Source organism: Lacrimispora algidixylanolytica (genome assembly GCF_003609635.1).
In the GTDB taxonomy this organism is placed as follows: Bacteria; Bacillota; Clostridia; order Lachnospirales; family Lachnospiraceae; genus Lacrimispora; species Lacrimispora algidixylanolytica.
The window spans coordinates 115,344-173,014 of sequence record NZ_MCIA01000035.1 but is presented as its reverse complement, the minus strand read 5'-3'; the positions used below and the strand labels follow the sequence as shown (position 1 = coordinate 173,014).

The 57,671-nt window shown below is 40.9% G+C and carries 52 protein-coding genes and 1 riboswitch (2 of these 53 cut by a window edge); of the genes, 7 read left to right on the top strand and 45 right to left on the bottom strand.

All coding sequences use genetic code 11. From position 1 onward, the window contains the following. From BET01_RS21125 to BET01_RS21025, 21 genes are all read right to left on the bottom strand, one after another. On the bottom strand, positions 1-438 hold the 5' portion of the coding sequence (locus tag BET01_RS21125) for an alpha/beta fold hydrolase (protein WP_120198848.1). 234 nt of this gene lie to the left of the window's left edge; 438 of the gene's 672 nt are visible here — the first part of the coding sequence; it begins with the start codon at positions 436-438; the stop codon falls past the left edge of the window. 11 nt (positions 439-449) lie between these two features. Then, the gene (locus tag BET01_RS21120; RefSeq protein WP_120198847.1) at positions 450-815 is read right to left on the bottom strand and encodes a VOC family protein; all 366 of its coding nucleotides are present in this window, start codon (positions 813-815) and stop codon (positions 450-452) included. A 91-nt stretch (positions 816-906) separates the two neighbouring features. Beyond that, positions 907-2,193 (bottom strand): serine--tRNA ligase, encoded by a 1,287-nt coding sequence (gene serS, locus BET01_RS21115; protein ID WP_120198846.1) that lies wholly within the window; start codon positions 2,191-2,193, stop codon positions 907-909. Positions 2,194-2,326: 133 nt separating this feature from the next. Then, positions 2,327-3,166: a pyridoxamine kinase gene (locus tag BET01_RS21110; RefSeq protein ID WP_120198845.1), complete on the bottom strand. Its 840-nt coding sequence runs from the start codon at positions 3,164-3,166 to the stop codon at positions 2,327-2,329. Between the two features lie 8 nt (positions 3,167-3,174). Then, the gene (locus tag BET01_RS21105; RefSeq protein ID WP_120198844.1) at positions 3,175-3,762 is read right to left on the bottom strand and encodes an ECF transporter S component; all 588 of its coding nucleotides are present in this window, start codon (positions 3,760-3,762) and stop codon (positions 3,175-3,177) included. 163 nt (positions 3,763-3,925) lie between these two features. Continuing rightward, a complete protein-coding gene (locus BET01_RS21100; protein ID WP_120198843.1) occupies positions 3,926-4,588 on the bottom strand; it encodes a thiamine diphosphokinase in 663 nt (220 codons plus the stop codon). Continuing rightward, positions 4,585-5,250, bottom strand: coding sequence for a ribulose-phosphate 3-epimerase (gene rpe, locus BET01_RS21095; RefSeq protein WP_207667667.1), 666 nt, complete (start codon positions 5,248-5,250; stop codon positions 4,585-4,587). The genes BET01_RS21100 and rpe overlap by 4 nt, the downstream gene beginning before the upstream one ends. Then, a complete protein-coding gene (rsgA, locus tag BET01_RS21090) occupies positions 5,250-6,128 on the bottom strand; it encodes a ribosome small subunit-dependent GTPase A (RefSeq protein WP_120198841.1) in 879 nt (292 codons plus the stop codon). Before rsgA ends, rpe begins: the two co-directional genes overlap by 1 nt. Before the next feature lie 10 nt (positions 6,129-6,138). Then, the gene (gene pknB / locus BET01_RS21085; protein ID WP_120198840.1) at positions 6,139-8,298 is read right to left on the bottom strand and encodes a Stk1 family PASTA domain-containing Ser/Thr kinase; all 2,160 of its coding nucleotides are present in this window, start codon (positions 8,296-8,298) and stop codon (positions 6,139-6,141) included. Continuing rightward, positions 8,295-9,038: a Stp1/IreP family PP2C-type Ser/Thr phosphatase gene (locus BET01_RS21080; RefSeq protein WP_120198839.1), complete on the bottom strand. Its 744-nt coding sequence runs from the start codon at positions 9,036-9,038 to the stop codon at positions 8,295-8,297. Before BET01_RS21080 ends, pknB begins: the two co-directional genes overlap by 4 nt. A 21-nt stretch (positions 9,039-9,059) precedes the next feature. Beyond that, on the bottom strand, positions 9,060-10,097 hold the full coding sequence (gene rlmN, locus BET01_RS21075; protein ID WP_120198838.1) for a 23S rRNA (adenine(2503)-C(2))-methyltransferase RlmN: 1,038 nt from the start codon (positions 10,095-10,097) through the stop codon (positions 9,060-9,062). 4 nt (positions 10,098-10,101) lie between these two features. Beyond that, positions 10,102-11,430 (bottom strand): 16S rRNA (cytosine(967)-C(5))-methyltransferase RsmB, encoded by a 1,329-nt coding sequence (gene rsmB / locus BET01_RS21070; protein ID WP_120198837.1) that lies wholly within the window; start codon positions 11,428-11,430, stop codon positions 10,102-10,104. Beyond that, entirely contained in the window at positions 11,423-12,139 is a 717-nt protein-coding gene (locus BET01_RS21065; RefSeq protein ID WP_120198836.1) for a zinc metallopeptidase, read from the bottom strand. Before BET01_RS21065 ends, rsmB begins: the two co-directional genes overlap by 8 nt. Before the next feature lie 2 nt (positions 12,140-12,141). Further along, positions 12,142-13,080 carry a methionyl-tRNA formyltransferase gene (gene fmt, locus BET01_RS21060; protein WP_120198835.1) on the bottom strand — a complete coding sequence of 313 codons (939 nt, stop codon included), beginning with the start codon at positions 13,078-13,080 and terminating at the stop codon, positions 12,142-12,144. 2 nt (positions 13,081-13,082) lie between these two features. Further along, positions 13,083-13,574, bottom strand: a complete 492-nt coding sequence (gene def, locus BET01_RS21055; RefSeq protein ID WP_120198834.1) for a peptide deformylase — start codon at positions 13,572-13,574, stop codon at positions 13,083-13,085. 18 nt (positions 13,575-13,592) lie between these two features. Further along, positions 13,593-15,821, bottom strand: coding sequence for a replication restart helicase PriA (gene priA / locus BET01_RS21050; protein ID WP_120198920.1), 2,229 nt, complete (start codon positions 15,819-15,821; stop codon positions 13,593-13,595). Between the two features lie 32 nt (positions 15,822-15,853). After that, the gene (locus tag BET01_RS21045; protein ID WP_120198919.1) at positions 15,854-17,224 is read right to left on the bottom strand and encodes a UDP-N-acetylmuramoyl-tripeptide--D-alanyl-D-alanine ligase; all 1,371 of its coding nucleotides are present in this window, start codon (positions 17,222-17,224) and stop codon (positions 15,854-15,856) included. A gap of 111 nt (positions 17,225-17,335) precedes the next feature. Then, complete coding sequence (locus tag BET01_RS21040) at positions 17,336-18,802, bottom strand: UDP-N-acetylmuramoyl-L-alanyl-D-glutamate--2,6-diaminopimelate ligase (protein ID WP_120198833.1); 1,467 nt, start codon at positions 18,800-18,802, stop codon at positions 17,336-17,338. An 11-nt stretch (positions 18,803-18,813) separates the two neighbouring features. Beyond that, positions 18,814-20,484 (bottom strand): formate--tetrahydrofolate ligase, encoded by a 1,671-nt coding sequence (locus BET01_RS21035; protein ID WP_120198832.1) that lies wholly within the window; start codon positions 20,482-20,484, stop codon positions 18,814-18,816. 37 nt (positions 20,485-20,521) lie between these two features. Further along, positions 20,522-23,245 carry an FtsK/SpoIIIE family DNA translocase gene (locus tag BET01_RS21030; RefSeq protein ID WP_243117296.1) on the bottom strand — a complete coding sequence of 908 codons (2,724 nt, stop codon included), beginning with the start codon at positions 23,243-23,245 and terminating at the stop codon, positions 20,522-20,524. Between the two features lie 61 nt (positions 23,246-23,306). Beyond that, positions 23,307-23,984 carry a ClpP family protease gene (locus BET01_RS21025; RefSeq protein ID WP_408610191.1) on the bottom strand — a complete coding sequence of 226 codons (678 nt, stop codon included), beginning with the start codon at positions 23,982-23,984 and terminating at the stop codon, positions 23,307-23,309. 434 nt (positions 23,985-24,418) lie between these two features. Between BET01_RS21025 and BET01_RS21020 the strand changes: the two genes are divergently transcribed. Next, on the top strand, positions 24,419-25,750 hold the full coding sequence (locus BET01_RS21020) for a citrate synthase (RefSeq protein ID WP_120198831.1): 1,332 nt from the start codon (positions 24,419-24,421) through the stop codon (positions 25,748-25,750). Between the two features lie 2 nt (positions 25,751-25,752). Further along, the gene (locus tag BET01_RS21015) at positions 25,753-28,068 is read left to right on the top strand and encodes a hydratase (protein ID WP_120198830.1); all 2,316 of its coding nucleotides are present in this window, start codon (positions 25,753-25,755) and stop codon (positions 28,066-28,068) included. Between the two features lie 62 nt (positions 28,069-28,130). Here BET01_RS21015 and BET01_RS21010 read toward each other — a convergent pair whose 3' ends face one another. The 8 genes from BET01_RS21010 to BET01_RS20975 form a co-directional block, all read right to left on the bottom strand. Then, on the bottom strand, positions 28,131-29,723 hold the full coding sequence (locus BET01_RS21010; protein WP_243117295.1) for a C40 family peptidase: 1,593 nt from the start codon (positions 29,721-29,723) through the stop codon (positions 28,131-28,133). 250 nt (positions 29,724-29,973) lie between these two features. After that, the gene (locus BET01_RS21005) at positions 29,974-30,771 is read right to left on the bottom strand and encodes an ABC transporter ATP-binding protein (protein WP_120198829.1); all 798 of its coding nucleotides are present in this window, start codon (positions 30,769-30,771) and stop codon (positions 29,974-29,976) included. 2 nt (positions 30,772-30,773) lie between these two features. After that, the gene (locus BET01_RS21000; RefSeq protein WP_120198828.1) at positions 30,774-31,688 is read right to left on the bottom strand and encodes an ABC transporter permease; all 915 of its coding nucleotides are present in this window, start codon (positions 31,686-31,688) and stop codon (positions 30,774-30,776) included. 148 nt (positions 31,689-31,836) lie between these two features. Further along, positions 31,837-32,871 (bottom strand): ABC transporter substrate-binding protein, encoded by a 1,035-nt coding sequence (locus tag BET01_RS20995; RefSeq protein WP_120198827.1) that lies wholly within the window; start codon positions 32,869-32,871, stop codon positions 31,837-31,839. 213 nt (positions 32,872-33,084) lie between these two features. After that, positions 33,085-33,948: a YitT family protein gene (locus BET01_RS20990; protein WP_120198915.1), complete on the bottom strand. Its 864-nt coding sequence runs from the start codon at positions 33,946-33,948 to the stop codon at positions 33,085-33,087. Positions 33,949-34,096: 148 nt separating this feature from the next. Next, positions 34,097-35,614, bottom strand: coding sequence for a UDP-glucose--hexose-1-phosphate uridylyltransferase (gene galT / locus BET01_RS20985; RefSeq protein ID WP_120198826.1), 1,518 nt, complete (start codon positions 35,612-35,614; stop codon positions 34,097-34,099). A gap of 85 nt (positions 35,615-35,699) precedes the next feature. Next, positions 35,700-36,215 carry a Gx transporter family protein gene (locus tag BET01_RS20980; RefSeq protein WP_120198825.1) on the bottom strand — a complete coding sequence of 172 codons (516 nt, stop codon included), beginning with the start codon at positions 36,213-36,215 and terminating at the stop codon, positions 35,700-35,702. 95 nt (positions 36,216-36,310) lie between these two features. Then, complete coding sequence (locus tag BET01_RS20975) at positions 36,311-37,867, bottom strand: FMN-binding protein (protein ID WP_120198824.1); 1,557 nt, start codon at positions 37,865-37,867, stop codon at positions 36,311-36,313. A 174-nt stretch (positions 37,868-38,041) separates the two neighbouring features. On the opposite strand from BET01_RS20975, the gene BET01_RS20970 reads away from it, so the two are divergent. Continuing rightward, positions 38,042-38,392, top strand: a complete 351-nt coding sequence (locus BET01_RS20970) for a NusG domain II-containing protein (RefSeq protein ID WP_120198823.1) — start codon at positions 38,042-38,044, stop codon at positions 38,390-38,392. A 4-nt stretch (positions 38,393-38,396) separates the two neighbouring features. Here the strand turns inward: BET01_RS20970 and BET01_RS20965 are convergent, their stop codons facing one another. The 9 genes from BET01_RS20965 to BET01_RS20925 all read right to left on the bottom strand — a co-directional run bounded on the left by BET01_RS20965 (position 38,397) and on the right by BET01_RS20925 (position 49,061). Further along, complete coding sequence (locus tag BET01_RS20965) at positions 38,397-39,284, bottom strand: DegV family protein (protein WP_120198822.1); 888 nt, start codon at positions 39,282-39,284, stop codon at positions 38,397-38,399. 36 nt (positions 39,285-39,320) lie between these two features. Next, complete coding sequence (locus tag BET01_RS20960; protein WP_120198821.1) at positions 39,321-40,721, bottom strand: sensor histidine kinase; 1,401 nt, start codon at positions 40,719-40,721, stop codon at positions 39,321-39,323. 20 nt (positions 40,722-40,741) lie between these two features. After that, on the bottom strand, positions 40,742-41,431 hold the full coding sequence (locus BET01_RS20955) for a response regulator transcription factor (protein WP_120198820.1): 690 nt from the start codon (positions 41,429-41,431) through the stop codon (positions 40,742-40,744). 17 nt (positions 41,432-41,448) lie between these two features. Continuing rightward, positions 41,449-43,110, bottom strand: a complete 1,662-nt coding sequence (locus BET01_RS20950) for a Na/Pi cotransporter family protein (RefSeq protein WP_120198819.1) — start codon at positions 43,108-43,110, stop codon at positions 41,449-41,451. A gap of 97 nt (positions 43,111-43,207) precedes the next feature. Then, positions 43,208-44,200 (bottom strand): dipeptidase, encoded by a 993-nt coding sequence (locus tag BET01_RS20945; protein WP_120198818.1) that lies wholly within the window; start codon positions 44,198-44,200, stop codon positions 43,208-43,210. A 128-nt stretch (positions 44,201-44,328) separates the two neighbouring features. Continuing rightward, entirely contained in the window at positions 44,329-45,507 is a 1,179-nt protein-coding gene (locus tag BET01_RS20940) for an ABC transporter permease (protein WP_120198914.1), read from the bottom strand. Next, on the bottom strand, positions 45,491-46,198 hold the full coding sequence (locus BET01_RS20935) for an ABC transporter ATP-binding protein (RefSeq protein ID WP_120198817.1): 708 nt from the start codon (positions 46,196-46,198) through the stop codon (positions 45,491-45,493). The genes BET01_RS20940 and BET01_RS20935 overlap by 17 nt, the downstream gene beginning before the upstream one ends. Positions 46,199-46,218: 20 nt before the next feature. Next, positions 46,219-47,955 (bottom strand): HlyD family efflux transporter periplasmic adaptor subunit, encoded by a 1,737-nt coding sequence (locus BET01_RS20930; RefSeq protein WP_120198816.1) that lies wholly within the window; start codon positions 47,953-47,955, stop codon positions 46,219-46,221. A gap of 14 nt (positions 47,956-47,969) precedes the next feature. Continuing rightward, a complete protein-coding gene (locus tag BET01_RS20925; RefSeq protein ID WP_120198815.1) occupies positions 47,970-49,061 on the bottom strand; it encodes an S-layer homology domain-containing protein in 1,092 nt (363 codons plus the stop codon). A gap of 287 nt (positions 49,062-49,348) precedes the next feature. On the opposite strand from BET01_RS20925, the gene BET01_RS20920 reads away from it, so the two are divergent. Then, on the top strand, positions 49,349-50,023 hold the full coding sequence (locus tag BET01_RS20920) for a response regulator transcription factor (RefSeq protein WP_120198814.1): 675 nt from the start codon (positions 49,349-49,351) through the stop codon (positions 50,021-50,023). Beyond that, complete coding sequence (locus tag BET01_RS20915; protein WP_120198813.1) at positions 50,020-51,264, top strand: sensor histidine kinase; 1,245 nt, start codon at positions 50,020-50,022, stop codon at positions 51,262-51,264. The genes BET01_RS20920 and BET01_RS20915 overlap by 4 nt, the downstream gene beginning before the upstream one ends. A 76-nt stretch (positions 51,265-51,340) precedes the next feature. On the opposite strand, the gene BET01_RS20910 is transcribed toward BET01_RS20915, so the two are convergent. From BET01_RS20910 to BET01_RS20900, 3 genes are all read right to left on the bottom strand, one after another. Then, positions 51,341-52,051, bottom strand: a complete 711-nt coding sequence (locus BET01_RS20910; protein ID WP_120198812.1) for a GTP pyrophosphokinase — start codon at positions 52,049-52,051, stop codon at positions 51,341-51,343. Positions 52,052-52,078: 27 nt separating this feature from the next. Then, positions 52,079-52,918 (bottom strand): Mrp/NBP35 family ATP-binding protein, encoded by an 840-nt coding sequence (locus tag BET01_RS20905; RefSeq protein ID WP_120198811.1) that lies wholly within the window; start codon positions 52,916-52,918, stop codon positions 52,079-52,081. Between the two features lie 174 nt (positions 52,919-53,092). Further along, the gene (locus BET01_RS20900) at positions 53,093-53,665 is read right to left on the bottom strand and encodes a folate family ECF transporter S component (protein ID WP_120198810.1); all 573 of its coding nucleotides are present in this window, start codon (positions 53,663-53,665) and stop codon (positions 53,093-53,095) included. A gap of 63 nt (positions 53,666-53,728) precedes the next feature. Continuing rightward, positions 53,729-53,826: riboswitch (THF riboswitch) on the bottom strand. Positions 53,827-53,982: 156 nt separating this feature from the next. Here BET01_RS20900 and BET01_RS20895 point away from each other — a divergent pair. Continuing rightward, a complete protein-coding gene (locus BET01_RS20895; RefSeq protein ID WP_120198809.1) occupies positions 53,983-54,354 on the top strand; it encodes a CidA/LrgA family protein in 372 nt (123 codons plus the stop codon). Beyond that, positions 54,347-55,039, top strand: coding sequence for an LrgB family protein (locus BET01_RS20890; protein WP_120198913.1), 693 nt, complete (start codon positions 54,347-54,349; stop codon positions 55,037-55,039). The genes BET01_RS20895 and BET01_RS20890 overlap by 8 nt, the downstream gene beginning before the upstream one ends. A gap of 42 nt (positions 55,040-55,081) precedes the next feature. Here BET01_RS20890 and BET01_RS20885 read toward each other — a convergent pair whose 3' ends face one another. The 4 genes from BET01_RS20885 to BET01_RS20870 form a co-directional block, all read right to left on the bottom strand. Then, on the bottom strand, positions 55,082-55,372 hold the full coding sequence (locus BET01_RS20885; protein WP_243117294.1) for a hypothetical protein: 291 nt from the start codon (positions 55,370-55,372) through the stop codon (positions 55,082-55,084). Positions 55,373-55,468: 96 nt separating this feature from the next. Then, the gene (locus tag BET01_RS20880) at positions 55,469-55,915 is read right to left on the bottom strand and encodes a DUF2752 domain-containing protein (protein WP_120198808.1); all 447 of its coding nucleotides are present in this window, start codon (positions 55,913-55,915) and stop codon (positions 55,469-55,471) included. Between the two features lie 10 nt (positions 55,916-55,925). Next, positions 55,926-57,086, bottom strand: coding sequence for a flagellin lysine-N-methylase (gene fliB, locus BET01_RS20875; protein WP_120198807.1), 1,161 nt, complete (start codon positions 57,084-57,086; stop codon positions 55,926-55,928). 86 nt (positions 57,087-57,172) lie between these two features. Then, positions 57,173-57,671, bottom strand: partial view of a manganese efflux pump gene (locus BET01_RS20870; RefSeq protein ID WP_120198806.1) — the 3' portion only. Its footprint extends 122 nt past the window's final position; only the last 499 of its 621 coding nucleotides appear in the window; its start codon lies beyond the right edge, outside the window; the stop codon is at positions 57,173-57,175.

Sequence of the window (57,671 nt, the reverse complement as noted above, 5' to 3'; positions counted from 1 at the left end):
AATCATGCTTCTTCTGTGATCAAAGGTAAACTTTTCTGTAAGTGCAAACAGCTTTAGCCACAGGCGTTTCATCCCCTGAGGATGGGAATTGGCTCCACAAAGAATTAACTTTTTAAAAAGACCTGGATAGCGGATTCCAAGTAAAAGACCAACGATTCCTCCATCGCTGTAACCGCAAAAACAAGGATCCTTAAGGTCCAATTTCTTTGTAAACTCCGCTACATCCTTTGCCATTTCCTCATAACCAAGTTTTTTTACCCGGCTGCTTTTTCCATGGCATCTAGAATCCAGAAGATAAACTGTATAATCCTGATTTAATTTTTGAGCAGTTTCTAAAAAAATACGGTGATCCTGTGCATTGCCATGGACAAGAACAATAGCAGGCCCGCTTCCTGAAACTTCATAATACAATGTAACACCGTTTACATCAATATACACAGATATTCTCCTTATCTGGCAGGAACAAGCTCGATCCAGTAGCCGTCGGGATCACTGATGAAATAGATTCCCATTCCGGGATTTTCAAAACAGATGATTCCCATTTCTTTATGTTTTTTATAAGTCTCTTCATATTCATCCACATGAAATGCAAGATGAAATTCACACTCTCCCAGATTATAAGGTTCTTTCCGATCGGTTAGATAAGTAAGTTCCAGTGTGAAATCACTTTTTCCATCACCAAGATATACAAGCTGAAAGGAGCCATCCTCTGCTTTCTTTTCCCTCACTGGGGTGAGGTCTAATGCCTCTTTGTAGAATTTTAAGCTTTTTTCTAAATCTAATACGTTAAAATTAAAATGGTTGAACTTGATCATATGATATGTCCTCCTTTTTTAATAAGGGCTGTTGCAAAATGAAACCCTGATTTTCCTGATCAGCATTCTGCAACAGCCCCATAACTTGGCTTTATTTTGGCATAATCGCTTTTTTACCGCCCATATAAGGCTGTAAAGCTTCTGGAATCTTTACGCTTCCATCTGCCTGTAAATTATTCTCTAAAAATGCGATGAGCATTCTTGGTGGAGCTACTACTGTATTATTTAAAGTATGAGCGAAGTACTTATTGCCATCCTCGGAAGAAACTCTGATTTTCAGTCTTCTTGCCTGAGCGTCTCCTAAGTTAGAACAGCTTCCCACTTCAAAATATTTCTTCTGTCTTGGGGACCAAGCTTCAACATCTACAGATTTCACCTTTAAATCTGCAAGATCACCAGAACAACATTCTAAGGTTCTTACAGGAACATCAAGAGTGCGGAATAAATCAACAGTATTCTGCCATAACTTTTCATACCAATCCATGCTTTCTTCTGGCTTGCAGACTACGATCATCTCCTGCTTCTCAAACTGATGAATTCGATATACGCCTCTTTCTTCTAGACCGTGAGCGCCCTTTTCCTTACGGAAACAAGGAGAATAGCTGGTAAGTGTCTGAGGAAGCTTTGTTTCTGGAAGAATGGTATCGATGAATTTACCAATCATGGAGTGTTCACTGGTACCAATTAAATATAGATCTTCGCCTTCTATTTTATACATCATTGCATCCATCTCAGCAAAGCTCATAACACCGGTTACCACTTCGCTGCGGATCATGAAAGGAGGAATGCAATACGTAAATCCACGATCAATCATAAAATCTCTTGCATATGAGATAACAGAAGAATGAAGTCTAGCAATATCTCCCATTAAATAGTAAAAACCATTACCTGCAACTTTTCTTGCACTGTCTAAATCAATGCCTTCAAAGCGTTCCATAATATCTGTATGATAAGGAATTTCAAAGTCAGGAACAAATGGATCACCGTAACGCTGAATTTCAACATTTTCACTGTCATCTTTTCCAACGGGTACGCTTGGATCAATGATATTAGGAATGATCATCATGATCTTCTTAATTCTTTCCTCTAAATCATTTTCCTTTTCTTCCAGAGATGCTAGATGCTCAGAAGCATCCGTTACTTTTTTCTTAAGCTCTTCTGCTTCCTCTTTCTTGCCTTGTCCCATTAAGGTTCCGATCTGTTTGGAAAGTTTGTTGCGTTCTGCTCTTAGAGCATCCCCTTCCTGCTTCGCCCCACGGTTTAACTCATCGAGTTCGATGACTTCATCCACCAATGGCAACTTGCTGTCCTGAAACTTCTTTTTCATGTTTTCCTTTACAATTTCAGGATTTTCTCTTACAAACTTCAAATCTAACATGGTATTCCTCCTGGTTTCTTTTAAATATTCTTTGCGGAAACAGATCCACTTCATAATATGCCGTTGATTATACTACAAAAAAAGGGCAAAGAAAAGCCCTTTTTCCTAAAATTCCCCTTGTTTCACTTGATTTTCAGTGTCGAATGAGCAAAGAAAGCAGTTCTTCAAAACATACCCCGTTTTCTACGGGAACATTTAATTCATCTGATTTCAAAATGCATTCTTTGACAAAATTAGCCGCTTTTCTGACACCATCTCTTAGAGGAACTCCTCTTACTGCATAAGCTGCTATAATGCTGGAGAATACATCGCCAGTCCCTGGTCTTTCATTTCCCACGTGGCGGGTTCTTATAAAGTGAGGTTCTCCATCCTTTTCAAGAACTACATTGGTCACAAAGCTTCCTTCCTTTACACCAGTAATTACAACCGATTCCGGACCCAATCTTTGGATCTCTGTGGCCATCTGACTCAGCACTCCACGCTTAAATCCTTCTTTCGGGTACTCTCTTCCGGTCAAAATGCATGCTTCTGTCAGATTGGGGGTGACAATGTTTCCATAACCAACCAATTCCTTCATTCGGTTGCACATCTCTGGAGTATATGTCTGATAAGCCTTCCCATGATCTCCCATAATGGGGTCAATGATTACAAGTGTTTCCTCTGTTCTAAATTCTTTAATCATATCAATTACAATCTGTATCTGGGCTTCAGAGCCAAGAAAACCGCTGTATATGCCGTCAAAGGACAGTTTCAGTTTCTTCCACTGTTCAATATACTGAGGCATCTTATCCGTATAATCATCAAAAAAATAAGTTGGAAATCCAGTATGATTGGATAAGATGGAAGTTGGTACTGGACAGCACTGTATCTTTAAAGCGGAAAGAATGGGTATTACCACCGTAAGGGAACAGCGTCCGTACCCTGATAAATCATTGATGACAGCAATTTTTTTCTGATGTTTTTCTGATGTCATAAAAACTCCTAATTAATTTTTGATAGCAACCCTGATTTTGCCAAAGCACTTCGAAGTGGCATATACGCAGCTACTGATACTATGGTTGAAGTTACTGCATTAATGGAAGTTGCAGTTAGATTGTATACAAAAGACAACTCTGCCGCAGGCTTTCCAAGAATGAGAAGTTTATAATAATAGCCGATGAGGGGGTCAAAAATCACATTAAATAAAAGTCCTCCCACCGCAGCTATAATCGTCCAGATTAAAATATGCTTTCTATCGGAAGTCTCACCAATCTTACCAACTTTATGTGCTAAAAATCCGGTAATCAAGCCGATACACAATTTTAGTAAAAAAGTCTTCGGTGCATAAACAATATAGACAGGATCAAATAGATCTCCAATCGTCATCCCAATCGCTCCACCCAAACCTCCGTAGAGACCACCAAGCAGTAATGCGCCAAGGACACAAACTGCATTTCCGAGATGGATGGCTGTCGCATCCCCTCCTGGAAGGGTGATCTTTAATTGCAAAAATGTAAATACAACGTATGACATAGCTGCAAACAGACCAGTTAGCGCTACTTTATAAATTTTGTTATTGGTTCTGTTCATAAATACTCCTTCCTTGCTACATTTGATGTTTCCTATCTTAGCACGCAAGTGGAGTGATATAAATATCCAGTTTTAACATTTTAAACCAGACCACTATCGGTGGCCTGGTTTAAGAAAAACACTAAAATGGGAACACGATCCCTAGATATCCGAATACGCTTATTTAATCGTGAGATTCTACACAGATCAGGATTCCGGAATCAAATTCCATCTTTCCTGCAGCTCCAGTAAGCTCATTGCTGATACAGAGACTGGTTCCAATGGTAATGTCTTTTTTATGAAGTGGATATTTAAATCCAGTCAGGGAAATACCTTTTACTTCTTCGCTTAAAGGTAAAAAGGAAATATACTTCCCGAAAATTTGATCCGCTTCAAAAACACGTTCCTTCTCTGTAACGGTTATCCAGTTCCTCTCATCAACGATAGCAGCTTCCACACCTTGTTTCAAACTAGCATATAAAAGATGAAGATTTCCCAGAAAATGATCCAACCGCCCACCAGTAGCACCTAGTAGGATAAGCTTTGTACAACCTAGCCTGATGGCAGTAATAATAGCTAGCTCGGTATCAGTTTCATCTTTTTCCGGTTTGTGAATTTCCCAGGTAGTATCAAGAGTTTTGCTTTTAAATTCCTTTAAAACCGATTCATCCGCGGAATCAAAATCTCCAACTATGGCATCTGGTATCAATTTCAATTTAGAAACGGCATTTAACCCCCGATCCACTGCAATGATACGGTCAAAAGGTCTTTCCATTATAAACCTTTGGGCGAATACAAGGTCAATGGGGCCTCCTGTAACAATTAATCCTGTGATTTCTTCTTTCACCCTTCATATTCCTCGAATATTTTCAGAAATTCTCTGGTGTTTGCGACGGCATCTCCCTTAAATACGGCAGAACCTGCAACAAAAACATTGGCACCAGCATCAATTAGTTCCCGAATATTATCGCAGGTAACGCCTCCGTCAACCTGTATGTCTGTATCTAGCCCTCGTTCCTTACAGAGGTTTCTTAATTCACGAATTTTAGTAAGAGTATAAGGAATAAACTTCTGTCCGCCAAAGCCTGGGTTTACTGACATAATAAGAACCATGTCGACCTCAGATAGGATGCAGTCAAGAACCGATAATGGTGTCGCCGGATTAAGAGCCACACCTGCTTTTAAACCAGCTTCCTTGATTTGATTTATCGTACGGTCCAGATGAGTGCAGGCTTCTGCATGTACACAAATCAAATCTGCGCCTGCAACTTTGATCTCACTTACATAGCGTCCTGGCTCCTCCACCATCATATGAACATCAAAAATCCGGTCTGTACAGCTTCTAATACTGCTTATTACTGGCATTCCAAATGATATACTGGGTACAAACGCCCCATCCATTACATCCAAATGAATATACTGCGCTCCTGCCAAAGAAACGTCTGATACCTGTTGGCCAAGATTTTTGAAATCTGCAGCCAATATTGAAGGGGCTAGTTTTAACATAATTAGTATCTCCTTTTATCTTTCAGTTCCTGATATAACAGCCTGTAATTATCATAGCGACTACGGCTGATTCTTCCTTCTTCCACGGCTGTTTTTACACCACAAATCTTTTCTCCGATATGGATACAGCCAAGGAACTTACAATCTTCTTCACAAGCTTCAAACTCCGGAAAATAGTCTTTCAGATGCCCACATTCCATATCTTCAATGTACATGGAACTAAAACCCGGGGTATCCACCATATAAGTATCTCTACCGATTCCAAATAGCTCTGAATGTCTGGTTGTATGTTTTCCTCTTTGTATCTTCTCGCTGATTGTACCTGTCTCCATCTTTGCCTTAGGATAAATAAGATTGGTCAGTGTGGACTTACCCACTCCAGAGGGACCCGCTAAAACTGTGGTCTTTCCACGAACCAGATCTTTAATCTCTTCGATTCCTTTTTCCTCACAGGTGCTGGTAAAAAACACTGAATAGCCTGCTTTTTCATAAATAGCAGAAAGCTCATTCCTCTTTTCATCGCCTGCAAGATCAATCTTATTAAAGCAGATATTGACAGGAACCTCCTGGACCTCCATCATAACTAGAAAGCGGTCCAAAAGGTTTAAATTCGGATCAGGCTGGGTAACAGAGAACAATACCAATGCCTGGTCCACATTGGCAACGGAGGGACGAACGAGCGCATTCTTCCTAGGGAGAATCTCGTCAATGTTTCCTTTTTGTTCTGTCTCATCCAGAATCGAAATTCCCACATTATCTCCCACCAATGGTTTTACATTCCTGTTTCGGAAGATTCCTTTTGCTTTGCATTCATAAAGCTTCCCATCCGCTGCAATTACATAATAAAATCCTGCGATTCCTTTTAATATTTTTCCCGTCATATACAATTCCTTACGATTGAGGAACCGGAACAAATGTAATGGAGTAGGAATTGATGATATCTCCCGTCTCTACATTAACAATTTCTACCGATCCGCTTGTTACACCATAAGCTCCTTCTATGTTTTTAAATGTTACCGGAAGCAATTGGTCGCCATTCATAGTGACTGGTGCCATAAGTTCCCGAATATCATCCTTACCATTTACTGATTGTCTGAGTTGAATCTTTAAGGTCAACTGTGTGCTTCCCGAACCTGGCCCAATGATGTTTTGGAGAGAATAGGATTTATCAATGGAAGCAAGGTATTTGTACCTGGCTTGCTGCGCGGTTCCACTACTTACCACAATATTTACGGCTGTTCCGGATTCTACCTGCGTGCCTGCCACCGCAGACTGGGTGATAACCATTCCTCTAGATACTGTATCAGAAATCTTCTCTGTAACAGTTCCTTCAATCAGTCCCACGTCAGCTAACATTTCAGCCGCCAGTTCCTTTGTCTGTCCAGCTAAGTTTGGCACTGTTACTGGATTCGTAAGGGCAGGGCCACTGCTCGATACAATCGTAACAGTATCCCCTTCTTTGGCTTCTGTAGGGCTATAGCTTATTACGTAGCCACTCTGAATACTTTCGTTACTCTTTTGTTCTATTTTTACTACAATCTTTTTTTCTTCTAATATGGACTTTGCAGATGTGGCTTCCATCTTTTCAAGTCCTAACTTGGTTAGATTAATCTTAACGTGTTCTGGTCCTTTGCTGACTACCACATAAACAGCTGAATATTTATCAACTACAGCTTCAGCAGATGGGTCTTGGGAGACAATATCTCCTTCTTCAACGGTTTCTGAAAATATATAATCACTGATTTTCATATAAAGGCCGCCATTTTCCTTAAGCTTTTGTTCTGCTATTTCTGTAGTCAGACCAAGAACATCTGGCATCTTTACACTCTTTTCACCTAAGGTTTCACCAGTGGAAGCTTCTACCGTAGTCTCCTGCGTTTTTGAGGAACCAAACCGAAATAAGCCACCCACCTTTGCAAATACCACAACAAGTACGATTACGATAATAACTGCAACTACAACACCTGCCGCAGTCAATAATTTTTCAATCTTTGGATTGATATCTTCACCAGAATCGTCTTTTCTGGTTCTAGCAGCTGTCTGTTTGGAATTTCCACCTCTGTCTGGCTGGCGGTCCTTCCTCTGATCTTTATCACGCACACCATGGGCGGCGGAAGGAGCATCTGATTGGACTTTCCTGCCAGATCGAATCTGTTCTAGTTCTGGTTTTCCAATGATTACCGTCTGGGAATCATCGATCTGAGGATTATGCTGAACAAAATCACCATTGGGGTCCACCAGGGCATGCCGTAAATCAGATATAACCTCTTGCATACTTCCGTAACGAAATTCAGGCTTCTTTTCCGTGGCTTTTAGAATAATGTTTTCAATTCCAACTGGAATATCTTCATTATAATAGCTAGGAGGTGTGATTGGCGTCTCTAAATGAGCCAGGGCAATGGTAACCGTATTATCTCCCTGGAATGGTACCCGACCAGCCACCATCTCATACATGCTGATACCTAATGAATATACGTCACTTCTGACATCACTGTATCCGCCTCTTGCCTGCTCTGGAGATATGTAATGAACAGAGCCTACCGCTGTAGCACTGAGCGTCTGGGATGATACCGCTCTAGCAATGCCAAAATCCGTAACCTTAACTTTACCATCTCTGGCTATGATAATATTCTGCGGCTTGATGTCTCTGTGTATAATACCTTGTTCATGAGCGGCAGCAATGCCTTGTGCAACCTGTACGGAGATTCCGATTGCTTCTTTCGTGTCCAGGAATCCCTTCTTAGATATATAGTTTTTTAATGTAATTCCTTCAATTAGTTCCATTACAATATAATGGAGACTGCCCTCATCAACAACATCATAGATATTTACAATGTTGGGATGGGAAAGGCGTGCTACCGCCTGTGCCTCCATCTTGAATTTACTGACAAAACCACTATCTAAACTGAACTCTTCCTTTAATAATTTTATAGCAACGAGGCGGTTTAATTTATGGCACAGGGCCTTATACACATATGACATGCCGCCGGAACCTATTTGTTCCAGTATCTCGTATCTGTCCTGTAAAAATGTGCCAGGTCTTAGAATCATAAGCTTTCCTCCTTGCCAATTTCCGGATTAATAAGAACAACCCCTATGTTGTCCTTCCCTCCATTGTCATTGGCGACTGTTATCAATTTCTCTGCCTTTTCCCCCAGTTCCAGTTCTGAGCATATGATTTCTTCCATCTCAGCGTCCTCAAGCATGTTGCTGAGTCCGTCAGAACACATAAGTATATAATCTCCCGGCTCAAGGCTGACCTCAAAAAAGTCGATATCAAGCTTATCTTCTGTACCAACCGCTCTTGTAATGATATTCTTTTTTTCACGGTAATCTCTGCTTCCCCGTTCCATCTGGCCAAGGGAAACAAGTTCTTCTACATAGGAGTGGTCTCTTGTAATCTGCTTTAACTTATTTCGAATTTGATACAACCTGCTGTCTCCTACATTTGCCACATACATGGTTGAATCTTCAATAACAGCAGCTACCAGAGTCGTCCCCATCCCGTTTAATTCTGCCCTATCTCTAGACTCCTGATATAACATCTTGTTGACTTTTTCTATACCTTCACGCAGAAGGGGTATAATTTCAGAATTACCGGCCTGCTTTAAATGCTCCACCAGATGCTCTGAAATATATCTGGAAGCATAATCCCCAGCCTTATGACCGCCCATACCGTCTGCAACCAAAAAAAGGTTGGGTAGCATCCCAACCGAATTGGTTGAGGCATATACATAATCCTGATTGGCCGTACGGACTCTTCCAATATCAGTCATAGCGCAAGCCCTCATCGCATCATTCTCCCTTCTGCATTATTCCTTGTTAATAAAACTCTTTCTAAGCTGTCCACAGGCACCGTTAATATCTCGTCCCATTTCTCTTCTTATAGTAACATTAATTCCGTTTTTTTCAAGATAATTTTTAAAAGAAAGGATTGCTTTACGGTCAGACTGTACATAATCCCGTTCTTTAATTGGATTTACCGGAATCAAATTCACATGTCCGTTGACCCCTTTTAAAAGAGTAGCAAGAGCCTCAGCTTCTTTTAGGTTATCATTAACTCCACTTACTAAGCTATATTCGAACGTAAGCCTTCTACCTGTTTTATCGAAATACTCTTGACATGCAGGTAATACTTCGGAGAGAGAATATCGCTTAGCGATGGGCATTAGGCTCTTTCTTACTTCATCATTTGGAGCATGAAGGGAAAGCGCTAGCGTAATCTGAAGATCTTCCTCCGCTAGTTTTTTTATCCCTGGCACAATGCCACAAGTAGATACGGTAATGTTTCTCTGGCTAATATTTAGACCATTCTCATCCGTAAGAAGACGGATAAAGGTAATCAAATTATCGTAATTATCCATGGGTTCCCCAGAACCCATAACCACTACGTTTGATACTCTTTCTCCGGTCAGTTTCTGGATTCTGTAAATCTGGTCCAGCATTTCGGAGGCACTTAAGTTTCGTTCTAATCCATCAAGGGTGGACGCACAAAAACGGCACCCCATGCGGCATCCTACCTGAGAGGATATGCAAACGGAATTCCCATGATTGTATCTCATTAAAACACTTTCAATGATATTTCCATCAGAGAGGCCGAATAGATATTTTCTTGTTCCGTCTATTTGTGATATTTTTTCATCTACGACCACAAGGGATGTAAATGCTGCTGACTGCAGCAATTTTTCTTTCAGAGATTTGGGAAGATTGGTCATTTCATCAAAATCGGAGGCCAGTTTTTTATGCATCCATTCGTAAAGCTGCTTTGCACGAAATGCTTTCTCTCCGATTGATTCCACATAGTCGGAGAGTTTCTTCAAATCCAGAGATTTTATATCTGTTTTTTCCATTTTTTTACCTTTTTATAAATGCCGAAAGGAAGAACCCGTCACAGGGATGAATTCCCGGCAATAATTGAATATATCCTTGCTTTAAAGTTTCAGAAGTAATCTCGGTTCCAAGCTTTCCAGTAAGATCCAAAGGATCAAACGGAAATTGTTTTAGAAACCAACGTGCATTCTCTTCGTTCTCTTGTTTATTAACAGTGCATGTACTGAAAACTAATGTTCCGCCTGGCTTTACATAGGACTGGACCGTCGTAAGTATGTCTCTTTGAAGAGATGTGAGAGCGGTTAGATCTTCCGGCTTTAACCGATATTTGATATCCGGTTTTCTTCCCATAATTCCTAGTCCAGAACATGGCAGGTCTGCGATTACAATATCTGCCTTTTCTATGGATTCCTGATCCAAAACCAATGCATCCTGAACTTTTGTCCTTATATTTGAAAATCCACATCGGTCGATGTTTTGCTGTATCATCTCCACTTTATAAGTATTTAGATCACGAACCTCTACAAGACCTGTTCCACGCAGCTTATCTGCGATATGAATGCTCTTTCCTCCTGGGGCGCCACAAACATCAATAACGTAATCTTCTGGTTTGGGATCGGCAGCTTCTCCTACGAATACAGAGCTTAAATCCTGGACCTGGATCAATCCTTTGCGGAATGCTTCCAGACTGTCTAAATAATCGTACTTATCCAGATAGAGTACGCCCTCAAAAATTCCAGATTCGGTTACCATAACCCCTTGTTCCTCAAGGCTTTTTAAGATTTCTTCCTTGGTTCCATTGGCATAATTACAGCGAACTGTAGTTTTCTTGTTCTTTAAAAAGGATTCCATCATCGTTGCTGAAATATCTTTTCCATATTCTTTTTCCCACATGGATACAATCCATTCTGGCATAGAATATTGAATTGAGGTATTTGGCCAGGTAAGCGTTTCTTTGTTTCTGGATATATTACGGAGAACTCCGTTGACAAAGCCTTTTAAGCCAGTAAACTTCCTTTTTACGGCAAGCTTAACGGCTTCGTTGCAAACGGCTGAATCTGGTACCCGGTCCATATACAAAAGCTGATAGACGGATAAGCGTAAAATAGTACGGATGACCGGTTTCATCTTCTTAACTTTTGTGCTGGAAAAAGAGTCAATCACATAATCAATCTGGAGCAGGTATTCCAAAGTTCCTTCTACCAGCCTTGAAATAAAAGCCCGCTCCGATTTTTCCAAAAATTGATATTTATTTAATGCCTGACGCAGAATAACATGGCTGTATCCTGACTTTTCCAGTATTTCCATCAGGATATCTAATGCAATCTCCCTGCTATCTGTTTCTTTAGTCATCTTGCCTTCTTCCTCCAAATAAAAATACTAATCTTGCTAGCTGTAACACAGTTGCAGCCAAAGCAGCTACATAAGTAAGTGCTGCCGCTCCTAAAACTTTTTTGGTGTGTCCAAGTTCTTCACTTCCCAAAATACCAACCTCCCCAAGAAGGCGAATCGCTCTACTTGATGCATTAAACTCCACAGGAAGTGTAACGAGCTGAAACATAACAGCTATGGAAAAAAAGATTAATCCAATGTTTACCAAAGGGGAACCAGCTCCTCCAATAAAAAATCCTAAGAGTATAATTGGAAATGCTGCCTGAGATCCAATATTTGCAACTGGGACAATGGCTCCTCGAAGCTTTAAAGGAATATATCCCACATTATCCTGCATGGCATGACCGCACTCGTGTGCTGCCACACCAATCGCTGCAACTGAAGTGGAATCATAGACAGAATCCGATAAATTCACTGTCTTTGACCTTGGATCGTAATGATCCGTAAGCTGACCACTCACCGGACGAACTTGTATATCATATAATCCCTGGGAATTTAAAAGACGTTTGGCGGCCTCTGCTCCAGTCATCCCCGACATACTTCTTACTTTTGAATATTTATTATAAGTGCTGTTTACTCTGGCCGATGCAATCATTGATATCACAGCTCCAATGATTACAAGAATCAGGGTGGGATCATAATAGTATCCCATCATTCCTCCGAAAAACATAATCAAACACTCCTTTCAAAAACAGTACCTTCCGCGATCTGATATCCTCGCAGAAATGCACCAATATCCATGCGCTTTTTTCCCTGCATCTGAAGTTCTTTAATGGATAAGCCACCTTTGCCGGTCTTCACCACCAAACAATCTTTTCCGGTTTCCACCACTTCTCCAATGGCTCCCGCGTATTCTTTGTCTACAACATCAGCTTCCCAAATCTTTATCACTTTTCCATTCCAGCCTGTATAGGCACTGGGCCAAGGATTAAGCCCCCGGATCAGACGCTCGATGACATCTGCCTCCATAGACCAGTCAATATCACCCATGTTTTTTTTAATCATACCAACGTAGGTGAACTTTGATTCATCCTGAGGGATTCTAACTGCAGTTTTATCTTCCAGCTTATTTAATGTCTTTATAATCAAGGAACCACCAATTTGACTCAACTTCTCGTGAAGACTTCCACCGGTTTCCTTTAAATCCAGAGTTACTTTAGCCTGATCCAGCATATCTCCAGTATCCAAAGCCTCTGCCATCATCATAGTGGTAATGCCACTTTCCTTTTCCCCATTGATAACTGCATACTGTATCGGAGATGCACCTCGGTACTTGGGAAGAAGTGAGGCATGTATATTGATACAGCCGTGTTTTGGGATGTCTAAGATACTCTTTGGCAGAAGTTGCCCGAAGGCTGCAACCACCATGACATCTGGAGCAAGATCAGAAAGGAGCTTCACAAATTCAGGGGCTCTGGCTTTTACAGGTTGATAAACTGGAATGTTATATTCCAATGCCTGTTCCTTAACCGGTGGCATCTGAACTTCTTTTCCTCTTCCTTTTGGTTTATCTGGCTGTGTGACGACTGCAATTACATCATGTCCAGCCTCAACAAGTGCCTTTAGAGCAGGCACAGAAAAATCAGGTGTTCCCATAAAAATAATGCGCATATTTACTCCTCTACTTCCAACGTTTCTAAAAGATCGGATACATCTTCTAACTCACCTTCTACTATATCCACATATAGATCACCATTTAAGTGATCGCATTCGTGGCAGATTGCTCTGGCTAGAAGTTCTTCCCCTTCCAGTTCAAAAGGTTTCATTTCAATGTCATAGGCTTTTACTTTGACATGATTAGGTCTTGTCACAGTACCAGATTTACCTGGAACACTAAGACAGCCCTCTGGCCCAGTCTGGCTTCCGTCTTTTTCTATGATCTCAGGGTTGATGAGTACATACTGATTGCCGTCATCAACATCAATTACTACAATTTGCTTTAATACTCCAACTTGGGGAGCAGCAAGACCCACGCCGTTTGATTCATACATGGTTTCAAACATGTCTTCAACCAGCTCTATGATTCGCGGTGTAACTTCCTTCACCGGTTTACAGTGTTTTCTTAAAATTTCATCTCCAATGGTTCTAACCGTTCTAATCGCCATCTTCTCTTATCCTCTCATTTATGAAAAATCATATTGTATCAGAACCAGATCAAATAAATCTGGTCGGTTTTCAGAAAAACCATCAATCTGATCCCTAATTTTTATTAGTATATCATAGTTTTCGTGTTTCAAGTATAAAATTTTTCTGTATATATCATTAATTTTGTATACAGAAGCCTCTGCTGGGCCAATTGTTTGCACCATTTCCTCTTCTGTCATAGGAGAAATATATGCCGTCACAGCATCTGCAGATGCGGCCAATGTTTTTTCGTTCCTGGAAGAAAACTGGACCGTTAAAAGTACGTTGGCTGGAGGATATTTCATCATCCGCCGGAATACCATTTCCTGATTGTAAAATGTGGGATAATCCTGATTAGCGGCTGCGGTGATGGCGTAATGCTCCGGACTGTATGTCTGGATCACCACATCACCAGGTTTTTGGTCTCTTCCGGCCCGGCCTGCCGCCTGGGTCAGAAGCTGGAAGGTTCGTTCTGCCGCCCGGTAGTCTGGAGTATATAAGGATAAATCCGCCGCCAAAACACCTACCAGTGTTACATTTGGAAAATCATGCCCTTTTACAATCATCTGAGTTCCAATTAATATGTCTGCTTCTCCTTCGGAAAAAGCGGTAAGGATTTCCTCATGCCCGCCTTTTTTCTTTGTGGTATCCAGATCCATACGAAGAGTTCTGGCAGAAGGAAACATTTTTTTTGTCATCTGCTCAATTTTTTGAGTACCCACTCCAAAATTGGCAATGTAAGGGGAACCACAGGAGGGACACTTTTCCGGCATTGGGATGGTATGACCACAGTAATGGCAGACTAAGCTTTTATTGTTATGAAGTGTCAAGGTTACGTCACAGTGGGGACATCGTATGGCCTCACCACAGGAACGGCAGGATACAAAGTTAGCATAACCACGGCGGTTGATAAAAAGCATAATCTGTTCTTTTTTCTCCAGACGGTCTTCCATCATCGCTTTTAGGTTCTTACTGAAAATCGTTTTATTGCCTTCTTTTAATTCTTGTCGCAAATCTGCTACCAATACATTTGCCAGGCGGCTGTCTTTTTTCGCACGTTCTGTTAAAAGGAAAAGCAGGTATTCTCCTCTCAGAGCTTTGGTATAGGCCTCTAAGGACGGAGTTGCGGATCCTAATACCAGGGAAGCGCCTTGTAGTGACGCTCTTTTTTCTGCCACCTCTCTGGCATGATATCTAGGAACCACTTCGCTTTTATATGCTCCTTCGTGTTCCTCATCAATGAGAATCAGTCCTAATTTTGCAAATGGGGTGAAAAGAGCGGATCTGGGGCCTATCATAATATCAATATCTCCATTTCTGGCCCGTTCAAACTGATCATATCGTTCTCCTGCGGAAAGCCTGGAATTGATAATGGAGACTCTACTCCCAAATCGTCCATAAAACCGCATTACCGTCTGATAAGTCAGAGCAATCTCAGGTATGAGAAGAATGACCTGTTTCCCATCTTGAATGACTGTATCTATCAGTTCCATATAGACTTCTGTTTTGCCGCTTCCGGTAACTCCGTGAATCAAATAAGTTTGTCTTAAATCCTCCGAATAATCCTTGGAAAAACGATCCACGATAACTTGCTGTTCCTGGTTTAATAATACTCGAGGAACTTGGCTTTGTTTCATTTTAATAGGATTTCTATATATTTCTTCAGACTCCATGCTTACAAATCCTTTTTCAATCATTGGCTTTAATGTTGCAGAGGATAAGTTCATCTGATTAACTGCTATTTCATAAGGAATGAGTGGATTATCCATAAATGCCAGAAAAAGTCTTGATCTGGCTTTATAACTTTTTCTCTCTGATTCTTTCCATGCCTCTAATAACGCCTCCCTTTGAAGAAGACAGCGTAGAACTTTTTTTTCTTTTGGCTTAATCTTCTGCTTTACCGGGAGCACGGTTTTCAGTGCCTGATTCATGGTGGAGCCATATTGTTCTTTTAACCACCAGGCAAGGGAAATAAGCAGGGATTCTGCTGTAACACTATCCGTTACAATCCCTGCTATTTCTTTGATCTTATCTCTGTCATAATCTGCATGTGGGGTAATGCCGACCACATACCCCTTGCGCATGGCATTTCCCTTCCCAAAAGGAATTAAGACTAAGGAACCCACAGATACCTCTTCAAACAAGCGCTCTGGTATCCGGTAATCAAAGGTTCTGTCTACTTTTTCATGGGAAATATCTATGATAATACGGGCATATCGTTCTGTCATTCCTTCACCTGTTTCCATTGTATCTCTAGAAATTAAACCAGATGGAACTGATCTACCACCTGACTGAGTTTCATACTGTTAGAGCCTTTGAAAAGGACGCCATCTCCTTCTTTTAACTCTCCTTTTAAATATGCAATAAGAGCATCCTGTTCCATGAATTCCTTTATCAATATGCCGTTTGATTGTTCTCTTACGGCTCTTGCAATCTGACCTGCCAGCTCTCCCAGTGTTACCAACTCATAAATCGGATGAGCTACAATGTATTCTCCGATTTCATAATGGTATTTGGGTGCGTCTTCCCCCAACTCCTTCATATCGGCTAATACAGCAATCCTTCTTTTGGCATTTGCTAGAGAACTTAGTACTTCAAGGCCTGCTTTCATGGAAACAGGGCTTGCGTTATAAGTATCGTCAATGATTGTCATTCCATCTACATCATAGATCTGCTGACGGTTTTTAAAACCAGTAAACTCGTTGAGTTTTCTAGCAGCTGCTTCCAAAGAGATTCCATTTTCTGAAGCAACGGCCAGAGAAACCATAGCATTAAGGACATTGTGACTTCCCATAACAGGAAGCTTTACGAATACTTTTTGATCCTTGTAAGTAGCAGTAAATGCGGGGAAACCATCTTCCAAATGTATGTTTTCAGCTCGATAATCTGCATTGTCACCAGTTCCATAATATATGGTCTTGCAGCCTTCCCTGGCTTTTGTATCTCTTAAAAGGTCATCATCGCCGTTTAAAAACAAAATCCCGCCCTCTGTGAGTCCATCTTGAATGGTAAGCTTTTCTTTATAGATGTTTTCTCTGGAGCCTAGTTGTTCGATATGGGTCACTCCGATATTTGTAATAACTGCCATTTGAATCTTTGAAAGTGTTGCAATAACCGTAAGTTCTCCTGGTTCGCTCATTCCAAGTTCAATAACTCCGATTTCATGGTCAGGCGTGATTTCAGATAGAGTAATAGGAACACCAACCTGACTGTTATGGTTTCCAGAAGTTTTAAACACGTTAAAGCCTGCACTAAGAGCACAGGCCACCATCTCTCTTGTTGTGGTCTTCCCTACGCTTCCTGTAATTCCAACCAAAGGAATGGAAAGGCGCTCTCGATAAAAACAACCAATTGCCTGAAGGGCGTCTTTGGTATCAGCCACGCGAATCCAGGGTTTTTCTGCATCCACGGCATCATGCTCACTGGTCAGTGTCGCCGCGGCACCATTTAAAAAGGCTTGGTCAATAAACTGGTGGGCATCCACCTTTTCCCCGATCAAAGGAACAAACAAAGAATGTTCCTTCTCATTTCTAGAATCAATGCTTATATGTTGTAGAACGGTATCTTTGCTTCCACAAAGAAGGGTTCCTCCCGTTGCTAAAAGAATTTCATTAATTGTCATGTTTACCATTGCTTCCTCCGTTTCTCGTACGCCTCTGGCGCACATTCCTCCCATCTGCCGTGGAAAAGCCGAAAGCCGCATATTCACAGCTTCCGGCATTTATTTTTCACTTTCCGTTTTTTAGATATTTAGAATCTTTACTGCTTCTAAAACCTCTTCCCGATCGAGGAAATGGTGGCGTACCCCATTCATCTCCTGATAATCTTCGTGGCCTTTTCCAATAATTGCAATCATATCCCCTGGTTCTGCATGGGCTATGCTGTAACGAATGGCTTCTCTACGGTCTGGGATTTCAATAAATTTGCCAGCAGTCTTTGAAATGCTTCCTCTGATGTCTGCAATGATATCTTCTGTTTTTTCAAATCTGGAATTATCCGCTGTAATAATTGTAAAGTCAGCCAGACGACCGGCACTGTCACCCATAGAATAGCGGCGGTCTTTGGAGCGGTTTCCTCCACAGCCAAACACACAGACCAGACGTTTTGGATTATAATCCCTAAGGGTGGTGAGAAGACTTTCCATGCTTATGGCATTATGTGCGTAATCTACAATAACCGTACATTTTTCAGAGCTGTATACGATTTCCATACGTCCATTTACACTAAGATGTTCCAGTCCATGGCAGATCCTGTCTTTTGGAAGGTCAAGAAAGCTTAAGATGCTGACTGCAGCCAGTGCATTGGCCACGTTAAAGCGACCAGGAATATTAACCCGAACGGGAAGGCTGTATCGTCCTTTTACATCAAATTCAATTCCAACAAAATCGGATTGGGATACGTAATGGATGTTGTCTGCTTTAAAATCCGTTCCCTCGGCATCCATGGAGAAGAAATAAAGCTGGCAGGAAGCATCTTTTGTTACCTGTTCCCAGTGCACATCGTCTTTGTTCATAACACCCTTTTTGCAGGTATTAAAGATTCTTGATTTATAATAAAGATATTCATCAAAATCTTCGTGTTCATCTGGACCAATGTGATCTGGGGAAATGTTCGTAAACAAACCGTAATCAAAGGTGATTCCAGCGACCCGGTGCATCTTGTAAGCCTGAGAGGATACTTCCATTACTAAGTATTCGCATCCAGCCTCTACCATGGTTTGAAAGGCCTCATGCAGTTCATAGGATTCCGGAGTTGTATTCTTGGTTGGAGTTACGACGTCACCAATGACAATGCCAGTGGTACCGATCATTCCAACTTTTTTTCCGCAGGATTCTAAGATTGTTTTGATCATATGAGTTGTGGTGGTCTTTCCCTTTGTGCCTGTAACTCCGATGGTCACCATCTTTTCTGCAGGATAGCCAAACCTGGCGGCAGACAAAAGAGCAAGAGCCTCTCTTGCATTATGTACATAAATTGCGGTCACACCTTCGGGAACAGGTACCTTTTCTTCCATAACCAAAACCTTCACCCCGGCTTTTACGACAGCCGGGATAAATTCATGGGAATCAACTTTAGTTCCCTTCATACATACAAATACAGCACCTTCTCTGGCTTTTCTGGAATCATAAACGATTTCATCCACGTCTTCATCAAGGCTTCCCTGTAATACTTCATAGTTTAAGTCTTTCAGCCATTCTTTAAACTTCATAGAAACCTCCATTAGAATAACCCGGTAATTATTCCATCTTTATTAATATCAATCCCGTCAGCCGCTGGTTTTTTGGGAAGTCCAGGCATCGTCATAATGGCACCCGTCAACACAACAACAAATCCTGCACCAGCAGACACATACGCATCCCGTACATTGATTTCAAATCCTTCTGGACGCCCAAGTTTCGTCTGATCATCAGAAAGGGAATACTGTGTTTTAGCCATACAAACAGGTAGATTTCCAAATCCCATTTCCTCAAACTTCTTCATAGCTCTTAAAGCGGCCGGTGCATAAGTCACTCCTTCTGCACCATATATCTCTCTTGCAACGGTTTCCACTTTCTCCTTTAATCCCATATCATCAGGATATATAGGTGAAAATTTGCTTTCTTTATTTTCCAGGGTATAAAGTACTTTTTCAGCCAGTTCGACTCCGCCTTTACCGCCCTTTTCCCAAACCTCAGATAAGGCGAATTCACATCCTCTTTCCTCACAGAATTTCTTGACAAACTGATATTCTGCCTCAGTGTCAGGTAGGAAGGAATTCAAGGTCACAACAACTGGAACTCCGTATTTTTGCATGTTTTCTATATGCTTTTCAAGGTTTACGATTCCTTTTTCTAAAGCTGGAACATTTTCTTGACTCAACTGATCTTTTGCTACACCGCCGTTATATTTAAGTGCTCTGATGGTGGCTACTAGAACAATTGCATCTGGTTTTAGGCCTGCCTTTCGGCATTTGATGTCCATAAACTTTTCTGCTCCAAGATCTGCTCCAAAACCTGCTTCGGTCACTACAATATCTGCCAGCTTTAAAGCTGTCTTGGTGGCACGGACACTATTACAGCCGTGGGCAATGTTAGCGAATGGACCGCCATGAACAATGGCTCCAGTGTGTTCCAGAGTCTGAATCAGGTTTGGTTTTAGGGCATCCTTTAAAAGAGCTGCCATGGCTCCCACTGCATGTAACTGTTCCGCCGTCACTGGCTCTCCAGCATAATTATATGCCACAATAATCTTTCCTAGGCGTTCTTTTAAATCTTCCATATCATCTGCCAGGCAGAGGATAGCCATGATTTCTGATGCAACCGTAATTACAAAATGATCTTCCCTTACAAATCCTTCTGCTTTTGATCCCAAACCTACGACAATATTCCTGAGGGCACGGTCGTTCATATCCAAACAGCGTTTCCAGATAATCTGACGAGTATCGATTTCCAAAGTGTTGCCTTGATGGATGTGGTTATCCATTAATGCCGCCAATAAGTTATTGGCTGAAGTGATGGCATGAAAGTCTCCCGTAAAATGAAGGTTTAAATCTTCCATCGGGACAATCTGAGCATAACCGCCACCTGCCGCGCCTCCTTTGATTCCAAAGCAAGGTCCAAGAGATGGTTCCCTTAAAGCGATCATTGCCTTTTTCCCCATAACACCAAAGGCCTCTCCAAGACCTACCGTTGTGGTTGTTTTACCTTCTCCGGCAGGAGTTGGATTAATCGCTGTTACTAGAACAAGCTTTCCATCTTTTTTATCTTTCACTTGTTCCCAAAGCTCATCAGACAGTTTTGCCTTATACTTTCCGTAAAGTTCAATTTCATCTTCGTCAATTCCATAGGAAGCAGCAACTTCCTTAATGGGAAGCATCTTGGCTTCCTGTGCGATCTCAATATCTGTCTTCATGTGTAAGATCCTCCTTTTAATATGAACCATATCTATTTTAATACCCCTGCTCCAACATCTCCTCAAACTCTTCTGTACTCATTAATACCTTACGTGGTTTGGTACCTTCTTCTTCGCCTACCACATTCGCTTCTGCAAGCTGGTCCATAATCCTGGCGGCCCTGTTAAAACCTATTTTAAACATTCGCTGAAGCATACCAATGGAAGCTTTATCTTTATCAATAATGAATTTAGCTGCCTGTATAAAATATTCATCCCGGTCATTTCCTGACCCCTTCATATCCTGTCCTGCAGGAGCAGAAGAAATCATGTTTTCCACCTCAAGATCATACTCTGGTGTCATGCCTTGCTCTGTTAGAAATTCAACTACTTTAGAAACTTCAGAATCTGATATAAAGGCACCCTGGACTCGCATGGGTTTTGGATAACCAGCTGGATAGAATAACATATCACCCTTACCAAGAAGTTTCTCCGCACCGTTCATATCAATAATCGTTCTAGAATCCACACCAGAGGAAACGGCAAATGCAACTCTTGATGGTACATTGGCCTTAATCAGTCCGGTGATGACATTAACCGATGGACGCTGAGTTGCGATAACAAGATGGATTCCAGCCGCTCTAGCCAACTGAGCAAGACGACAGATGGCATCTTCTACTTCTCCAGGTGCCACCATCATAAGATCTGCAAGCTCGTCTATGATAATGATAATCTGTGGCATCTTTTTCGGTTTGTTCTCGTCTTCTATATCCTTGATGCTTTCAACTTTAGCATTATATCCTTTAATTTCTCTCACATTATACTGAGCAAACTTATTATAACGGTCCGTCATCTCTGCAACAGCCCAGTTCAATGCACCAGAAGCTTTCTTTGGATCGGTTACGACTGGAAGAAGCAAATGGGGAATTCCATTATAAACACTTAGTTCCACCACTTTTGGATCTATCATGATCAGCTTCACATCTTCTGGATTCGCTTTAAAAATTATACTCATAATTAACGTGTTAATACAAACGGATTTACCGGAACCGGTAGCACCGGCGATAAGGAGATGGGGCATTTTCCCGATATCCGTAACAACGACCTGACCTCCGATGTCTTTTCCCACGGCAAATGCGATATTTGAGGAATGAGTCTTAAAGTTTTCCGCCTCTAAAATATCCCGTAGATAAACAACATTATTTTCTTTGTTTGGTACTTCAATGCCCACTGCTGATTTCCCTGGTATGGGAGCTTCAATACGGATATCTGCCGCAGCCAGACTTAACTTAATGTCATCAGCAAGGCTGACAATCTTACTGACTTTTACGCCTTGTTCTGGATGAAGCTCATACCTGGTCACAGATGGACCACAGCTAATATTGGTAACGGTTACACCTACGCCAAAGTTTTGAAGTGTTTTTTGAAGCTTGATGGCTGTTTCTTTGTATTCCCGGTCAGAAAAAGTCGCTGCTTTTCCTTTTTTTAGCAGAGTAAGTGGGGGATATTCGTATTCTTTCTTTACAACTTCCACTTTTTGCTTGATCTGCTGGCTGACTGATAGATCGCCTTCCTTTGCAGCTTCTTCTCGTTTGGTAACCAGCTTTTTCTGCAAAGCCTCGGTATCTGTTTCAATTATTTTACCGGAAGCCGTAACGACTCTCTTTTGTTCTTCTCGGACGGTAAAGGTTTCTGGAGTCTCTACCGGGTAGTAATCTTCCTCTACCACTTCCATCTCCTGTAACGTTCTGTTCTCTTTCTTCATATATATAGAAGGTTCGTCCAATTCTTCCATCATTGGCTCGACTTTCCAATCAGGCTCAAATGGAACCGAATCTTCATCTGCCTTTCGAACCGGAGAGATGCTACCGGTAAATAGATCGGCGGGATTTGCTCTTTCAAGTTCTGTCGCGGTCACTGCAGCCAGACGTTCTGCCTGAATATCAATATCTTCTTCCAGATATTCATCCATAACCATCATTGGTTCTGTTACAAGCTCTGCTTCAAAATCCACTGGAGCAGGTCTGGGAACCACTTGGGATGAGATGTCGGAAAGATTCGTCGCATCCAAATTAACTCCGCGAAGTTTTTGTTCTTCCCGCAGTCTCTTGCGCTCTTCCTGTCGTTCTGCATGAATCTCTCTATGTATATCAATATTTTCTCTTGCATGACGATAAGCTTTCCCACTTCCGTTTTTCACCAAATCCACAAAGGATTTTTCCGTGATACAGACACCGGAAATGACAAGGAGAACAATAATTACAAGATAGGCTCCTACGACACCGATTATGGCTGAAAGCCCTTCTGCTAGTAGTCCTCCGATTAACCCGCCGCCTCTTCCACTGACTGAGGATTCTAAATAAATGTCAATCAAAGTGGTTCCTTCACCGGGACTGACTCCGAATATAAGCTGCAAAAAACCACACAAAGAAACCAGCGCCAGTACAAAGGACGCCAGCTTAAATGCTGCTCTCGGATTTCCCTGATTTGATAAGAAAAATGCAGTTCCAGCAAAAAGAAGCACCGGTGCAATGTATCCGATTCCTCCAAAAATACCAAGCTGTACACTACGTAAAAACTGACCAACCATACCGCATAAACCAAAATTGCTTAAAAATAGTATGGAAGCAGCCGCAAATGACATCATGATAACTACTTCTGAGTGGATAAATTCCGGTTCCGGCAAAACCACTTTTTTTCTGGAACTGCTGTTTCCTGATCTCCCGTTTTTTCCTCTTGTCCCCTTTTTTTCTGTTGTTTTCTTTTTTGTTGTCTCAGGCACAATACTTCCCCCTTTTATCCATTGGTAACAGTATACAAAAAAATCGGGAGAATTGCAACGTTTAACGGGAAGCAGTTTCGATCAACTCGTATAATTTTTTTAGGGCATCTTTGATTCCGCCGACCTCATCGATAAGCCCTTCTTTTACAGTTTCTTCTCCAACCAGAACAGTTCCTAAATCTCTGGTTAGCATCTCTGTGTTTAACATAAGCCGTTTTACCTGATCATAAGCAATCTTTGCATGACCAGATACAAAGCTTAGGATGCGATCTTGGATCATCTCAAAGTATTCATACGTTTGAGCAGCACCAATCACCATTCCAGTCATTCGAACCGGATGTACCATCATAGTTCCCGTTGGAACAATAAAGGAATAAGTAGTGCTGACTGCCAATGGAACACCGATAGAATGACTTCCTCCAAGAACTAGAGAAACAGTAGGGATACTTAGAGAAGCAATCATCTCTGCAATGGCAAGACCTGCATCCACATCCCCACCTGAGGTATTAAGAAGAACTAGAAGACCTTCCACAGAATCATCGTCCTCTATCTCAGCAAGTTTTGGCAGCACATGATCATACTTCGTCGCTTTGCTGTTGCCGGAAAGGTTTTCATGACCCTCTATTTCACCAATGATGGAGAGCAGATGGATTTTCCTCTTATTTGCGTTGTCATCGAGAGTCATCTGACCATACTCTTCCAGCTTTTGATCCTCTTTTTGCTCTATATCTTTTTCTATCTTTTTCTCATCAAGGGTTTCCTTGCCTGCTTGATCCTTAGTATTGTTATCGTTTTGATTCTCTCGCTGTGCCTGATCGTTCACATTGTTTCTTTCCTGATTTTCTCCCACCTTAAGAAACCTCCTGTTTGCTCTAATTTTAATCGTTTTCTTATAATGTGGAGAAAGCGCAAAAAATATGCTTAAATCTGAAAAACCAGGGTAATCCTGTCAAATTACCAGCCTCACGTTTTTAGCTTTCACAATATTTAGGTTGTGATTTCAACAAGTTATTGACTTTGATACTTTTACATGTTAAACTATCAAACAATAAAAAGCCAGTTACATTTCATTGCCAATGAGGGCAGCGCAGGAGTTATCTTTATGCGCTGTTTTTCTATAAAGGGATACCCTTTGGGAATGGAGCCGATTCTGAAAAAAGGAGAGAATGTCCCATGAACAACTTATTCATCGCACAAACTTTTGGAAGATCTTCCAACTACACAGATATCCAGGGCAATTTGTTCAAAATACACGATGTCAAAAAAGGGCTTAGAAATGAAGATGGAACCGGTGTTATTGTAGGACTTACCCGGGTTTCTGATGTTGTAGGCTATGATTATGAAGATGGAAAAAAGATCAATATCCCAGGCAAACTATATTATAGAGGAATTGAGATCAGTGATTTGGTAAACGGAAAAGAAAATGACCGTTACGGTTATGAAGAAACTGCTTTTCTCCTGCTCTTTGGCTATCTCCCTTCTGATAAGGAATTAAAGGAATTTACCACTGTTATTCAGAAGCATTATCCACTTCCCAATGAATTCTTTGAAAGAAATATGCTTCGCAGTCCTTCCTTTAACTTAATGAACAGCTTACAAAAAAGCATTCTGGCTCTTTATGATTACGATAATGATTCAGATAATACGGATCCATATCAAATCCTTTTAAAAGGAATTAATATTCTTGCAAAGCTTCCAACCCTTGCAGTGTATGCTTATCAAAGTAAAATTCATCATTATGACCGGGAAAGTTTGGTGATCCATTATCCACGTCCTGAGTATTCCATGGCAGAGAACATTCTTCACTTGCTTCGTCCGGGCGGATCTTTTACCCAACAGGAAGCAAATCTTTTGGATGTGATGCTCATGATTCATGCTGATCACGGCGGCGGTAACAATTCTACCTTTACTAATGTAGTGATTTCTTCTACTGGAACCGATATTTATTCGGCCATTTCAGGGTCCATCGGCTCCTTAAAGGGACCAAAACATGGAGGTGCCAATATAAGGTGCAGTGAAATGATAGCGGCCATTGAACATGAAATTGGATTAGATGCCACGGAAGATAAGATGAGAAACGTAATCGAAAGAATTCTATCTAAGAATTTTTATGATAATTCAGGTCTCGTATATGGTCTTGGTCATGCGGTTTATACGATATCTGATCCAAGAGCAGATCTTTTAAAGAACTGCTGTGAAAAACTTGCAAAAGAGAAAAAACGGCTGGAGGAATATGAATTCCTGGCTAAGTTTGAATCCGTTGCGAAAGCCTATATGGCTGAAAAAGGAAAACCTTTGTCTAATAACGTGGACTTTTACAGTGGCTTTGCTTATAACATGCTGCGGATCCCAGAAGACATGTACACTCCATTATTTGTATGTGCTCGCATGGCAGGCTGGCTGGCCCACAATATTGAAAACAAGATGTATGACGGAAGAATTATGCGCCCTGCAACAAAATACGTGGGTGAAACAAATCCCTACATAAAAAGAGAGGAACGATAGTTATGGTAAAATTATATGACGGCGGAGCTTACCTTGTAAATGGAACTGAACTCATTCCAGGGGAAGAAGGCTTAAAAGTCACCGCTCTGACTGGAAAAACGATAAGCAAAGAAGAGGCAAAAAAAGGCACCATTGCCTACTCAATTTTAGAGGCTCATAATACCTCGGGAAATATGAATCATCTGAAGTTGCGTTTTGACTCAATGGCCTCTCACGACATTACTTTTGTGGGAATCGTTCAGACAGCTCGAGCTTCCGGACTTAAGGAGTTTCCGATTCCTTACGTTTTAACGAACTGCCATAACTCCTTATGTGCTGTTGGCGGTACGATTAATGAAGATGATCATGTGTTTGGACTTTCTGCGGCTAAAAAATATGGCGGTATTTTCGTACCTCCCCACATTGCGGTTATCCATCAGTATATGCGAGAAATGATGGCTGGATGCGGGAAAATGATTCTCGGCTCCGACAGCCACACCAGATATGGAGCTCTTGGAACCATGGCCATTGGAGAAGGCGGAGGAGAGCTTGTAAAACAGCTTCTTAGTGACACTTACGATGTTACATATCCAGGTGTCGTTGCCATATATCTGACTGGAAAACCCTCTCCCGCGGTTGGACCTCATGATGTGGCTCTTGCTATTATTGGAGAAGTGTTTAAAAACGGCTACGTTAAAAATATGATTATGGAATTTGTGGGACCTGGTGTCTCTTCCATGGATACGGATTACAGAAACGGTGTGGACGTTATGACAACGGAAACCACCTGTCTTTCTTCCATATGGAGAACAGATGAGGATACAAAGGCCTATCTGACTCTTCATGGCAGAGGGGATGATTATAAAGAATTAAATCCTGCAGATATCTCTTATTATGACGGCGTTGTTACCGTAGACTTAAGCGCAGTAAAACCTATGATCGCTCTCCCATTCCATCCAAGCAATACCTACACGATTGATGAACTGAATGCAAATCTGGCGGATATCTTACGAACGGTAGAGAAGGAAGCAGATGAGTATCTTAGTAAGTCAGACGCCAGACTCTCTCTTACGGATAAGATCATTGCTGGAAAGCTAATGGTTCAACAGGGAGTTATTGCTGGATGTGCCGGAGGTAATTACACCAATGTTATGATGGCAGCTCACATTTTGAGCGGTAAGAATTGTGGCAATGATGTATTTAATCTGTCTGTTTATCCTTCCTCTCAGCCAGTTTATATGGATCTTGTGAAAAAGGGTGCTGTCACAGAGTTAATGGCTGCAGGTGCTACCATGCGGACTGCGTTCTGTGGTCCCTGCTTTGGTGCCGGAGATACTCCTTCCAACAATGCTCTCAGCATTCGTCACACAACAAGAAACTTCCCGAACCGAGAAGGTTCTAAGCCTGGAAATGGTCAGATTTCTTGCGTTGCACTTATGGATGCAAGGTCTATCGCTGCAACGGCAGCAAACGGCGGATATCTTTCTTCCGCAGAAGATTTTGTGGACGGCTATAAAGTTCCTGCTTATGAATTTGATGCATCCTCTTATGAGAAACGAGTGTATCAGGGCTACGAAGAAGCACATACAGATGCAGAACTGGTAAACGGTCCTAATATCAAAGATTGGCCTGCTATGAGCTCACTGACAGATAACATTATTCTTAAAGTATGTTCAAAAATCATGGATCCGGTTACTACGACCGATGAACTGATTCCGTCTGGAGAAACCTCATCTTATCGTTCCAACCCTCTTGGTCTTGCGGAATATACCTTGTCACGCAGGGATCCAGAATATGTGGGAAGATCGAAACAAGTGAATGAAGTGGAAAAAACCCGCAAAAATGGAGAATGCCCATTTAAGGCCGACGGTGAATTAGAGAAAGCATTCCATGCTCTTCGCCTCCACTTAGACCAGCCAGAGCTAAAAGCTTCTGAAACAGAGATTGGAAGTGTTCTCTATGCTGTAAAGCCAGGAGACGGTTCCGCAAGAGAACAAGCTGCAAGTTGTCAAAGAGTCCTTGGTGGGTTGGCCAATATAGCCAACGAATACGCAACGAAGCGATACCGCTCCAATGTGATGAACTGGGGAATGCTTCCCTTCTTACTTGATGAAGAACCCTCCTTTGATATCGGTGATTTCATCTATGTACCAGATATCAGGGCGGCTCTTGACGGAGATATGGAACAGATCAAAGCCTATGTGATCCACAATGAAGAAGGAAATGCGATTGAAGAGATCAATCTGCACATTGCAGATATGACACCGGAAGAACGGGCAATCGTAAAATCAGGCTGCTTAATCAATTACAACCGTGATAGACTCGTAAATCCAACATAACTAAAAGCCCAGAAGACTGGATCGTAATCCTGCCTTCTGGGCTTTTAGTTATGTGGTAATATTTAATCGCCTAACATATTACGAATCTTCACTGGAGAACGGTAATTCCAAGAAGATATCTTAATGCCGCTTCGCCTGCTGGCTGCATGGACGATCTGACCGTTACCAATATACATGGCAACGTGATTGATGGTTCCTTTGCTGCTAGCGTAAAAAAGCAGATCTCCAGGCTTCATATCTGAAGACTTCACGGAAGTACCCATTCCACCCTGGGAACCCGAGTAATGAGGAAGACCAACGCCGAACTTTGAATATACTGACATGGTAAAGCCGGAACAGTCTGCTCCCTTTGTAAGACTCGTACCTCCCCAGACGTATGGGTTTCCTAAAAACTGCAATGCATAATTGACAATCTGAGTTCTTTTAGATGCCTGAGCATTGTTTTTTTCTTCAAGAGGTGAGAACTTAATAGCTTGAGGAAGTGAATAACGAACATCCACAAAATCGGTAGCTACGTAAGCATTGCTGTCTTCTTCCAACTCGATCTGTACCCAGCCATCGATCTGTTTTAATACCGGATACCGTTCGTTGTTAGATACCTGTGTCCAGATCTTGGAATCGGTACTTGGTTCTGATCTTGCGTTGAGCATATCCGTATTTACAATAGCCATAAGCTGAGCCACCTGCATGGCTTCATCTTTTGCCGGCTGACCAGTTATAATATAATCTGATTTTACATAGCCTGTAATGCTGCCGGATTGGATCTTATACCAACCGTCAGTGGTTGTCTCTAGAATCTCTCCTGCCGCCTTACTTGGCATCTTGGCAATGACTTTCCCTTTTTCGTTTGGTTCTTCTCTCACATTTAGAAAGTTGTCCACATTAGAGATTCCCAGATTCTTATAGTAATTAAAGACCATCGCTTTTAAATCCAGCTTTCTGGCTTCATTTAAGGAATATTCCAGAGTTACATAATCAGAAGATAAATAGCCAGAAGATATCTTCACCCATCCATCAGTCTGATCTAGGACTTCAAATCTTTCATCTGCAAGAGCCTGCCCCACGGAATCCGAACTCTTAGATGGCTCTTTTCGAATGTTCATGCTGTCTGCCTTAACAACAGCCCTTAATTTGACCAGAGTTTCCGCCTTCTTTGTAGCTTCTTCTCCTGTAATCACATATTCTGAATTGATATAACCTTCAATTCCTCCAGAAGTAATCTTATACCAGCCATCTGCTGTCTTTTCCAAAACATCACAGGCTCCGTCACCTTGCAGCTTTCCGATGACATCGCCATCGGTACCGGGATTCTTTCTGATATTTAAGTAGCCAGAAGCTTTCACAATTCCCAGGTTTTTATAGGAAGCTAACACTTTCTTACTCTCTTCTGCCTGTTTTATCGCTTCTTCGGAAGCTTTGGCTGCCCCGTCAATATTCTTTGAATCTGACTGGTTTGTGGCCTCTGAAGCCGTTGCCAAGGCTACAGGTGCTACTGAACCTCGTTTTACCGCAGCTCCGGCTGCGATGACTCCAGCAACCAATAACACTCCGGCTCCACCAATCATAAAATACTTTTTATAATCATTCTTACTGCGACTTTTTCTTGCTTTATCCAAACGGACTACATAATCTTTATTTTCGTCTTTATTATCCATTCTGTACTTTCTCTCCATTGTCATATTTTCACCGGACAACCGCTGTGGACTATGAGTATATCCGCATAAGTATAGCATATTTTGTCATGATATGCGATATTTGTCTCACAAAAAATTATTAAGATTATGTTACATTATAATACAAAATCAAAAAATATATTAATAATTTGTAAATTTATGTAAAAATAAGGATACAAAACATGGGATGGTACTTTGCCTCTTAGCAAACACCACCCCATATTATTCAAGTTTATTTCGCTAATATCATACGGTCATTAGAGAATTCTTCACCGCTGGCCTCTTCAAATTTACGAAGCAGATCCTCTACTTCCAGATGATTCTTTTCTTCCCCTGATATGTCATAAATGATCTTTCCCTCGTGCATCATGATCAGACGATTTCCAATCTGGATGGCATCCTTCATATTATGGGTGATCATCATAGTCGTAAGATTTTGTTCTCCTACAATTTCCTCCGTAATTTCAAGAACCTTTTTCGCCGTTTTGGGATCTAGTGCCGCCGTGTGTTCATCTAGAAGCAAGATCTTAGGCTTTTGCAGAGTCGCCATCAAAAGAGTAAGTGCCTGACGTTGCCCCCCAGAGAGAAGACCTACTTTATTTGTCATCCGGTTCTCAAGACCAAGGTCCAGTTTTTTTAATGCTTCCTGATAATATGATTTTTCACTTTGTCTAATCCCCCAGGCAAGCCCTCTTCCTTTTCCTCGGCGGTAAGCCAGCGCCATGTTCTCCTGAATCTCCATACCAGCGGCAGTTCCCATCATAGGATCTTGAAACACTCTGCCAATATACTGGGCTCTCTTGTATTCCGGATAACGGGAAATATTGACGCCATCAATCTCAATTCTGCCTGAATCAATGGGATATACACCTGCAATCATATTAAGTGTGGTAGATTTGCCTGCACCATTCCCTCCTATAACTGTAACAAAATCACCTTCGTTTAGTTGGAGATTGATTCCATTTAGTGCTTTCTTTTCATTGATTGTATTTTTGTTAAATGTCTTTTTTACATTCTTAATTTCCAGCATGATCATTCTCCTCCTTCTGTATAGGCTGCTTTTAAACGCCACTTACGAAGCACAACCGGAACACAAAGTGCCACGGCTACAATGGCTGCGGATAAAAGCTTCATATCATTTGCATTCATACCCATTCTAAGAACCACTGCACGGATTACAAAGTAAATAACAGAACCAACTACAGCAGAAGTCAGTTTGCTTCCAAAGGAACGCAGTTTTCCCATCAATACCTCACCGATTACAATTGCTGCGAGACCGATAACAATCGCACCGGTTCCCATTCCAATATCAGCATATTTCTGACTCTGGCAAACCAGACCTCCAGAAATGCCTACTAGACCGTTGCTTATGGTAAGGGCAAGCAACTTCGTCCAGTTGGTGTTAACTCCTAGGGCACGGACCATAGCTTCATTGTTACCCGTAGCACGCATAGCACTTCCGATTTCCGTACCAAAAAAGCAGTAAAGAAGCACAATCATAATGACTGCAATACCTACTCCGATAATCAAAGACGCTGCCTGTTTATTAGCCCCAGTAAAATCAATGAACTTAGAGACAATGGTATCCGTCTTTAATAAAGGAATATTACTCTTTCCGCTCATAATCCTTAAGTTGATGGACCAAAGACCTATCTGAGTGAGAATACCTGCTAATATAGCTGGAATTTCAAAAACAGTATGTAACAATCCGGTGATTGCACCAGCTACCATTCCTGCCATTCCTGCCAAAAGCAAAGCTACCCATGGATCCATCTTAAATACCAACACCATGATGGCACATACACAGCCACCTAAAGCAAAGCTTCCATCCACAGTTAAATCTGCAATGTCCAAAAGTTTATAGGTGATGTAAACACCAAGCACCATAATCCCCCATAAAACGCCTTGTACTACTGCATCCTGAAGGGATATCATTAAACCGTTCATCTATTTAATCCTCCGCATATTTTCTTTTACAGGCATAAATGCCTTACATAAAAAATGGGGTCCTCATCTTTTATGTAAAGCATCTATGAGAGGGATAAGCGGACTTAATGTTACCAGTCCGCTTTCATCTCATCAAATCTTGTTTTTGTTATTTTATATTGGATACATCGATTCCAAGAGTTTTTGCTGTCTCTTCATTTATGAAGAGTTTGCATTTGTCTACTGGAAGATACTCGATTGACATTTTAGAAATGTCTCCACCGTCTTTTAAGATTTTAACTGCCTGCTGGCCAGTTAAATACCCAAGTTCAAAATAATCGATGCCGTAGGTAGCAAGACCTCCAGCCTTTACCATTCCTTCTTCTCCACAAATGGTAGGAAGTCCGTTTTCATTGGCAACCATAGCAACTGTGGTCATTCCTGCAGCAATGGTATTATCGGTAGGTGCATAAATGGCGTCTACCTTTCCAACCATGGAAGTAACGACTGTCTGGATCTCATTGGAACTGGATACGGTGTAATCCACGGCTTTCATACCAGCCGCTTCAATCGCTTCTTTTGCCATCTTTGCCTGAATCTCAGAATTGGATTCTGAAGATGCATAAAGAATTCCTACGGTCTTAGCATCTGGAAGAATCTTTTTTAACAGAGCGATCTGCTCTTTGACTGGAGTCAAATCAGAGGTACCGCTAACGTTTCCACCTGGAGCTTCGTTGCTTGCTACTAAATCAGAGGCGGCTGGATCGGTAACTGCGGTCACCAGAACTGGAATATCTGTGGTCGCCCCGGCTACCGCCTGTGCTGCTGGCGTTGCGATAGAAAGAATCAAATCGCTTCCGTCATTCACCAGCTTGCTGGCAATGGTCTGGCAGGTTGACTGATCTCCGGCTGCGTTTTGCTGATCTACCACATAATTTAGTCCAGCATCATCCAGTGCCTTTATAAAACCTTTGTTAGAAGCATCTAATGCAGTATGCTGTACGAGCTGCAATACACCAATCTTAAACTGTTTCCCATCGGCTGTTTTTTCACCTGTTGTTGTAGCTCCCTCTGTCTTCTCACCGGCTGTTGTTGCCGCTGCAGATGAGCTTTTACTTTCCTCCGCTTTTCCACCACAGGCAGATAGGGACATCATCATTGCACCGGTAAGAATCAGTGACAATACTCTCTTTGTTTTTTTCATAAACTTCTCTCCTCACCTTATAAAATCTCGTCCTGTTTTGAACTTATTTCGTATCATACTACAAAAAATACCTGCCGTCAATTTTATTACATTAATTTTATGTAAATTTAAAGCGTTAAAGTGCATTTTTGTAAAAAGTGCACTATAAGATATCCTAAGACTAAGGTTCATTCCACAAAAAAACCGGAGCAAAAATCTGCTCCGATTGAATGATTAACTGGCTAAAAATCCCTTTCCAATAATCTCACTAGAATTGGAAATCAAAATAAATGCTGACGGTTCCACCGTTCGTATGTAATTTCTAAGCTTTACCGCCTGAGAGCGTTTCATGGTTGTTAAAATAACGGTCTTCTTATGGTGCGTGAATGCTCCTTGTGCTTCATAAACCGTAGCACTCCGATTAAGTCCATGTATAATATAATCACAAATTGGTGCCGGATCATCGCAGATGATGCTAAAGCATTTGCATAAATTAATATTTTCCATTACATCATCAATAATCAGAGACTTTGCAATAAGACCCAAGGAAGAAAACAAACCGGTCTGTGGTCCAAATACGAAATAAGATAAAATAACGCCACCAACATCTACAAGCAAAAGAGCGGTACCAATATTATAGCTGGTATGGCGCTTTAATATCATGGCTATGATGTCAGTTCCCCCACTGGAAGCTCCCATATTAAACAAAAGTGCAGATCCCACTCCAGGCAGCAAGATGGCAAAAATAAGTTCTAAAAGAGGTTCTGTGGTAAGAGGCCCTTTCATTGGGCAGATACGCTCCAGAACATACAAGGATACGGACAAAAGAATAGTGGCATACACTGTCTTAATCCCAAATCCACGTCCTAAAAACAGAAATCCTAAAACCAGCAAAATGGCATTCACAATGTTGGTGAACTGACTGGCCGACCAGTGGGTCAACGCGCTGATAACAGTAGCAAAACCAGTAACCCCTCCAAAAGCAAAGTTGTTGGGGAACTTAAAGAAATAAACTCCAGCTACCATTACCCAGATACTAAACGTAATCACTCCATAATCCGCAAGTGTTCTCAGCATTTTATTTTCTATCTGCTTCATGACCGTTTCCATGTCTCCCTCCGGTTTGTTCCATCCGGTTCTGTATGATTTTAGAGTGAGTCAGGCTATATCTCTGACTCCCAATAGAATATAACTCAAAGGGTTCATAATTACAAACATCAATCTATCTGATAGTCTCACAATCTTTCTATTGTGAAACAGGCAAGAATCCAACACTTGTCAAAAATCGGTTAAAACCTTCTCGTCCTTCTTCATTGCATTTATATACACCGGAATCTTCCAAAACCCGCTCAAAAACCAGTCCAACTTCTTTTTTCAATATCTCTTCCATATTCTCAGCCGTTACTGATTCATAGTTTGGAAGAAACTCTTGTACCCATGGAGCATGCTTTTCTATGATCTCGTTGGAGGCAATATCTTTTCCAGATAAAATATATTCAGCAAGCAAATTCAGCTCTTCTTTTAATCTGGACGGAAGCACCGCAAGACCCATAACTTCAATCAGACCTATGTTCTCTTTCTTTATATGATGAAGCTCCTGATGGGGATGGTAAACACCAAGAGGACATTCCTCTGTGGTTATATTATTCCTTAGTACAAGGTCTAATTCATAGAAGCCTTCTCTCATTCTTGCGATAGGTGTTATGGTGTTATGAGGCTGTCCACTTGTTTCTGCAAAGATAAAAGCCTCTTCATCGGAATAATTTCTCCATGCATCAAGCACTTTTGTTCCCAGGGAAATCAAAGCCTCAGGGTTCTCACTTCTGGTTCTTAACACTGCCATAGGCCACCTTACAATGCCAGCCTGTACGCCTTCATAGCCCTCAATCTCGTAGCATGCTTCCATCTTAGCCTTAGCCATGGCAAAATCATAATTCCCTCCCTGAAAATGGTCATGAGAAAGGATGGAGCCGCCTACAATTGGAAGATCTGCATTGGAACCAAGGAAATAGTGAGGGAATTGCTTCACAAAATCAAACAGCTTTACAAAGGTGTCCCTCTCTATCTTCATTGGAATGTGCTGACCATTAAAAACAATGCAGTGCTCATTATAATAAACGTAAGGAGAATATTGGAATCCCCACTGGCTGTGATTCATATTAAGGCGGATAATGCGATGATTATTCCTTGCAGGGTGATTGGCTCTCCCAGCATAACCTTCATTCTCCATACACAGTAGACACTTGGGATAACCACTTTGGGTCGCAAGTTTTGCTGCCGCAATTGCCTTAGGATCTTTTTCTGGTTTTGACAAGTTAACCGTAATATCAAGATCACCGTACTTGGTGGGTGTAACCCATCTCATATCCTTTTTGATTCGGTAACCTCTAATATAATCTGAATCTTGCGCCAGTTTATAATAATATCCGGTAGCAGCAAGTGGAGATTGTGTCTGATACAATTCCCAGAACTTTTTTTCGACTTCACTGGGTCTTGGCATCAAGCAGTTCATTAACTTGGTGTCAAACAAATCCCGGTATGTAACGCTATCTTCTTCTAAAAGTCCTTGTTCACAGGCATAATCAAGCAATTCTTTTAAAACGGCTTCCAAATCGATATCGATAAGCTCTTCATCCAGTTCCTCATATTCGCATAGGTTTAATATATCAAGAATCTGATTTACCGCATAATAATGGTCTGCTTCCTCTATCAGGCCTGTATTCCGTCCATACTGTATCAGTTTTTTAATTGCCATGTTAATCATCCTGCTTGCTCCTCCTGGTCTCTTTTGCCTTATTACATCATTATATCGCCATGCCCGGCTTAAAACAATAGAATATATTTTGCATTTACTGCAATTTTCTTAGGTAATGGCGGATCCTCTCTATCATCATATTCCCCAATATGCCTATCAAGAGTCCTGCCAATGTACCTGCGACCAAAAGCATGGGAAGATAAAAAAATACACCAGCCTGTCTTACAACAAAAGCGGCTACACAAATCTGGCCAATATTATGTGCAACACCTCCCATAATACTAACTCCCACTGTTCCAAACAACCGGTACTTTTTACAGATAAACATAACCAGAAGACTTAGTATCAGACCGCCTAGACTATAAAATACTGCAAATAAATTACTGAAAGTAAATCCTACCAGCAAAATCCTTATAAAAGAGATAATCACCGTTCCCTTAATGCCAATGGTATAAAGACCTATCATTGTTACCAGATTTGCAAGTCCTAACTTCACTCCTGGTATTCCCAGCGAAATGGGGATCAGAGTCTCTATGTAGCTAAGAACAAAAGCAAGTGCAATCAGCATTCCGTAAAGAGATGCTCTTTGCGCCGATCCTTTTCCATTCATAATCAATGCTCCTTTTATTCCATTCAATCACATGTAAAAACCCGGAGATAGGTCTTATGGTACAAAGCCTTTCTCCGGGATAATTTCTTAAATTCTTATTTAGATGCCTGAGTCAGACAATCCTTTACGCCATTTACAAATCCAGATAGATTAATACTAACTGATGCAACCGTATCTGTATACCCACTTGCATTGATAAGACCTTCCATAGACTGATGTTCCATTACGTAACCAACTACAGCCGTGGCCTGTTCATGCCATTTGGGGCCATTGTCCGTCATCTTATAGTTGCCATCCATGGACAATTTGCTCTTTTTAGAACCATCTTTTGATACACCGTCCCAGGTAAGGTTTGTAATTGTATTATCCTTAATTATCATATTCACCTGATCTTTAAAACCATTTTTATCAAATTCGGGGGCTTCATAAGCGTAGGTGCCATCTTTTAAAGAAGCCTTATTCTCTGGCACTTCTCCTGATGCCTGACTTAGGCAGTCCTTTACACCGTTTACGAATCCAAATAGGTTAATACTTACGGAAGCTACCGTATCTGTGTAGCCCTCTGCATTCATAAGACCATTGATAGACTGATGTCCCAGCACATAATCAGTCACATCCTTAGCCTGTTCATGCCAATCTGGACCATCTTCTGTCATCTTATACTTGCCATCCATAGACAGACGGCTCTTTTTCGTTCCATCTTCCTTGATGCAGTCCCAGGTAAGTTTCGTAATGGTATTGTCTGTAACCGTCATATTCACCTGATCTTTAAATCCATTCTCATCAAACGCAGGTGCTTCATAAGAATAGGACCCATTTTTTAAGGAAGATTTCGCATTAGGAGCTTCTCCTGTTGCCTGACTTAAACAATCTTTTACTCCATTCACAAATCCATGTAGATTAATGCTTACAGAAGCTACGGTGTCCGTGTAGCCATCTGCTTTCATAAGACCATCCATAGATTGATGACTCATTACATAATCAATAACAGCTTTGGCCTGTTCATGCCACTTAGGTCCGTTATCTGTCATCTTATAATTTCCATCCATTGAAAGTTTACTCTTTTTCGTTCCGTCTTTTGCAATACAGTCCCAGGTGAGACTTGTAATAGTACTATCTTTAATGGTCATATTAACCTGGTCTTTAAAGCCGTTCTCATCAAACTCAGGAGCTTCATAAGAATAGGTTCCGTCTTTCCACTTGGTATCTGTCTGACCTTTCGTCTCTTCCTGATAAGGTTGACTTGTTTCAACGGTTCCTCCTTTTGCCTGAATAAGCGCCTGATCCACCGCTTTCTTTATGGCATTGCTACTAAGGGTTGCTCCTGATACAGCGTCTACCTCAGTAGATTGTTTGGAAAGAATCGTATCTGTCAATCCAGGAAGGACCATATTTAAAAGTGTTTCCTTCTCGCCCTTTACCGCTATAGAATTCATCTTTTTTCCTGATACCGCTACCTCAACCGTAACGTCACCTCCATACCCACGAGCTGAACCCGTATAAGTACCTGGAGTGTATAGATTGGTTCCTGACACACTGTCTACCGCCTTAAAAAGAGGTTCTGACCCAAAAACAGTGGCACCGGCCAGCAGAATCATAACTCCCAGACCGATAAATCCATTCCTTTTTGCACTAGCACTCTTTTTTCTCATAATTTCCTCCTGCCTGATAAGGTTTGATTATATTTTAACATAGTATATAAGCCTTAATCAATTGGTTTATTGATTATTTATCTTTGTAAAGAGCTGAAATTATGTGTTATAATAAAAATGTGTGTGTTTCAGTATTAGAAAATATTATAACATTCTATTGTAAAGGAATATAAAATGAACTTAAAAAAATATAAAAAAGAAATTATTCTCATTGCCGGAATACTCACCGTATCCTGCGGACTTCTCCTTTTTAATCAGTTTCTTTTTTCAAAGCCAGCCGGAAAAGTGGAAATATCCGTAGATGGTAATGTAATCCAGACACTTAATTTAAATGAAGATAGTGATATTTTAATTAACGCATACAATGGGGGTACCAATCGTATCGTCGTAAAAGACAAAAAAGTAAGTGTATCGGAAGCATCTTGCCCAGATAAGGTATGCGTCCATCAAGGCTGGATCCAACATAATGGAGAAAATGTTGTTTGCTTACCCAATCATATGATTGCCCGGATCATTGGAGAATAGTCTTTTATTCTTCTCTTTTATCCCCAAAGTAAAACAGGGCCACCGTACCAGGGCCAGTATGAGAGCCAATTACGGTTCCTACATTGTTAATCACTACGTGACCACAAAGATTGGGGAAACGTTCTTCAATAAGTGACGCCACTTCTTTTGCATCTTTCTCACATGCGGAATGGGACATAAAACACTTACCGCTGTAATTTCTACCGTCTATCGCATGCTGTTCCATCACTTTTACTATTTCCTGTATTGCCTTTTTCTTTGTGCGAATTTTCTGAACAGGAATCAGGCAACCCTTATCATTAATATTCATAAGAGGGCAAATATTAAGTACCGTTCCTATCATGGCGGAGGTTGCGGAAATTCTTCCGCCTCGCTTAAAGCTTGTAAGATCTGTGGAGAAAAACCAGTGATGAATATTCAGCTTGTTATCTTCCACCCACTGAACAGCATCCATGATGGCCATATCCTTATCTCGCAGATCTGCAACCGCATCCACCAAAAGACCATATCCAGAAGAAGCCCCAAGGGAATCTACAATGACAATGGTCCTATCTGGATACTTTACTTTCATCTCTTCTCGTGCCACACAGGCGGAGTTATGAGTTCCTGAGATACCGGAAGAAAGGGTAAGATGAAGAATATCTTTTCCCTCCTTTAAAAATGGTTCAAAAAAACTACAGTATTCATCAACATTGACCTGAGAGGTCACGGGAGTAGAGCCTTTTGTTATCCGGTCATAAAATACTTCAAATGAAATACTTTTCCCCAAATCATCGGGATACGTATTCCCGTCTATCGTATAATGAAAGCAGACATAAGGGATCTGACGCTTTTGAAAGTATTCCCTGCTCATATCTGCAGTAGAGCAACAGGTTAAAATAAAATTTCCCACAAATAAGACCTCCTGGCATTCTTTGTTTCAATTTTATCATACTTTTCCTTTAATTGGAATATTTACCGTAAATTCTGTTTCCTTGTCTAGTTCAGACCTTACACTAATGGTTCCGTGATAGAAATTAACAATATGTTTTACAATAGAAAGACCCAGGCCAGTTCCACCTTGCTTTTTACTTCGTCCTTTGTCTACCCGGTAAAAACGTTCGAAAATACGACTCAGAGATTCTTTGGGAATTCCAACCCCATTATCCTTTACCTGTACAATTAAATTCCGATCTTCTTCTCTTACTTTTACCCAGACCTCTCCCCCCGGCTTATTATATTTCACCGCATTGGAAATTAAATTACCAAAAAGCTCTTTCATCTGCTGTGTGTTTGCATAAATGCAAACAGGCTTGCAGTCCATATGGATAAGAACTTCATGGGAGGCTGCCAAAGGCTTTATGGATTCAATGATATCATCGAGAACAATGGAAAGGCGTACATTGGTTTTTAGTACTTCCGCATCTTTTGTCTCCAGCCTGGATATCATGAGGATGTCGTTAATTAGATTATTCATATTAGCGGCCTCTTTTTTAATCCGATTAAGAAAGTCCCTCTTTTGTCCTTCTTCCTGAATGATACCGCTTTCTAATAGTTCGGCGTAACCCTGAACAGAAGTAATGGGTGTCTTTAATTCATGGGAGGCATTGCTAAAGAATTCCTGACGAATCTGCTTTTCCATATCAATCTGATTTAGATACTCTTTTACATTCTTTGACATCTTTGTGGTTGTTTCTGCAATAATATTAATCTCCGGATATTGATACGTCTCAAAGGATAGGTCCGTATAATCTCCTTTTACCTTTAGCATTTCCTGAGAGATCTCCTTTAAGGGTTTTGTAATTGATTCTGCAAAATTATCTGCGGAAAAGGCGGAATACATAATGGCAATTAAGAACGTAAGCCATACGGCTGGAAGCAGCAACATTAAATATTCTTTCATACCAGTATAAGGAATAGCCATGCGCAGGATAAAATCTGATTCCGTAGAGCGGATGGCTACATAAAGCATATTCTCCTTCAGCGTATCGGAATAACGCCTGGAATAGCCAGTGCCCTCTTCTTTTGCTTCTTTTACCTCAGTTCGCTCCGAATGATTGTCAAGGGAACTCACGGGCACATCTCCGGTATCAGCGATTACTGTTCCATCCATTTGTATAATAGTAAAACGGCCCTGTTTTTCGTTTAGAACTGTTTTCAGTTTATCTACCTCACCCATAAAATTCCCATTGTAATCAAGAACTTTATCAATGGCACTCAGAGTATAGAGCATGTCTTTTCTCGAGTTTTTTAACAGCGCACTGCTAGAAGCAATATAGAAAATGAATGTGCTTAGAAATAGCACCACCAGAATTACCTGGAGAAACTTTGCAAAAATTGCCTTTCTCATGAAACCCTCCGATATTTTGTTTACTCTTGTGTACGTATGAACCGATATCCCACTCCACGGACCGTCTTAATACAGGCACTTCCTTTTTCCCCAAGCTTCTGCCTTAATGTCCTGATATGCATATCTAGTGTCCTGGTCTCGCCATCATAATCGTATCCCCAGATGTGGTTAAGAAGTTCATCTCTAGTTACCACCTTATTATGATTTTCCATTAAGTATTGTAAAAGTTCAAATTCCTTTAAAGTCAGCTCGACTTTTGTCCCTTCACAGTATACCTCTCGGGTTTTCTTGTTTAAACTCATACAATACAACTCCAGCTCATCATCTGCTACATTAGACCTTGTACTCCTTCTTAAAAGGCTTCTAATTCTGGCTGCCAATTCCATGACGCCAAAAGGCTTTGTCATATAATCGTCTGCACCTCCATCAAGGCCTGCCACTTTATCAAATTCTCTATCCTTTGCAGTAAGCACCAAAACAGGAAGATCTTTTAATGAATCAATCTTTCGTATTTTTCGTATTGCAGATAGTCCATCCATTCCTGGAAGCATTAAGTCAAATACAGCCAGAGCTGGCTTGTCTGACTCGATCTGCTTTAAGCAGTCCTCTGCCATCTCAAAAGCAACGACCTCATACCCAAATCCTTCCAGCGCAATCTTGATTAAATCTCTGATATTATCATCATCTTCAATTACATAGATCTGTTCCATTATTATTCTCCCTTTCCTTACACTTCATCTCTGACAAAACCAGCAATATTATGGGCATGGTCTGATATACGTTCTAAATTGTTAAGAGTATCTAAGTAGATAACTCCGTTTTCCGGTTTACAAGATTGGGAAGCCAAACGTGTGATATGGCGTTCCCGAAATTCTTCTTCTAAATTGTCCACTAGTTCTTCGCTTCGGACAACGGCGCGGACCTCAGACATATCAGAAGAGGCTCTTGCCTTAATGGAATGTTCCAGAGAAGACCGAACGGAATGAAACATTTCATGAAGCTCTCTGTCCGCATCTTCGGAAAACACAATACTTCTTCTTGACTTCTCCAGTGCCAGTTCGGATAAGTTTTCACAGTGGTCACTGATTCGCTCAAAGTCACTGATCGTATAAAACAGATTTTTAACAAGGAGATGCTGTTCCTCATTCAATGACTGGTTGCTGATCTTTATTAGATAGTCTGTGAGGATTTTTTCATAATCATCAATCATTTGCTCCATTTTCTTTACCTTGATGGCATCACTTTTATTATCCTCTAATAAAACTAGTGCAGCTAGATCAAAGTTTTTTAGAGCGGCATATCCCATATTGACTACCTCATGAGTCACGCTTTCAATTGCAAAAGATGGGGTGTCCAAAATTCTACTATCCAAATGCCGTTTCATCTCATCTTTGGAATCCTTACAACATTTGCTAGCAGATGCATCTTCTCGAATCAGTATTCCCGAAGCTTTCACCAAAAATCCGGCAAACGGAAACAAGAGAATGGTGTTTATGACATTAAAAGCAGTATGAAATATAGAAATCCCAACGCTGGTAATGGGAGATACAGCAAGATCTGGGTTTAGCCAAAATAAAACTGCCATGACTGTCCCAAATAGGATGGCGCCGATTGCATTAAAGAGCAGATGAATGACTGCTGCCCGTTTGGCGGTACGGTTTGCTCCTGTGCTAGAACGCAGTGCTGCTGCACAGGAGCCGATATTTTGTCCCAGATTTATGAAAACAGCACACTGCCAACCAATCATTCCGTTTAAGGCTAAAACCTGTAGAACACCAACGGATACAGACGAACTTTGAATTAGTACCGTTACAAAAAGCCCTGCTGCCACTCCTAGGAGAGGATTCTTCCCAAGAAAAGTAAAAACACTTAAAAATGCCTCATTCGAGTGGTAGGAAGCGATAGTCTCAGACATAAAGCCAAGACCAACAAACAAAAGTCCAAATCCCACCAGAATTTCACCCACCTGCTTTGCCTTTCCATTTCTGGAAAGATAACGGATCAATGCTCCTGAAAATACTAGGATCGGAGAAAAAAACTCTGGCTTAAGCATCTCCCCCCATTCATTCATGGAAACGATCCAACTGGTGACGGTTGTCCCGATATTGGCTCCCATAATAATCCCCACCGCCTGGGACAAGTTTAAAATCCCTGCATTCACAAAGCCAACTACCATAATGGTTGTCGCATTGCTGCTTAGAATAATGGCGGTGACCCCGGTACCTAATAAAATCCCCATAACTGGGTTGTCGGTAAGGGCTCCTAATAGCTGCTGCATCTTATGACCAGCCGATTTTTGAAGCCCATCTCCCATACGATCCATGCCATATAGGAAGATACCAAGTCCCCCAAGAAATTTAATTAACATCTGTATATCTTCCATCGACATAGTATCCCCCCTAATCTTACAGCACGTCTTGTAAGTACTATATCAAATCTATGTAAAGTACCGTGCGCTGAAAGGTAAAATATTTGTAAATTTTTCTTTAGTTTAAAATTTCCTCATAAACACGTAGTACATTTTTGTAGAAAACGGCTTCAATTTCGCTATCTGTAAAGCCTTCTTTCTTCATAGCCGCCTCTAATACCGGAAGATCCTCCGGAGATTTCATCTCTAGTTCTCCCCCGATTCCGTCAAAATCCGACCCAAGGCCAATACACTGAATGCCGCCGATCTGCTTCATATGTTTTATATGAGCGACCATATGCTCCACCCGGCTGATTTCTCCTTCTCCCTTTTTCCAGTTATACAAAAATGCGGCACAGTAATTGATCCCTGTAACTCCACCTCGCTCTGAAAGTCGTTTGATCATATCGTCTGTTAGATTTCTAGGGTTTGAAGCAACTGCTCTTGCATTGGAATGGCTGGCGACAAACGGTTTATGGGTGTATTTAAACACATCTTCAATTCCTGCATCCGACAAATGAGAGACGTCTACGATCATGCCAAGTGCTTCCATCTCATTAAGAAATTCAATTCCTTTATCCGTAAGTCCATGCTCCGTATCCGGCTCAAAAAAGGCCTGGCCATTCTCCTGCCAGATGCGGTTAGGACTTGCCAGTTCATTCTTATGATTCCAAGTAAGCGTCATCATGCGAACTCCAAGGCGATAAAAACTTCTTAAAAACGCAATCTCTCCCTGGCAGACACCACCCTCTTCAATCGTAAGAAGAGCAGACATCTTTCCTTCATTTTTATTTCTTTCAATATCTTTATATCGGGTGACTACGCCGATTAAATCCTCATGTTTTGTCATTTCTGTATAGAAGAGGTCTACCAGCTTAATACAATACTCAAATGGTCGCTCATGTTTTGTTAGTTCTGTAAATAATGCAAAGTTTTGAAGATAGTAATCTCCCTTTTTCATACGTTCCAGATCAATATGGCAATCATTTTTTAGTAGGGAGTAAGCTTTTCCCTGTTCCCGCCGATAATATAACTCTGAAATTGTATCGCAATGCATGTCAATGACTTTCATGATTATTGTCTCCCCTGCATTTCATTTTTTTAAATACACATAAGGAGTAACCCGAGATGAGCTACTCCTTTTGTTACTATGCAAATATTACCATTGTTATACCGTATTTGCAAGAAAATATTCACTTGTTATTCACTGCGCAGTGCATCGATTGGATTGAGCTTTGCTGCACGGCTAGCTGGCATATATCCAAATATCAGACCTATTCCTACGGATACGCTGAATGAAATCAATACTGCTCCAGGCGTAGGCGTTGCATCCAGACCCATAAAGCTACCGATTACAGTGGTTGCAATGGAACCTACCACAATTCCGATGACTCCTCCAAGAGAACTGGTAACTGCGGCTTCGATTACAAACTGCTGCATGATATTTCGTTTCTGAGCACCTAGAGCTTTACGAATTCCGATTTCTCTGGTTCGTTCTGTAACAGATACGAGCATGATATTCATAACTCCGACTCCGGCTACTAAAAGAGAGATACCTGCGATTCCTCCAAGCATCATAGACATCATAGACATCATGGAATTTAAGGAGTCCAAAAGCTCACTCATAGCGGATACACGGAATAAATCGTCATCTTTAAAGATTCCCATCAAAAACATAGTAATTGCAGTTTTTGATTCTGTCGTATGATCCATATCAGCCGTAGCGAACACATAGTTGCTTACATTTGCATTCTTTGTTTGTCTGACAGCACTGGTGTACGGCAGATATAAGACATCATCCGTTCCTCCTGCTTCCATATTATCTTCGTCCTGCCTGGAAATCACACCTACGATCTGATAGCTGGTACCATCAATTTTTAGTGTCTGGCCAATGGCTTTATCCACTCCTCCAAATAGATCCCAGGCTACATAATAACCTGCAACACACACCTTTTGTCGCGATAAAATGTCTGAGTACTGGAGAAAACGCCCAGTATCTAATGTTTGATCCTTCATTTCTAAATATTGCTCACTGACTCCAGTTACAGTTGTATCAGTTAAGGTTTCAGTTCCGCTTTTTATGGTTGCAGATATGGAAACCTTAGGTGTCATCTGAGAAAATAGTCCCTGATTATCTTCATAAAAATCATACATTTCATCAACGGTAACGGATCTTGAGGAAAGATTTGAAACATTCACATTTATTTGATTTGTCCCCATACTGGCAAACTGCTCTGTCATATAGGTCATTTGGCCGTTTACCAGGCTGACGAGTATGATAACGGATGCCACACCTATGATAATTCCCAACATGGTCAGGAATGAACGCATTTTATTTCCCCATATGCTTTTTATCGCCATTTTAAAGGATTGCAGAATATTCATTTACGTCTCCATCAAAATTAATCTTTCCATCGTGTACCCTTACCACCCTTTTTGCTTCCATGGCTATGGCGCTGTCATGGGTGATCATAACTATTGTGTTGCCTTCTTCATTTAATTGTTTTAAAAAATTTAATACCTCCCGGCTGGTTTTAGAATCCAAGGCTCCGGTAGGCTCATCTGCCAGAATAAGAGACGGGTTACCAGCCAGCGCACGGGCTATGGATGCCCTTTGCTGCTGACCACCGGATAGCTGGTTTGGAAGATTTCTCCATTTTTCTTCCAGACCAACTCTCCTTAGTGACTCTATTGCCTTTTCTTTCCTCTTATCTGCACCAATCCCGGAGTATAGAAGAGGGAGCTCCACATTTTCCAGAAGATTTAATTTAGGAAGCAGATTGTACTGCTGAAAGATAAATCCTATCATCTTATTTCTGACCTTAGCCAGTTGATAATCTCCCATATTCCCTACATCCTCGCCTCCTAAGAAATAGGTTCCAGAGCTGGGCACATCAAGTGCGCCAATGATGTTCATGAGAGTGGATTTTCCGCTTCCCGATTTTCCTACGATAGCTACAAATTCTCCTCTGCAAATGGTTAAAGTCACTCCGTCACTTGCCCTAACTTCTTCCCCACCCAATTGATAGATTTTATAGATATCATTTAATTCAATTAAAGGTTCTGACACGTTTAAGCCTCCTTTTATCTTTAATTTCCGGGGCCACCGCCACTTCCTGAACCACCGCTCCTGTTGCCGCCACTTCCTGAACCACCACCACCTGGGGCCCCACCCATTCCACCCATTCCGCCCATACCTCCTGGCATCATGGAATTCTGAGTTGTGCTAACCGATGTCTTTACAACATAAACTTCCTCTCCCTCAGTAAGACCGGTTTTAATTTCCACGTAATCCTCACTGATAAGACCTGTGGTTACCTCGACACTTCGAAATCCTGCTGGAACAGGGCCATTACTTTCTTTTACGGAAGCATCCTTTACATAGACTGTATTTCCCCTCATAAGTGCATCTACCGGAATTGAAATGACATCTTTCGCCTCTTCAAGAGTAATTACACCATCTACATTCATACCCGGAAGCAATTCATCTAACCCATCGTTTAATGTAACGGTAACCGGATAATTGGTAACACCATCTGCGGTGGCACTTTGCAGACTGACGTTGGTAACAGTTCCTGAAAATGTCTTGCCGGATACCGCATCAGCAGTAACAGTCACGCTTTGACCTACTTTTACAGATTTAACATCTAGCTCATCTACGGACATTTCAAACGTATAATTGGACATGTCATAGATAACGGCTAGTACTGTGCTTCCACTGGTACTCTTAGTTATTTTATCCCCTGTTTTAATGGATTTCTTAATGACCTTACCCGAAATGGGAGCTGTAATGGTGTAGTTATCATAAGTATCCTGGGTCGTCTCCAGCTTGTTCTTTGCGGAGTCTAGGGATTCCTGGGCTTTATCAAGAGAATCCTTATAAGTCCGCAATAGTTTTTCAGCTGATTTGCTTTCCATTGTAAAAAGCGGAGTTCCCTTCGTTACATAGTCACCTTCGTGTACAAGCAGATTTTGGATTTCAACGGCTGTTGTAATATCCGCTTTCATGGTTGTTTCCAGCTTTGGCTCAAAAGTAGCTTCCATGCTGCTTACAAAATCGGAAACGGAAGCGGTTGCAGCGGTTTCTGCTGTAAGACCGCCTGGGTTTGCCACCTCAATGGTGACATAACGAACAATCCGTCCTCCAGTCAGTGTTACATCCATATTGCTGACAGCGGAAACCACTCCATTTATCTGCTCTCCCGTATCCGTAAGTGTTAAGATTGCTCCATTTCCCGAAGCGATCTGTGCTGCTTCTGCCGAAAGAAAGGGAACCTTTATTTTCATAGTTTGATCATCATAAATGGCTGCAAGTTCCATATTGCTGCTGACCTTATCCCCAGCTTTAACTGACAACGTTTTTATGTAACCGCTTTCTGTGGATTTATAAGTATTTCCGCTGTAATCAGACAACGCTGTATTATAGTCACTCAGTGCATTCTGATAACTCTCCTGAGTCCGTTCCAAGGAATTATTGGCAGATGTGATCTGTGATTCCATGGACGATGTATCGATCGCGTAAAGAACCTGACCCTTTTCTACAATATCCCCTTCTTCAAACTCTGCCGCAGTGACTTCACCCTCTGTTAGAGATGTGATGTCATAGGTGTTTTTTGGGGAAATATTACCTGACGAAGAAAGTTCAGTCGTAATATCACTCTTGGTTACCGTTGCAGTCTGAACGCTCCCAGCCTTTGCGGAGGCACTTTTGTTTTTTTTTGCGATTAATCCTCCAGCAATACCTGCAACTGCCAATAGGACCAATGGGAGAATAATCAGGAGCTTCTTATGTTTTTTCAGAAACAATTTCTGACTGATTTTTTTCATTCTATTTTCTCCTGCTAATCTTCAATATAGTCAATAACTGTCCTGGTCTCATTTCCTTCTGAATCCGTGGACAGAGTATATACAAGATTAACCGAATCTCCCACTCTTAAATCACCATAGGAGGAAAATGCAAACTGCATCTCTGTACTGGTAAGTGTATACGTATTACCGTCATCTAATATAATCGCACTGGGCGTCATTAAATCCGTAGAATTATAGATTACATTTGTTATTTCTCCTAATGCTGCGGAACGACCATTTTCATTTTCATTCCCTACCGTATAGAGCCATACTGTTTTTGAAAGGGTATGATAATATACCAAGATACCATCTGTACTTTCAAAAGCAGTGGTAATTGCTTCACTGGAATTTTTAACGGGATCTCCATCCAGGTATATATTGGCATCACTAAGTTTAAAGGGAAGATAAGAGCTAAGTCGGCTTTTGCTGGTCACGACCTTTGGTCCCTTCATGCTGTTATCAACCATAGAAAATGGATTGATTTCCCCATCTGCTGTTAGTTCGCAGTCAAGGCTCTTTCCAAACATGGCACCTGCTTTTGTATCGGTCTTTAACAGATTATAAAATAAATTGACGCAGTCTTCTTTTGATAAAAGTTCTAAAGCGTCTTTGTTGAGATTTTCATCCAACTCAAGAAAATGATATTTTGAGAGCCGTGATCCTGTCTGATCTCCTGTAAAATCAGTATTCTGATAACCCAAAAGTCCTAAAATCCCTTTCACTGCTTCCTGGAGTGTTATGTATTCTTCTGGTTTAAAATTACCTCCCAGATATCCATTCATAAATCCCTGCTCTGCCGCAATCCGAATGGAAGATGCATATTCGTTATCTCTTGGCACATCTGCAAACACGGAAGTATTGCTAGTACCGCTTACGGTGCTTCGGTAGGAAGAAGCATTGACAAGCATACTGGCAAATTCCCCCCGCGTCACCGACATATTTAAATTTCCGGTATTCATGATTCCTGATATACCCACAACCTTTTTTCTTAAGTCAAAATTTGTTGAAGCCTGGGATATCATGGGGGTAACTGCCGTCGCTGCCATTACAACAGCCAAGGCGGCTGCCATTCTTTGTCCGTGCATGTAAATTTCTCCTTTCCTGTCTGAACTAAACACATCATAGCAAACTCCTATGTCAGAAATGTGACTGTAGACTGAAATTAACCTGAAAAGCTTGCCAGATTATGTCATATTTTAATGATACGAAACCTAGCTAAGTCATAGCAAATTGGTGTCGACCTCTTTTCTATGACCATATTTCAGCGTAATTTCAGTTTTCTTTTCTATAATATAAATCAAACAATTTGCTTAAAATCATTTCTCCGCTTATAATAGTTGACAACAGATTTTTATTAGGAAGGATTATTATCATGAAAGTACTGATTGTAGAAGACGAAGTCAGGCTTGCTGACGCCTTAGGGCATATTATGAAGGAACAGAATTATGTTGCAGATATCACTCACGATGGTACAGATGGTTTATATTACGCTCTGACCAATGAGTATGATGTGATTATACTTGATATAATGCTCCCTGGAAAAAATGGCTTCCAGATTGTAGAGAAATTAAGAGAGTCCCGCATCCGTACACCAGTTCTACTTCTAACCGCTCGTGATGATATCACGGATAAAGTAAATGGACTTGACAAAGGGGCCGATGATTACTTAACTAAGCCTTTTATACCAGAAGAACTTCTGGCGCGGATACGTGCTCTTTCTCGCAGGCAGGGAGAAGTAATCATAGATGAAATGATCTTTGGAGATCTTTCTTTAAACCTGTCTTCCAATGATTTATGCTGTGGGGATAAATCCATTCATCTCGCATACAAGGAATTTGAGGTTTTGAAATTACTTATGAGTAATTCAGGAAGAATCATTTCAAAAGAAACCCTGATAACTAGGGTGTGGGGAAATGATTCTGATGCGGAAGATAACAACGTAGAAGCTTATATCTCCTTTTTGAGAAAAAAGCTGGCATTTGTAGGTTCCTTAATAGAAATTGGTACCATACGTAAAGTTGGATATCGTTTGGAGGAATCACAATGATAAAGAAATTAAAATGGAAATTCATTATAAGTAATATGTTTTTTGTGGTCACCATCCTCATAGCGATATTAAGTATGTTTTTTTATTCCGCCTCAGAGCATTTCGTTCGCCAAACCAATATGGCGCTGGCTATGGCCATTGATAAAGATCGGCTCCCACCACCCTTTCAACTGGAAGTCGGAAATCCAAGAAAGAAAGATCCACCACCACCAATCCCTACATTTGTAGTAACATTGAATTCTGACCACACTGTAAAATCTGTGGAAGAAAGTAATATTACAGTTACCTCTGAGTTGGCTTCTACTCTGGTCCAGCTAGTCGATTCCAGAGACCTGGAAAAGGGAGCTCTATCGGATTATTCTCTGCGGTATATAAAAATAAATTCCCCAGAAGGGATTAAAATAGGATTTGCAGATCAAAGCTATGAGTTGAGCAATACAAAAACACTTTTGATTAACTGCTTCCTCCTTTTTCTTGTTGCATTAATTCTCTTCTTTCTACTAAGCTTGTATTTATCACGTCTGGCCCTAAAACCGGTGGAGAAGGCCTGGCAACAACAAAACCAATTTATTGCAGATGCATCTCATGAGCTTAAAACTCCGCTCACCGTTATCCTGGCAAATCTAGATATCCTCTCCTCCCACGAAGATCGTACCATTCAAGATCAGAGCAAGTGGTTGAATAACACCAAAGAAGAGGCCTCCAGAATGAAACAGTTGGTAGAAAATCTCCTTTTCCTCGCCCGTTCCGATGCAGGTGTAATAAACGATGTCATTCATTCAAATACACTGGTTGATTTCAGCAACCTGGTTTTAAAGAGCACTCTTATCTTTGAATCCATTGCATTTGAAAATAAAGTAGCTCTGGCAAATGAAATTGAAAACGATATTATGCTGAACGGCTGTGAATCCCAGTTAAAACAGGTCGTTTCCATACTTCTTGACAATGCCTGCAAATATGCAGAAAAAAATGGTACCATATTCATTGAGCTAAAAAAATCAAACCATTTGGCTGTCCTAACTGTTCGTAATTCTGGTGAGGTCATTCCTCCAAAAGAGCAGATACACATATTTGAACGTTTCTACCGGACAGATAAATCAAGAGTCCGAAAAGAAGGAGGATATGGTCTTGGACTTTCTATCGCTAAAACTATTATTGAACATCATAAAGGTAAGATTAGTGTAGTGAGCAACCAGTCTGATGGGACTATATTTACCGTGACTCTTCCACTTCATTCTTAGACTCATAAAACAAAAAGAACCCCACCAAGTAAGCCGCTTAAAACTGGTTTTCCCGGTGAGGTTCTTTTTATATCTATTATTTATTTAAGGCAATTTCCTGAGCTTCAATCTTCTTTCTGATATTCAACATACGCTCATCCGTATTTGCAATCACTTCTGCACATTCCCTAAGCTCTATGCTGATATCTTCAGAATTGGCTTCCATTTCCTTTTTATACTTTAATTGATGGTCAAGGCTTGCCCAAAAATCCATGGCGATGGTACGAATCTGTACCTCTACCCGCATCCATTTCTTTTGATCTGAGAAAAACACAGGTATCTCAACAATCATGTGGTAGCTGCGGTATCCATTGGCCTTAGGGTGACGGATATAATCCTTAATTGCAATGATATGTACGTCATCCTGACGGGTGAGCATCTCAGCCACCGCGTAAATATCGTCAAGAAAAGAACAGATCACTCGAATACCTGCCACATCATCCAGATTTTCTGTCATAGATTCTAAGGATATGGAAAGGCCTCTGCGCTGCAGCTTTTCTACGATGCTTATAGGCTTCTTGACTCTTGACTTCACAAGTTCAATGGGATTTCTGGAATTCCTTACAGATAACTCGTCATTTAAAACCTCTAATTTAGTCTTAAGTTCACGTATCGCACAAGTGTACATCATCATCGCTTCCTGAAACTGGTAAGCCTGTTTGATTAAAGGATCAGGAACCTGAACAAGATTCGGTACATTAACAATAGACTGGTTCAATTCGCTGTTAGGGTTCATGCTTATATTCATTTTTCACCTCAATGTTAAGAAACAATCTTAAGCTTTCTCTGCCGCCAAAACAGCTTCATCAAGCCATGGAGATTCCAGGTATTCTACTGTACCGCTATCAACAGCTGCTGCAATGTTAGGATCAATTGGTATCCTTGCTAAAATGGGAAGATCATGGATTCCTGCCACTTCATCAATATGGCTCTCTCCAAAGACATGAATCTTTGTCCCACAACCTGGGCAATTTAAATAGCTCATATTTTCAACCAGACCAAGAATCGGTATATTCATCTTCTTCGCCATGTTAACCGCTTTTGCAACAATCATGGAAACCAGTTCCTGTGGTGAAGTAACAATAAGAATTCCATCAACAGGCAAAGACTGGAATACAGTTAGTGGGACATCTCCAGTCCCTGGTGGCATATCAACAAACATATAATCGACGTTTTCCCACAAAGCTTCCTGCCAGAACTGCTTTACGGCTCCTGCAATTACAGGCCCTCTCCATATAACTGGGTCTGTTTCATTATCTAAAACAAGATTAGCAGACATTACTTCAATCCCAGTGGATGTGGTTGCTGGAATCATAAGGCCATTTGGTGTCATTCCTACGCCAGAATCTGTAATTCCAAATGCCTTCGGAATGGATGGTCCAGTAATATCAGCATCTAAAATTGCTGTTTTATATCCCTTGGCGTTCATGCGTACCGCCATCATGGTAGTTACAAGAGACTTTCCTACTCCGCCCTTACCGCTTACAATACCAATTACCTTTTTCACCGTACTGGCTGGGTTTAATGGCTCCAGAAAGCTTTTGGGTCCTTCCTGTCTGCTTGTGCAACTTTCTCCGCAACTATTGCAATCATGTGTACAACTTGTATCGCTCATGTTCATTCCTCCTAACTAAAAAGTTTATCTATAGAGGGCAATCCACGGACTACGCCTGTTATCATCAAAACTGTCCCCTTATCCGCAAAATATACAACACGGATATTTAAGATTATAGTATGAAAGCGGAATTATGTCCATGGATTTAATACAAGCTTTATGAAAACAATCGCTTTATTTTATATCGGCAGCTTGTGTTTTTTTGAAAACCTGAAATACTCCCATGGTATCCAAAGCCTTAATCAGGGAATAAAAAATCATGGAATCGATGGGCCACATCACAAGATTTTTCAGTGCTCTTGCAGGAAGTAATACCATAAACCCTTTACCATACAGTATGGAAAGGCATATGGTGTTTAATATCACATTGCATAGTAACATGACAATAAACTTAGAGATAAGAACCCTTTTTAAGGTCATGGCCTTTTTATAGTAAAAACAGCCATACATAAAACCAGATAATAAAGTAACCATAGTAAGGCCCGGGAAAAAAGCTCCATTGGGCTTTAATAAGTATTTCAGTACATCCATACTTCCTGAAAACAGACCACCTACAATGGGGCCAAATAGATAGGAAATGATTCCATTGGGAATGGAAGCGAACCCAATTCTGATATAATTTCCAAAATCAATGGAGAACATACCAAGGATAATTGCCAGGGCGCCAAACATAGCGGCCGTGGTGATGGTTCTTACACGTCTTAGCTCTTTGTAAGAATCGGTGAACAAAGTAACGAATTTTTTCATAAAAAAATACCTCCTTTGCAGACCTCAGACTACAACCGGAGATATAAAATACCTATCTTCTGATGCAGCGGGATGCAACTCGTGTACCGCAAGAAAATCTTTTCGTCCGAATGACAACTCCCTGTTCATTCAGCACTTAACGCACACCAGTCTACTCTGCGACTTTCATATTTTATTTTTTAACGACACAAGTATAACACAGATTCTTAAGATTGCAAGTATTTAATTAATGCAATAATTCCATTTGACATCCGGATAAAAAAAGTTTAGGATAATCTTTAGCTGAAATTTCGACAAAAAACGCAGGAGGCGTAATTATGAAGTACTTGAGGCAGTTCAGCATTATTCTATTTATATCCTTAATAGGAGAAATTATCCATCTTTTCATTCCTCTTCCAATTCCTGCCAGCATTTATGGTTTGCTGCTAATGTTAATGGGATTAAAAACAAAACTTATCCCTTTAAATGCAGTTGAAGATGCAAGCATGTTTCTTATAGAAATCATGCCAATTATGTTTATACCTGCGGGGGTAGGATTGTTGGATTCCTGGGAGATTCTTGGAGCTATGCTGATTCCGTTTATCGTTATAACTCTGCTATCCACCATCGTAGTTATGGTGGCAACAGGAAAAGTCACCCAGTTTTTTATCCAAATTGATAAAAAAGGAAAGGATGATGATCATGAGTAATACAATAAATGGTTTCTTATTTTTTGGAGCGGTGATTAGCCTACTAGGCTATGAACTAGGCATTCAGTTAAAAAGAAAGTTTAGATCCCCTCTTTTTAACCCATTGTTAATATCCATTCTGGTCGTTATGGGTCTTTTATCTTTATTTAATATTAAATATGAGGTATATAACCAGAGTGCCAAATATATCAGTTATCTTCTTACCCCTGCTACCATCTGTTTGGCTGTGCCTTTATATCGTCAGATGGAGATGCTTAAGAAGCATTCCAAGGCGATTGTGGCAGGCACCATAACAGGAGTTGTTACCACCATGGCTACGGTACTTCTTCTGGCTGTGATTTTTGGACTCAATCATCAGGAATATGTAACGTTTCTTCCTAAGTCCATAACGACTGCCATCGCTATGGGTATCTCTGAAGAGATGAAAGGGTTTGTGACAATTACCGTTGCAAGTATTATAATCACAGGGATTCTAGGCAACATAATTGCGGAAACAATATGCAAAGTATTTCATATTACAGAACCTGTGGCAGTGGGCATTGCTATTGGGTCTTCCGCTCATGCAATTGGGACTACAAAAGCTCTGGAATTAGGCGAAATAGAAGGCGCTATGAGTGGCCTGGCCATCGCTACCTCCGGACTTTGTACGGTAGTGTTTGCGTCTATCTTTGCAAATTTTCATTAAATAAATATTTGGATTAAAAAAAGAGGTCTTGCGACCTCTTTTTTAATATGATCCATAAGCTGCTGCCATTATACCAGCGAATATAGTAACGTATAAAATAATTATAATTACTGCCTGTATCACCTGCATAATAAGATTTGCTTTGCAAAAATTCTTACGATTCTCATTTCCATTTCCAAAAGCCCATACAAACATCATAATAATATTAACACATGGAACTAACATAACCAGCAAAGTAACTAGCCACTCTCCCATTGTCATTACGCTTTTGTTTGGATCCATCTGGTTAGAATTCTGATTCTCCTGATAAACTACATTGTAATCGTTTTCCATACAATTTCCTCCTTAGTAAAAAAACTATAATTTGTCAAAGCAAATTATACCATATAATTCAAAAAATTGGAATTATTTAATTATGTAACTTTTTTATTATATTCCCTTTAAGATTCGTATTAATAAACTATTCGGATACATAACATAAGGCTCCCTATATGGGAAGTATAGTTTCATACGAACGATATACAAAATCAAGGAGATTATAATACTGACAGATAATAAAATACCAGCAAGCTTTTTATTTCCTCTTTTAAAATAACTCACTCGTATTTCATTTAACAGACAAAGGAACACGAGAGGTGCAGAAGGATTAAGCTCCAAGCATTTTTGTAAGTTCCCCTTCGCCAAATAAAGGATTGCCCTTGACCCACCGCATCCAGGGCAAGGAATGCCTAAAAGACCACTAAATACACACAAACCTCCCGTAAGGGTGTATAGCGCAACACAGTATATTCCAAAGAATGCCAATAAAAACAACGTCATTATTGTATTCTTCTTGTTTCGTTTCTCATCTCTATTCAATTCTTTCGTAACTTTCACTCATACTCTCCTATAAAACAGAAAGAAGGGATTTCAGCCCAAATTTCTTATCTGTTGTAAATATCCGGTCCATTGTATTTAAATTCAGGTCGGAATGCTCCATTTCTTTGGAAAAGCGATGAGAAAGATGAACGAACTCAGAAAAATCCAATCTGCCTTCCCGCATCTTAAACGTTGCCTGAGCCATCTCTTGAATTAGCAAGGTGCACACGACTGCTAGCTTTATCTTCCCATACGGCTGTTCGTCATAAACAGAACCACAAAAATAAGTGAAAACAAAGTAAACCAAAAGCTGTTCACACCAAATCTCCCACTGTTCTTCTCTTTCAGGATTTTCCTTTAGATGGTTGTAAAAAGCAATACGATTTTCCTCATAGGAAGTAATTCCTTTTTCAAATAACAGCTTCTTAATGGTGTTAATGTACCTTGACCAGTCCGCATCAAGGACCTCTATCTCCTGAAAGATGGTAAACCATTCCTTCACTTTTACAAAACGGTTTTCCTCATGTTCCTTACTGTTATTGATCTTCTTTTCAATGATACCATGTAGGGATTCATCCTGGTACCGCTCCATCAGACCGTTAATTTCAAAAACCCGGTCACCTCTGATCCTGCTTTGTATATCATGGGCAAACCCTAATGACATCGCCATACGGTGGCTGCAGCTATATCTCCTGTCTTGGAGAAAGGAAATAATAAGTTTTCTTGCTTCCGTCAGCGTATGAAACAAGGAAGAGTCAAATTCAGGATAGATTTCTTCCTTTTCATCTTCTTTTGTCTGAAAATAGACTGACTCCTTGGTACCAAGAATAATTCTTGCGGCCTCTTCGCAGGACAGGGAAAGAGAAATCTCCCTGACACCCTGAAATTCCTCCGTATGTCTTGGATATTCCCTACAAGTTTTGCAAAGCATGTCCGGCCCAGCTTCGGTATAAATATCACAAAGTTTTTCCCGGTTTAGGAAGACACATCGTCTGCCACATTGCTTAAAAGAGCTGTTCTTCCAGTCAATGGATTGCTTGAGTCGTTCACCAAAACTTCCCTTTTGCCTCCAATAACGTTTTTTCGCTTTGTCATCAATCATGATGGACCAACCGGCACAGCAGGTATCCTTACAAGCTCCTGCGATGCATTGAAATTTATGATAATAATGAGGAATTGTATATTGCATGTATTCTTCTCCTATTTTTAATAACATTTATTCACAGTGAAAAAGAGGTTTAACCCAGAAGAGCCAAACCTCATTATCACCATCATTTAAAGCTTCCTAAAGGCGAGAAACAAAAACAGCAATCCGCTAACCCAGGAAAGATCCCAGTCCTTTCGAACCGACAATTCATGTCCCAGAAAGAGACCGATATACATAACTACGATTCCGACGAGTAATGAGATACATGAAGTCAAGCCCGGAGGCATCATGAGAAATCCAGATAATCCTCCAGCCACAAGGCTGTCTATAGACATGGCCAGAGAAAACATTACTGTTTCCTTCCAAGATAATGTTTTAGATTCATCCCAGTCTGCTGCCATGGGATTTCCGTAGATATTTATGATAATGCTCAAACCGGAAATGGAAAACGTAAGATCCTTTCGGACATTTACATGTTTGTTAATATATTTTTTGATGGCAAAATCAAGAAGCTTCATGGCTCCAAGGAAAAACAGACATGTAAATCCAAGTCCTCTTGCAAAGGCTTCCGGTACCAATCCATTAAGAACGCCACCAAACATCAGAGCCGCTCCCAGGCATCCACTG

Bases quoted from the DNA above. Each gene is read 5' to 3' on its own strand.
- BET01_RS21120 (WP_120198847.1), bottom strand. From the start codon at position 815: ATGATCAAGTTCAACCATTTTAATTTTAACGTATTAGATTTAGAAAAA.
- serS (WP_120198846.1), bottom strand. From the start codon at position 2,193: ATGTTAGATTTGAAGTTTGTAAGAGAAAATCCTGAAATTGTAAAGGAA.
- BET01_RS21110 (WP_120198845.1), bottom strand. From the start codon at position 3,166: ATGACATCAGAAAAACATCAGAAAAAAATTGCTGTCATCAATGATTTA.
- BET01_RS21105 (WP_120198844.1), bottom strand. From the start codon at position 3,762: ATGAACAGAACCAATAACAAAATTTATAAAGTAGCGCTAACTGGTCTG.
- rsgA (WP_120198841.1), bottom strand. From the start codon at position 6,128: ATGACGGGAAAAATATTAAAAGGAATCGCAGGATTTTATTATGTAATT.
- pknB (WP_120198840.1), bottom strand. From the start codon at position 8,298: ATGATTCTAAGACCTGGCACATTTTTACAGGACAGATACGAGATACTG.
- BET01_RS21080 (WP_120198839.1), bottom strand. From the start codon at position 9,038: ATGAGGGCTTGCGCTATGACTGATATTGGAAGAGTCCGTACGGCCAAT.
- rlmN (WP_120198838.1), bottom strand. From the start codon at position 10,097: ATGGAAAAAACAGATATAAAATCTCTGGATTTGAAGAAACTCTCCGAC.
- rsmB (WP_120198837.1), bottom strand. From the start codon at position 11,430: ATGACTAAAGAAACAGATAGCAGGGAGATTGCATTAGATATCCTGATG.
- BET01_RS21065 (WP_120198836.1), bottom strand. From the start codon at position 12,139: ATGTTTTTCGGAGGAATGATGGGATACTATTATGATCCCACCCTGATT.
- fmt (WP_120198835.1), bottom strand. From the start codon at position 13,080: ATGCGCATTATTTTTATGGGAACACCTGATTTTTCTGTGCCTGCTCTA.
- def (WP_120198834.1), bottom strand. From the start codon at position 13,574: ATGGCGATTAGAACGGTTAGAACCATTGGAGATGAAATTTTAAGAAAA.
- priA (WP_120198920.1), bottom strand. From the start codon at position 15,821: ATGACAGAACGATATGCCCGTATTATCATAGATATTTCCCATGAAAAA.
- BET01_RS21045 (WP_120198919.1), bottom strand. From the start codon at position 17,224: ATGGTAAACATGACAATTAATGAAATTCTTTTAGCAACGGGAGGAACC.
- BET01_RS21040 (WP_120198833.1), bottom strand. From the start codon at position 18,802: ATGAAGTTTAAAGAATGGCTGAAAGACTTAAACTATGAAGTATTACAG.
- BET01_RS21035 (WP_120198832.1), bottom strand. From the start codon at position 20,484: ATGAAGACAGATATTGAGATCGCACAGGAAGCCAAGATGCTTCCCATT.
- BET01_RS21020 (WP_120198831.1), top strand. From the start codon at position 24,419: ATGAACAACTTATTCATCGCACAAACTTTTGGAAGATCTTCCAACTAC.
- BET01_RS21015 (WP_120198830.1), top strand. From the start codon at position 25,753: ATGGTAAAATTATATGACGGCGGAGCTTACCTTGTAAATGGAACTGAA.
- BET01_RS21010 (WP_243117295.1), bottom strand. From the start codon at position 29,723: ATGGATAATAAAGACGAAAATAAAGATTATGTAGTCCGTTTGGATAAA.
- BET01_RS21005 (WP_120198829.1), bottom strand. From the start codon at position 30,771: ATGCTGGAAATTAAGAATGTAAAAAAGACATTTAACAAAAATACAATC.
- BET01_RS21000 (WP_120198828.1), bottom strand. From the start codon at position 31,688: ATGAACGGTTTAATGATATCCCTTCAGGATGCAGTAGTACAAGGCGTT.
- BET01_RS20995 (WP_120198827.1), bottom strand. From the start codon at position 32,871: ATGAAAAAAACAAAGAGAGTATTGTCACTGATTCTTACCGGTGCAATG.
- BET01_RS20990 (WP_120198915.1), bottom strand. From the start codon at position 33,948: ATGAAGCAGATAGAAAATAAAATGCTGAGAACACTTGCGGATTATGGA.
- galT (WP_120198826.1), bottom strand. From the start codon at position 35,614: ATGATTAACATGGCAATTAAAAAACTGATACAGTATGGACGGAATACA.
- BET01_RS20980 (WP_120198825.1), bottom strand. From the start codon at position 36,215: ATGAATGGAAAAGGATCGGCGCAAAGAGCATCTCTTTACGGAATGCTG.
- BET01_RS20975 (WP_120198824.1), bottom strand. From the start codon at position 37,867: ATGAGAAAAAAGAGTGCTAGTGCAAAAAGGAATGGATTTATCGGTCTG.
- BET01_RS20970 (WP_120198823.1), top strand. From the start codon at position 38,042: ATGAACTTAAAAAAATATAAAAAAGAAATTATTCTCATTGCCGGAATA.
- BET01_RS20960 (WP_120198821.1), bottom strand. From the start codon at position 40,721: ATGAGAAAGGCAATTTTTGCAAAGTTTCTCCAGGTAATTCTGGTGGTG.
- BET01_RS20955 (WP_120198820.1), bottom strand. From the start codon at position 41,431: ATGGAACAGATCTATGTAATTGAAGATGATGATAATATCAGAGATTTA.
- BET01_RS20950 (WP_120198819.1), bottom strand. From the start codon at position 43,110: ATGTCGATGGAAGATATACAGATGTTAATTAAATTTCTTGGGGGACTT.
- BET01_RS20945 (WP_120198818.1), bottom strand. From the start codon at position 44,200: ATGAAAGTCATTGACATGCATTGCGATACAATTTCAGAGTTATATTAT.
- BET01_RS20930 (WP_120198816.1), bottom strand. From the start codon at position 47,955: ATGAAAAAAATCAGTCAGAAATTGTTTCTGAAAAAACATAAGAAGCTC.
- BET01_RS20925 (WP_120198815.1), bottom strand. From the start codon at position 49,061: ATGCACGGACAAAGAATGGCAGCCGCCTTGGCTGTTGTAATGGCAGCG.
- BET01_RS20920 (WP_120198814.1), top strand. From the start codon at position 49,349: ATGAAAGTACTGATTGTAGAAGACGAAGTCAGGCTTGCTGACGCCTTA.
- BET01_RS20915 (WP_120198813.1), top strand. From the start codon at position 50,020: ATGATAAAGAAATTAAAATGGAAATTCATTATAAGTAATATGTTTTTT.
- BET01_RS20910 (WP_120198812.1), bottom strand. From the start codon at position 52,051: ATGAATATAAGCATGAACCCTAACAGCGAATTGAACCAGTCTATTGTT.
- BET01_RS20905 (WP_120198811.1), bottom strand. From the start codon at position 52,918: ATGAGCGATACAAGTTGTACACATGATTGCAATAGTTGCGGAGAAAGT.
- BET01_RS20900 (WP_120198810.1), bottom strand. From the start codon at position 53,665: ATGAAAAAATTCGTTACTTTGTTCACCGATTCTTACAAAGAGCTAAGA.
- BET01_RS20895 (WP_120198809.1), top strand. From the start codon at position 53,983: ATGAAGTACTTGAGGCAGTTCAGCATTATTCTATTTATATCCTTAATA.
- BET01_RS20890 (WP_120198913.1), top strand. From the start codon at position 54,347: ATGAGTAATACAATAAATGGTTTCTTATTTTTTGGAGCGGTGATTAGC.
- BET01_RS20885 (WP_243117294.1), bottom strand. From the start codon at position 55,372: ATGGAAAACGATTACAATGTAGTTTATCAGGAGAATCAGAATTCTAAC.
- fliB (WP_120198807.1), bottom strand. From the start codon at position 57,086: ATGCAATATACAATTCCTCATTATTATCATAAATTTCAATGCATCGCA.